General features: G+C 61.8%; 45 protein-coding genes (1 of these 45 cut by a window edge). 17 read left to right on the top strand and 28 right to left on the bottom strand.

The window, feature by feature from the left end; all coding sequences use genetic code 11:
• The 7 genes from AC1D06_RS02300 to AC1D06_RS02270 all read right to left on the bottom strand — a co-directional run.
• Positions 1 to 488, bottom strand: a 488-nt coding sequence (locus AC1D06_RS02300; RefSeq protein ID WP_477984669.1) for a Rossmann-fold NAD(P)-binding domain-containing protein, incomplete at its 3' end; no start/stop codon positions are given.
• A gap of 28 nt (positions 489 to 516) precedes the next feature.
• The gene (locus tag AC1D06_RS02295) at positions 517 to 1,644 is read right to left on the bottom strand and encodes an S-(hydroxymethyl)glutathione dehydrogenase/class III alcohol dehydrogenase (RefSeq protein ID WP_477984667.1); all 1,128 of its coding nucleotides are present in this window, start codon (positions 1,642 to 1,644) and stop codon (positions 517 to 519) included.
• 17 nt (positions 1,645 to 1,661) lie between these two features.
• On the bottom strand, positions 1,662 to 2,672 hold the full coding sequence (locus AC1D06_RS02290) for a GFA family protein (RefSeq protein WP_477984665.1): 1,011 nt from the start codon (positions 2,670 to 2,672) through the stop codon (positions 1,662 to 1,664).
• A 244-nt stretch (positions 2,673 to 2,916) separates the two neighbouring features.
• Positions 2,917 to 3,501, bottom strand: coding sequence for a YceI family protein (locus AC1D06_RS02285; protein ID WP_477984663.1), 585 nt, complete (start codon positions 3,499 to 3,501; stop codon positions 2,917 to 2,919).
• 19 nt (positions 3,502 to 3,520) lie between these two features.
• A complete protein-coding gene (locus AC1D06_RS02280) occupies positions 3,521 to 4,408 on the bottom strand; it encodes a hypothetical protein (protein ID WP_477984661.1) in 888 nt (295 codons plus the stop codon).
• Between the two features lie 445 nt (positions 4,409 to 4,853).
• On the bottom strand, positions 4,854 to 5,471 hold the full coding sequence (locus AC1D06_RS02275; RefSeq protein ID WP_477984659.1) for a TetR/AcrR family transcriptional regulator: 618 nt from the start codon (positions 5,469 to 5,471) through the stop codon (positions 4,854 to 4,856).
• Positions 5,472 to 5,527: 56 nt separating this feature from the next.
• Positions 5,528 to 5,878, bottom strand: coding sequence for a DoxX family protein (locus AC1D06_RS02270; RefSeq protein ID WP_477878837.1), 351 nt, complete (start codon positions 5,876 to 5,878; stop codon positions 5,528 to 5,530).
• 140 nt (positions 5,879 to 6,018) lie between these two features.
• Here AC1D06_RS02270 and AC1D06_RS02265 point away from each other — a divergent pair, with 140 nt between their 5' ends.
• Entirely contained in the window at positions 6,019 to 7,128 is a 1,110-nt protein-coding gene (locus AC1D06_RS02265; RefSeq protein ID WP_477984657.1) for an alcohol dehydrogenase catalytic domain-containing protein, read from the top strand.
• A gap of 41 nt (positions 7,129 to 7,169) precedes the next feature.
• Here the strand turns inward: AC1D06_RS02265 and AC1D06_RS02260 are convergent, their stop codons facing one another.
• The 6 genes from AC1D06_RS02260 to AC1D06_RS02235 all read right to left on the bottom strand — a co-directional run bounded on the left by AC1D06_RS02260 (position 7,170) and on the right by AC1D06_RS02235 (position 15,065).
• The gene (locus tag AC1D06_RS02260; protein ID WP_477984655.1) at positions 7,170 to 7,718 is read right to left on the bottom strand and encodes a c-type cytochrome; all 549 of its coding nucleotides are present in this window, start codon (positions 7,716 to 7,718) and stop codon (positions 7,170 to 7,172) included.
• Entirely contained in the window at positions 7,715 to 9,937 is a 2,223-nt protein-coding gene (locus AC1D06_RS02255; protein WP_477984653.1) for a copper-transporting P-type ATPase, read from the bottom strand. Before AC1D06_RS02255 ends, AC1D06_RS02260 begins: the two co-directional genes overlap by 4 nt.
• A 64-nt stretch (positions 9,938 to 10,001) precedes the next feature.
• On the bottom strand, positions 10,002 to 11,477 hold the full coding sequence (locus tag AC1D06_RS02250; protein WP_477984651.1) for a multicopper oxidase family protein: 1,476 nt from the start codon (positions 11,475 to 11,477) through the stop codon (positions 10,002 to 10,004).
• 80 nt (positions 11,478 to 11,557) lie between these two features.
• Positions 11,558 to 11,926, bottom strand: coding sequence for a hypothetical protein (locus AC1D06_RS02245; protein WP_477984649.1), 369 nt, complete (start codon positions 11,924 to 11,926; stop codon positions 11,558 to 11,560).
• A gap of 362 nt (positions 11,927 to 12,288) precedes the next feature.
• Complete coding sequence (locus tag AC1D06_RS02240) at positions 12,289 to 14,715, bottom strand: putative bifunctional diguanylate cyclase/phosphodiesterase (RefSeq protein WP_477984647.1); 2,427 nt, start codon at positions 14,713 to 14,715, stop codon at positions 12,289 to 12,291.
• The gene (locus AC1D06_RS02235) at positions 14,712 to 15,065 is read right to left on the bottom strand and encodes a hypothetical protein (protein WP_477984645.1); all 354 of its coding nucleotides are present in this window, start codon (positions 15,063 to 15,065) and stop codon (positions 14,712 to 14,714) included. The genes AC1D06_RS02240 and AC1D06_RS02235 overlap by 4 nt, the downstream gene beginning before the upstream one ends.
• A 24-nt stretch (positions 15,066 to 15,089) precedes the next feature.
• Between AC1D06_RS02235 and AC1D06_RS02230 the strand changes: the two genes are divergently transcribed.
• On the top strand, positions 15,090 to 15,785 hold the full coding sequence (locus tag AC1D06_RS02230; protein ID WP_477984643.1) for a DUF1223 domain-containing protein: 696 nt from the start codon (positions 15,090 to 15,092) through the stop codon (positions 15,783 to 15,785).
• 73 nt (positions 15,786 to 15,858) lie between these two features.
• On the opposite strand, the gene AC1D06_RS02225 is transcribed toward AC1D06_RS02230, so the two are convergent.
• From AC1D06_RS02225 to AC1D06_RS02175, 11 genes are all read right to left on the bottom strand, one after another.
• Positions 15,859 to 16,122: a hypothetical protein gene (locus AC1D06_RS02225; protein WP_477878846.1), complete on the bottom strand. Its 264-nt coding sequence runs from the start codon at positions 16,120 to 16,122 to the stop codon at positions 15,859 to 15,861.
• Between the two features lie 139 nt (positions 16,123 to 16,261).
• A complete protein-coding gene (locus tag AC1D06_RS02220) occupies positions 16,262 to 17,041 on the bottom strand; it encodes a molybdopterin-binding protein (RefSeq protein ID WP_477878847.1) in 780 nt (259 codons plus the stop codon).
• Entirely contained in the window at positions 17,038 to 17,898 is an 861-nt protein-coding gene (locus tag AC1D06_RS02215) for a cytochrome b/b6 domain-containing protein (protein ID WP_477878848.1), read from the bottom strand. Before AC1D06_RS02215 ends, AC1D06_RS02220 begins: the two co-directional genes overlap by 4 nt.
• 246 nt (positions 17,899 to 18,144) lie before the next feature.
• On the bottom strand, positions 18,145 to 18,537 hold the full coding sequence (locus AC1D06_RS02210; protein ID WP_477984641.1) for a DUF3307 domain-containing protein: 393 nt from the start codon (positions 18,535 to 18,537) through the stop codon (positions 18,145 to 18,147).
• A 10-nt stretch (positions 18,538 to 18,547) separates the two neighbouring features.
• Positions 18,548 to 20,401: an adenylate/guanylate cyclase domain-containing protein gene (locus AC1D06_RS02205; protein WP_477984639.1), complete on the bottom strand. Its 1,854-nt coding sequence runs from the start codon at positions 20,399 to 20,401 to the stop codon at positions 18,548 to 18,550.
• The gene (locus tag AC1D06_RS02200) at positions 20,391 to 21,743 is read right to left on the bottom strand and encodes an NAD(P)/FAD-dependent oxidoreductase (RefSeq protein ID WP_477984637.1); all 1,353 of its coding nucleotides are present in this window, start codon (positions 21,741 to 21,743) and stop codon (positions 20,391 to 20,393) included. The genes AC1D06_RS02205 and AC1D06_RS02200 overlap by 11 nt, the downstream gene beginning before the upstream one ends.
• 3 nt (positions 21,744 to 21,746) lie before the next feature.
• Entirely contained in the window at positions 21,747 to 22,220 is a 474-nt protein-coding gene (locus AC1D06_RS02195) for a DoxX family protein (protein WP_477984635.1), read from the bottom strand.
• Positions 22,221 to 22,234: 14 nt separating this feature from the next.
• On the bottom strand, positions 22,235 to 23,017 hold the full coding sequence (locus tag AC1D06_RS02190; protein ID WP_477984633.1) for an HvfC/BufC family peptide modification chaperone: 783 nt from the start codon (positions 23,015 to 23,017) through the stop codon (positions 22,235 to 22,237).
• Positions 23,007 to 24,032: an MNIO family bufferin maturase gene (gene bufB, locus AC1D06_RS02185; protein WP_477984631.1), complete on the bottom strand. Its 1,026-nt coding sequence runs from the start codon at positions 24,030 to 24,032 to the stop codon at positions 23,007 to 23,009. Before bufB ends, AC1D06_RS02190 begins: the two co-directional genes overlap by 11 nt.
• 41 nt (positions 24,033 to 24,073) lie before the next feature.
• Entirely contained in the window at positions 24,074 to 24,343 is a 270-nt protein-coding gene (locus AC1D06_RS02180) for a BufA1 family periplasmic bufferin-type metallophore (RefSeq protein ID WP_477984629.1), read from the bottom strand.
• Positions 24,344 to 24,744: 401 nt separating this feature from the next.
• Entirely contained in the window at positions 24,745 to 25,935 is a 1,191-nt protein-coding gene (locus AC1D06_RS02175) for a calcium-binding protein (RefSeq protein WP_477984626.1), read from the bottom strand.
• A gap of 231 nt (positions 25,936 to 26,166) precedes the next feature.
• On the opposite strand from AC1D06_RS02175, the gene AC1D06_RS02170 reads away from it, so the two are divergent.
• Positions 26,167 to 26,463, top strand: coding sequence for an alkylphosphonate utilization protein (locus AC1D06_RS02170; RefSeq protein ID WP_477984624.1), 297 nt, complete (start codon positions 26,167 to 26,169; stop codon positions 26,461 to 26,463).
• A gap of 134 nt (positions 26,464 to 26,597) precedes the next feature.
• On the opposite strand, the gene AC1D06_RS02165 is transcribed toward AC1D06_RS02170, so the two are convergent.
• Both AC1D06_RS02165 and AC1D06_RS02160 read right to left on the bottom strand, forming a co-directional pair.
• On the bottom strand, positions 26,598 to 27,671 hold the full coding sequence (locus AC1D06_RS02165) for a patatin-like phospholipase family protein (protein ID WP_477984622.1): 1,074 nt from the start codon (positions 27,669 to 27,671) through the stop codon (positions 26,598 to 26,600).
• Positions 27,672 to 27,701: 30 nt separating this feature from the next.
• Positions 27,702 to 28,532: a 3-hydroxybutyrate dehydrogenase gene (locus tag AC1D06_RS02160; RefSeq protein WP_477984620.1), complete on the bottom strand. Its 831-nt coding sequence runs from the start codon at positions 28,530 to 28,532 to the stop codon at positions 27,702 to 27,704.
• Positions 28,533 to 28,715: 183 nt separating this feature from the next.
• Here AC1D06_RS02160 and AC1D06_RS02155 point away from each other — a divergent pair, with 183 nt between their 5' ends.
• The 11 genes from AC1D06_RS02155 to AC1D06_RS02105 all read left to right on the top strand — a co-directional run bounded on the left by AC1D06_RS02155 (position 28,716) and on the right by AC1D06_RS02105 (position 39,786).
• Complete coding sequence (locus AC1D06_RS02155) at positions 28,716 to 29,612, top strand: LysR family transcriptional regulator (RefSeq protein ID WP_477878860.1); 897 nt, start codon at positions 28,716 to 28,718, stop codon at positions 29,610 to 29,612.
• 189 nt (positions 29,613 to 29,801) lie between these two features.
• Positions 29,802 to 30,302: a cupin domain-containing protein gene (locus AC1D06_RS02150; RefSeq protein WP_477878861.1), complete on the top strand. Its 501-nt coding sequence runs from the start codon at positions 29,802 to 29,804 to the stop codon at positions 30,300 to 30,302.
• Positions 30,303 to 30,391: 89 nt separating this feature from the next.
• A complete protein-coding gene (locus tag AC1D06_RS02145; protein WP_477878862.1) occupies positions 30,392 to 31,597 on the top strand; it encodes an MFS transporter in 1,206 nt (401 codons plus the stop codon).
• A 72-nt stretch (positions 31,598 to 31,669) separates the two neighbouring features.
• The gene (locus AC1D06_RS02140; RefSeq protein WP_477878863.1) at positions 31,670 to 32,149 is read left to right on the top strand and encodes a DUF302 domain-containing protein; all 480 of its coding nucleotides are present in this window, start codon (positions 31,670 to 31,672) and stop codon (positions 32,147 to 32,149) included.
• Positions 32,150 to 32,527: 378 nt separating this feature from the next.
• Complete coding sequence (locus AC1D06_RS02135; protein WP_477984618.1) at positions 32,528 to 33,337, top strand: class I SAM-dependent methyltransferase; 810 nt, start codon at positions 32,528 to 32,530, stop codon at positions 33,335 to 33,337.
• 313 nt (positions 33,338 to 33,650) lie between these two features.
• Positions 33,651 to 34,592: a 3-oxoacyl-ACP synthase III family protein gene (locus AC1D06_RS02130; RefSeq protein WP_477984616.1), complete on the top strand. Its 942-nt coding sequence runs from the start codon at positions 33,651 to 33,653 to the stop codon at positions 34,590 to 34,592.
• A gap of 2 nt (positions 34,593 to 34,594) precedes the next feature.
• Positions 34,595 to 35,581, top strand: a complete 987-nt coding sequence (locus AC1D06_RS02125; RefSeq protein WP_477984614.1) for an NAD-dependent epimerase/dehydratase family protein — start codon at positions 34,595 to 34,597, stop codon at positions 35,579 to 35,581.
• Positions 35,575 to 36,399, top strand: coding sequence for an MBL fold metallo-hydrolase (locus AC1D06_RS02120; protein ID WP_477984612.1), 825 nt, complete (start codon positions 35,575 to 35,577; stop codon positions 36,397 to 36,399). Before AC1D06_RS02125 ends, AC1D06_RS02120 begins: the two co-directional genes overlap by 7 nt.
• The gene (locus AC1D06_RS02115; RefSeq protein ID WP_477984610.1) at positions 36,396 to 37,667 is read left to right on the top strand and encodes a CoF synthetase; all 1,272 of its coding nucleotides are present in this window, start codon (positions 36,396 to 36,398) and stop codon (positions 37,665 to 37,667) included. The genes AC1D06_RS02120 and AC1D06_RS02115 overlap by 4 nt, the downstream gene beginning before the upstream one ends.
• Positions 37,664 to 38,800, top strand: a complete 1,137-nt coding sequence (locus AC1D06_RS02110; protein WP_477984608.1) for a GNAT family N-acetyltransferase — start codon at positions 37,664 to 37,666, stop codon at positions 38,798 to 38,800. The genes AC1D06_RS02115 and AC1D06_RS02110 overlap by 4 nt, the downstream gene beginning before the upstream one ends.
• The gene (locus AC1D06_RS02105) at positions 38,797 to 39,786 is read left to right on the top strand and encodes a Rieske 2Fe-2S domain-containing protein (RefSeq protein ID WP_477984606.1); all 990 of its coding nucleotides are present in this window, start codon (positions 38,797 to 38,799) and stop codon (positions 39,784 to 39,786) included. The genes AC1D06_RS02110 and AC1D06_RS02105 overlap by 4 nt, the downstream gene beginning before the upstream one ends.
• Here the strand turns inward: AC1D06_RS02105 and AC1D06_RS02100 are convergent.
• Together AC1D06_RS02100 and AC1D06_RS02095 are read right to left on the bottom strand one after the other, a co-directional pair.
• A complete protein-coding gene (locus AC1D06_RS02100) occupies positions 39,771 to 40,940 on the bottom strand; it encodes an ATP-grasp domain-containing protein (protein ID WP_477984604.1) in 1,170 nt (389 codons plus the stop codon). The two genes, AC1D06_RS02105 and AC1D06_RS02100, sit on opposite strands and share 16 nt — an antisense overlap.
• Positions 40,941 to 40,968: 28 nt before the next feature.
• Positions 40,969 to 41,340, bottom strand: a complete 372-nt coding sequence (locus AC1D06_RS02095) for a DUF4260 domain-containing protein (RefSeq protein ID WP_477984603.1) — start codon at positions 41,338 to 41,340, stop codon at positions 40,969 to 40,971.
• 239 nt (positions 41,341 to 41,579) lie between these two features.
• Here AC1D06_RS02095 and AC1D06_RS02090 point away from each other — a divergent pair, with 239 nt between their 5' ends.
• The 3 genes in view from AC1D06_RS02090 to AC1D06_RS02080 are tightly spaced (at most 22 nt apart) and all read left to right on the top strand, a layout consistent with a single transcriptional unit that may run on beyond the window.
• The gene (locus AC1D06_RS02090) at positions 41,580 to 43,280 is read left to right on the top strand and encodes an ABC transporter substrate-binding protein (protein ID WP_477984601.1); all 1,701 of its coding nucleotides are present in this window, start codon (positions 41,580 to 41,582) and stop codon (positions 43,278 to 43,280) included.
• A 22-nt stretch (positions 43,281 to 43,302) separates the two neighbouring features.
• The gene (locus tag AC1D06_RS02085) at positions 43,303 to 44,286 is read left to right on the top strand and encodes an ABC transporter permease (RefSeq protein WP_477984599.1); all 984 of its coding nucleotides are present in this window, start codon (positions 43,303 to 43,305) and stop codon (positions 44,284 to 44,286) included.
• Positions 44,283 to 44,550 carry the 5' portion of an ABC transporter permease gene (locus AC1D06_RS02080; RefSeq protein ID WP_477984597.1) on the top strand. The gene runs 635 nt beyond the window's last position, so the window shows 268 of its 903 coding nt (coding positions 1–268); its start codon is at positions 44,283 to 44,285; the stop codon falls past the right edge of the window. The genes AC1D06_RS02085 and AC1D06_RS02080 overlap by 4 nt, the downstream gene beginning before the upstream one ends.

The raw sequence follows: 44,550 nt of genomic DNA, 5'->3' as shown, positions 1-44,550 counted from the left end.
GTGCCGGCGGCGGTCATCATCATCGGCATCGCCCGGTCATAGATCCCGGCTGCGTCAATCACCGCCTGGTAGCCGGCGAGATTGGCCTGCGAGGAGAGCACGTCCATCGACTGCGCCCGGGTGATGCGCGGCATCAGTTCCATGGCAAACGCGGTCAGCCCGGCCGAGGCCATGTCGGCGATAGCCGCTTCGTTGCCGTAAGGGTCCATGATGGCGATGACCACGGCGCCGGATTTGTAGCCGCGGATCTCGTCGGCGGTGGGGCGGCGGACCTTGAGCACCACATCGGCCAAGGTGGCGTCGGCAATCAGGCCGATCCGTGCGCCGACTTTCTCATATTCGCCATCCGGAATGCGCGACAGTGCACCCGCACCCGCCTCGACCACGACGTCGAGGCCGAGCGACTTCATCTTCTTGACCGTCTCAGGTGAGGCCGCAACGCGCGGCTCGCCTTCGGTCTCCTTGGCTATGTATACGTTTGCTGTCACTACCCCTCCCCCGGCGCGGATCGTCGCCTCAGTAAATCACGACGCCGCGCACGCTCTCGCCGCCATGCATCAGCTCGAAACCCTTGTTGATGTCTTCGAGCGGCATGGTGTGGGTGATCATCGGGTCGATCTGGATCTTGCCATCCATGTACCAATCGACGATCTTGGGCACATCGGTGCGGCCGCGGGCGCCACCGAAGGCGGTGCCCATCCAGGTACGGCCCGTGACCAGCTGAAACGGGCGAGTGGAGATTTCCTGGCCGGCGCCGGCGACGCCGATGATGACGGACTTGCCCCAGCCGCGATGCGATGCTTCCAGCGCCTGGCGCATCACCTTGGTGTTGCCGGTGCAGTCGAAGGTGTAATCCGCGCCGCCGATCTGGTCGGCACCGCGCTTGGTCATGTTGACCAGATAGGGAACGATGTCGCCGTCGACCTCCTTCGGGTTGACGAAATGCGTCATGCCGAAACGTTCGCCCCAGACCTTCTTGTCATTGTTGAGATCGACGCCGATGATCATGTCGGCACCGGCGAGCTTGAGGCCCTGGATGACATTGAGGCCGATGCCGCCGAGGCCGAAGACCACCGCGGTGGCGCCGATCTCCACCTTGGCGGTGTTGATCACCGCACCGATGCCGGTGGTGACGCCGCAGCCGATATAGCAGATCTTGTCGAAGGGGGCATCCTCGCGCACCTTGGCCAGGGCGATTTCCGGCAGGACGGTGTAATTGGCGAAGGTCGAGCAACCCATATAGTGATGGATCTTGTCCTTGCCGATCGAGAAGCGGCTGGTGCCGTCAGGCATGACGCCCTGGCCCTGGGTGGCGCGGATGGCGGTGCAGAGATTGGTCTTGCGGGAGAGGCAAGAGGGGCAGGAGCGGCATTCCGGCGTATAGAGCGGAATGACGTGATCGCCCTTCTTGACGGTGGTCACGCCCGGGCCGACATCGACGACGACGCCGGCGCCCTCATGGCCGAGAATGGCGGGGAACAGGCCTTCCGGATCGGCACCGGAGAGCGTGAAATCGTCGGTATGGCAGATGCCGGTCGCCTTGACCTCGACCAGCACTTCGCCGGCCTTGGGGCCTTCGAGCTGGACAGTCATGATTTCGAGCGGTTTGCCGGCCTGTATGGCCACGGCGGCGCGTACGTCCATAGTGTCTGATCCTCCGTTCAGTTCTTGGCGTGTTCGCGGGTCGACGCGGCGATCTTCACTTTGTGCCAGGCGATGATGTCCATCAGTTCGGGCGAGAAGCTGTCATATGCGGGAACCGACAAGCCGGCTAACTGACTGCGTATGCCCGACATCGATGATGGCGACGTACCGGTCTCGACCAGCGATGAAACGAAGGCGGCAAATTCGATCGGAAGCTGCGCATCAGTGTCAGACAGTTCCGGGTGCACGAATTCAAGGCCGTAGAAATGATGGTCCTTGTCCGTCACCCTGCCGACCATATGGGTTCCGCAATCCCTGCAGGCGTAGCGCTGAATCTTCTGGGATTGATCGACCACAGCGAGCTTGCCGGCATTTTTCGTCTCGACGGCGGACCCTGCCGGCGTCACGGCGACCTGTGCGAAGACTGCGCCTTCCGGCTTCCAGCATTTGGAACATCCGCAGAGGTGGTTGTGATAGATCGGGCCGCTGACGGTGATCTCGACCGGTTCGTCCTGGCAGCGGCAGCGCAGCAGGGCGCAGGCCGCGTTGGAGCTGACCGGCTTACTGGCGGCGGGATGCAGGGTGAGCGTTTCCCGGCTCAGGTCTTCGGCCCGCGCCTTTATGAGGCGGTTGAATTTTTCGTAAGCCGCCCGGGTGTTGGTGTCGATGTTCGGCCATCTTTGTTCCGCAACGGGGCCACCAAATATCTCGCTGTGGGCGAGCCGCGTCTTGCCATCGGCGATCGGCTCAAGAACAAAAATATGCTCGGCGGAAAACACGCCGCCCGGCGCCTCGCTCAGCCAGCGCAGCTCGCGCGCGCCGACAATGCGGGTGATCGTCGGATTGATCGGAATATCGGGCGTGTTGTCCTGCTTGAGCGTGCCGGATACGCGTTCCCCGACGGTCGTCCGACCCTTCAGATCCGGAATGATCTCATTCCATTCCGGATATTTCTCCAGATTGTCGAGAACGCTCCAGACAAGCTGAGGCGCCGCGTCGATGATGATCTCAGTTTCCAGTGTGTACATTATTGCCCCCTGATGTTCCGGCTCGATCAAAGCTGCTCGTCGCCGGTTGGCATCATCCTCTCGCGGATCATCCGCCGTGGTCGCCGGTCGCTCGGCTAGCCTCTATCTCGATTTTTTCGATACCGCAACTTATTTCGAAAATATGTATTTATTTCGATTTTACTGTTGCGGATTTTTGGCGGCGTAAGGCCATTCGTACAAAAGCGTCGAACTTGCCATGCGCCGCCATGCCCGGTCTGCCCACTTAGCTTTTCAGTTCCTTTCCTTCGACCTGGATCGTAAGATCGACCTCGTCACCGATCATGCCGAGTGCCGCTTTCATGCCGAAATCGCTGCGCTTGATCCTGGTCGTGGCACTGAAGCCGACGACATGGCTCTTGTCCCAGGGATTCTGGCCTTCCTTGTTGAAGGTAACGTCGAGCGTCGTGGATTTGGTCACGCCGGCAATCGTCAAGTCACCGACGATCTGGCCCGTCGTATCGGTCGACTTCTTGAATTGCTTGCCGACAAAGGTGATCTCCGGGAATTCCGTCGCGTTGAACCAGTCGGCGCCCTGGATGTCGCCATCGCGTTGCTTGTTGTTGGTCGAGATCGAGGCGACGGTCACCTTGACGTCGAGATTGCTTGCCTCCGGCTTGGACGCGTCGAAATCGAAGGCTCCCGAAAACTCCCGGGCAACGCCGATCACCTTGGAGAAACCAAGATGGTCGATGTAGAACGCGATTCCCGAATGCACGGGATCGATGCTGAACTTCGTCGCCCAGGCGGGCGACACCGCTCCGGCCAGTGCCGACATCGAAAGCAGGATTGCTGCGAGTCTGTATTTCATTGTCATTCTCCTCCTCAGGTTAAACGGGAAAACTCGAGCCGTAGTCCAGGAAAGCGACGGCGACCGCGCTCGCAGCCGGAAGTGCTGCCAAGGCCACGTGAATGAAAAGGCGCGGGAACTGTCCGGATATTCCGACCGTCCGACAAACGCGGTCCGAAAACATCGGCAGGACCACGCATAAGGCGAGAACAGCGACGGAGACCAGATCGGCCTTGCGCGTGATCAGCACGACAGTGTCGACGATGGCGGTCAGACCACCCAAGGCTCCCATGGATGAAGCGCCGCCGAAACGAAAGGCGGGTTTGAAAGCATGCAGGAACAGAATCCCAAAGCACCCCGCCGCAAACATCAGGCAGAGTTGGAACGAGGAGGACGACGCGCCCAGAAGAGCTATCGGCGCAAAGCCAAGCGCCAGGACAGCAACGACACCGCCTCGCTTCACGTCGTCCTCCCGGCCGCATCCGGTGGATGCGGCGCGCGGCCACTGACCCCACGCCGCGCCACGCAACACAAACCACATCACAGCCAGCCCGCCGGCAGCCGCGACAAGGACCTCCCAGGACGCGACGCCTAAACGAGGGAGACCGATATAAATCGCCGCGAAGGCTGGCTGTAGCAGGGCGAGTGGGTGAACCGCTTTGGGCATGAGGCGCTCCGCCGCAAAGCCCAGGACCGTGCCGACAGCGATCACATAGAAGACTTTGTTGACTGCTCCCACCGGAGGGAATGCCGGCACCTTGTTGTAGACAAACCAGTAGGCGGCCACCAAAGCGGCAGGCATCAGCAGATCGGTGGGACGGACAAGACCGCGCCAGCGCATCAGCCCTGAAACCAGGAAGGCGGCCAATGCCATGACGAGCAGGGACGCGGCCAGCGCCTCCTGCGGGGAGTTGCCAAATCCAAACATACGATGTTTCCAAACTGCGAAATGGATGAGAGGCGGTTGTACGCCGATGTGCGCGCTCAGCAGACGCGGACGGCGCTACGATCTCCGGCTCGCGCCATCCGACCGGAGACGGTCGATCGATTTCTGCTCATGTTCCCCCTGTTCCCCGCGTTCTCCTCAACAGCGGGCCGCCGCATGGCAACGATAGATACTATATGGTTTTCAAATACCATTTAGTTTTCGAAGTCAAACTAGACTTTGAGTTTTTGGATGTCAAGCGCGATCAGCGTCAAGCGCCATCATTTACGGCGGATATTCGGAAACTTGCGGGAAAGATCGAGATGCGCACGGACGACGCCAAGTAACCCGAAACCAAGCTGGCTACGCGGTCACTCGTTTTTCATGCGCCGGATGATGTCGGCCGCCGATCGAGAGGCTCTGAGCGACGACGCGCAACGGAAGACGGTCAGGCCGACCTGAGGGCCGCGGATTTCGCATCTCGGGAAGAGCGGTACATCGCCCCCAAGACGACCCGAACCATGTCGCCGGGAGCGCCGTCCTTGAGGAAGCTCGATATGCCGCCATAGGTCAGTTCGAGGACGATACCGCCGATATAGAAGGGACTGGCCGGAGGCTGCAGGACAAGCTCCAGTTTGTCGATGAGGATTTTGCCCACCCCTTCCCATTGGTCGCGGAAAAGGTTGACATGGCGGTCGCCAAGCGTCTTGTCGTGCTGCGCCATCCTGAGAAGCTCGATGGCCAGCATGCCCCATTTCCGGTCGTCGCCGCGATTGCTGGCCCAGTTCGCAAGCACGTCGATCAGTTGCATGGGATCGTCGCATTTGCCGAGAAGATCGGCCAGTTGAACGACGTCCCCGCCGGCATTTCCGGCGAGCAATTGCAGGAAAATGTCTTCCTTGTTGGCGAAGTTCGAATAGAACGCGCCCTTCGAAAATCCCGCCTCTTCGGCGATCCTTTCTATCGAAGCCCCGGCATAGCCGTATCGCGCCATCACCTCGAAGGCGGATTCCAAAAGCTTTTCCTTCGTGCGAGCCTGACTCTGCTCACGTGTCAGCCGTGCCATGCGCGAATCCCGTTGATGCGTATCCAGAAACCGAGGCGTACTCCAAAAAGCGGCAATCAGACAATAGCCGTGAGAAGACAAATGAGTGCCCAGAAGATCGGATATTCCGGACCCATCTTCTGCCAGCGCCAGTTCGCGCCGTTGATCTTGACGACGGCATAGCCCGCTCCGAGCAGCACCAGGGCACCCAGAACCGCGGCAATTCGGGGATAGACGCCCAGCATCATGCCGATCGCCGCCGCAAGTTCGAAAGCCATCGTGATGCCGATGAACAGCTTGCCAGGCCTGAACCCCGCAGCCGCGAAAGTCTCAGACGCTTTGCTGTAATGCAGGCTCTTGCCAACAAAATGCGGAATGAACCAGGCGCCGCAGAGAATGCGGAGCCAGTCTACCAGAACGAAATGCATCACTCCTCCTTGAGCGCGGGTTCGGACCCGGATGGGCGAGGATATTTGGTTTTCCTCGCTTGCCTTTTCAGATACTAAACGGTATTCACAATCCGAATAGAATGTCAATACGATGCGATCTTTGAGATTGGGAGGAGATGATGATGGAAATGATGCGTGCCGCGCGATTGCATGCCGTAGGCCAGCCGATGAGCATCGACGAAGTGGAACGCCCGACGGCGACGGGAAATGATGTCGTCGTTCGCGTGAAGGCCTGTGGCATGGTTCCGAACCTGGCGAACGTGCTGGCCAACTGGGAGACATGGTACCCGCAGATGCCGCTGCCGCCGCGTCCGGCGATCCATGGTCTCGATCCGAGCGGCATCGTCCACGAGGTCGGTCCCCAGGTCGTCAGCCTCAGGCCCGGCGACAGGGTCTATGTGAATCCCGGCCGTTTTTGCGGCGCATGCCATCATTGCTCTTCCGGCAGGCCTCAGGCGTGCGAATATTGGACCTTGGGAGGATATTTCGGGTACAATCCCAAGAGCATGGAGATGTTCGCCCGCTACCCTTATGGCGGCTTCGGCGAATTCATGGTCGCCCCGCAGGCGCAAGTCATCAAAATCCCCGACAACATGAGTTTCGTCCAGGGTTCCCGCATGGGCTATCTCGGCACGTCCTACGCCGCCCTGAAGAAGTGCGGCCCGCTCATGGGCAAGACGCTGATCATCAACGGCGCGACCGGAACGTTGGGGTTGGGAGCGGCGCTGCTCGCCCTGGCGATGGGCGTCGCGAGAATCTATGCCATCGCCAGGGGCGAGAAGCTGCTCGAAAGATTGAAGGCAATCGCTCCCGACCGGATCGTCACCTTCTCGAATACGAAGGGATCGTCGGCTGCCTTCGTCAAGGATGAGACCGGCGGAAGCGGCGCGGACCTGATGCTCGATACGCTCGGCGCCAAGGCGCCCCTCGACTCCATGTTGGACGCCATGGGCGGCGTCAAACGGGGCGGTCGCATCGTCAATATCGGCGGCACGTCCGGCGCTTTGCCCGTCGACGTCAAGTGGTGGATGGACGAGCAGATGGAGTTGATCGGCTCGGTCTGGTTCACCGCCGCCGAGGGCATGGAGATCGCCGCCATGGTCGAAGCCGGCATTATCGACATGTCGGTCATGTCGCCGATGGTATGGCCGATCGAAAAGATCAACGAAGCGATCTCCGGCGTAGGGAAGGACGAGGGCGGCTTCACATACTATGCGGTCGAGCTGTGAGCGGAACTGCAATGTCCCGCACCTGCGTGGCCGACCTCCCATCAACGCCGTTCGCGGAACTCGGCGTGGCATGACGTACAGGTTTGCAGCATCATGTGGAAGGCGTGCTCGGAACTGAAGGACGCGATGTCAGGGCGATTCGCCTTGCGACGCGCGAACGGCCCGCCTTCGATCATTTCCGCGTGCCGCATCCGCATCGACTGCGGCACGCGGTCTCCGTCTGCGGCGGCCGCTCCCACCCGAGCCGCGTATGCCTGGAGTTGAGACGCAAGCGTTTCGAACTTGGCGCGCTCGGTGGCGATCTCGGGTCGCGCGTCCGATCCGGGTGCGGCCGCGATCTCCCGAAAATGCGAGACGAGCAGCGTTCCGGCCCTGTCCACGATGATCGCGGCAGCGGCCCTGAACTCATCCGCGTCATACTTCCGCTTTCCAAGAAAAAAGTCGTTCAGGGCTTTCGCGGCCGCGCTCATCGACTTCATATCGTCCTGGCGGGCTTTCACGACGGGCGGGATTGTTTGTGCAGCGGTCACGACAGAGCAGATGAGCGTAGCTCCAAGGCTCCCCGCGAACAGAAGCTCCCTGCCTGTCATAAGTTGGCTGCCCGAAGCCTGAGCGAGTTGCCGATCACGCTCACCGACGAGAGCGCCATCGCGGCGGCTGCAATGACGGGCGAGAGCAGCAGGCCGAAAGCCGGGTAGAGGATGCCTGCGGCGACGGGCACTCCGGCCGCATTGTAGACGAAGGCGAAGAACAGGTTCTGGCGGATATTGCTCATGGTGGCGCGGGACAGTTCCCTCGCCTTCACCAGCCCCTGGAGATCGCCCTTGAGCAGCGTGACGCCGGCGCTCTCGATCGCGACGTCGGTGCCAGTGCCCATCGCCACCCCGACATCGGCCGCAGCGAGAGCCGGCGCGTCGTTCACGCCGTCTCCGGCCATGGCGACGACGCGGCCCTCCGACCGCAGCTTTCTGACGATCTCGCCCTTGTTCTCCGGCAGAATCTCAGCTTCGACTTCATCGATTCCCAGGCGTTTCGCCACCGCGAGCGCGGTCGTCCTGTTGTCTCCGGTCAGCATGACCACCCTGATGCCGGCGTCACGCAGCGCCTTCAGCGCCTCCGGCGTGCTTTGCTTGACCGGGTCGGCGATTGCGATCAATCCGCCCACCTTGCCGTCGATGGACATGAATATGACCGTGGCGCCCTCTCCGCGCAGCGCTTCCGCGTCTCCGGCCAGGGCGGCGACGTCGATGCCTTGCTCTCCCATGATCCGCAGGCTGCCGATCACGAGACGTTTGCCGTCGACGGTGCCGACGACGCCTTTTCCGACCGGGCTGTCGAATTCCGAAGCGATTGACAGCGGGATGTTGCGGTCGGCCGCCGCCTGCACGACAGCGAGTGCCAATGGGTGCTCGCTCGACTTCTCCAGGCTGGCGGCGAGGCGCAGGAACTCGCGCTCCTCGATATCAGGGGCGGTCCTCACAGCGGTGACCTTCGGCCGCCCCTCGGTGAGCGTACCGGTCTTGTCGACGACGAGCGTATCGACCTTCTCGAAACGCTCAAGCGCCTCCGCGTTCTTGATCAGCACGCCGAGGCCGGCGCCCCGGCCGACGCCGACCATGATCGACATCGGGGTCGCAAGCCCGAGCGCACAAGGGCAGGCAATGATGAGCACGGCGACGGCCGCCAGGAGAGCGTGCGCGAACCGAGGCTCGGGTCCCCAAATCATCCAGGCCGCGAACGCAAGCGCAGCGACCGCGATGACCAGCGGCACGAACCAGCCGGACACCCGGTCGGCCATCCTCTGGATCGGTGCGCGCGAGCGCTGGGCATTGGCGACCATCAGCACGATCTGCGACAGCATGGTGTCCCGGCCGACCTTGCCAGCCTCCATCAGGAAGCCGCCGGTCTTGTTCATGGTCCCGCCGATCAGCGCCGAACCCGATTCCTTGGTAACGGGCATGGACTCGCCGGTGACCATCGACTCGTCGACCGAGCTCCGTCCCTCGACCAGCTTGCCGTCGACCGGAACCTTTTCTCCCGGCCGTACCCTCAACCGGTCGCCGACAGCGACCTCGTCGAGGGCCACGTCGGTTTCCGAGCCGTCAGCGGCAACCCGGCGCGCCGTCTTGGGCGCGAGGTCCAGCAGCGCCCGGATGGCTCCGCCCGTCTGCTCGCGTGCCCTCAGTTCCAGGACCTGTCCCAAGAGCACCAGAACGGTGATGACCGCGGCCGCCTCGAAATAGACGGCGACTGCGCCGCCCATGCCGCGGACAGTATCGGGGAAGAGACCGGGAGCGATGGTCGCGACGGTGCTGTAGAGCCACGCGACGCCTGTTCCCATGGCGATCAGGGTGAACATGTTGAGGTTCATTGTCGTCAGCGAGCGCCATGCGCGTTCGAAGAACGGCCATCCCGCCCACGACACGACGGGCGTGGCAAGCACGAGCTGAATCCAGTTCGAGACCTGCGGATCGACCAGCATGTGCATGTCGAACAAGTGAGCGCTCATTTCGAGGACGAAGACAGGAGCCGCCAGGATCAGCCCGACCCAGAAACGACGGCGCATGTCGAGATATTCTGCGCTCGGCCCTTGCTCCGCCGTCGCGATCTCCGGTTCCAATGCCATGCCGCAGATCGGGCAACTGCCAGGCCTCGGGCGCCTGATCTGAGGATGCATCGGGCAGGTGTAGACAGTCCCGGCTGGGGCAGCCTGCCGCGCTGCGGAGTCGGGCCGCGTCGCGGCTGGCGCACTATGATGCTCGTGATTGTGGTGCGCGTGTTCGTCGCCATGGTGATCGTGGTCGGACATGATCGAAGATTCCCGTTGCAGGGGTACCCTCCGCCGCTCGCCGGACGGAGGGCATGTGCTGGTCTCAACCCAATTTGCCGTAGTTGACATAGGTCATCATGCCCGTCGCCATGTGGTACAGGTGATGGCAATGGAGCGGCCAGCGTCCGGGATTGGCAGCATCGAAGGCGACGGTGACCTGTTGCATCGGAGGAACGAGCACAGTGTCCCGGACAGCTCCAGCGAATGCCTCGCCGTTGATCGCGACGACCTGAAAATGATGGCCGTGCAGGTGCATCGGATGCGACATCATCGACTTGTTGGACATCGTCACTTCCACGCGGTCGTTTTCCGCGACGGACAATTCGCCCGGTCCTCCGATCGACCACATGTAGGACTTCATGTCTCCCGTCAGCGACAGGTCGTAACGGCGGCTCGCCGGGCGTGCAGCCAAGGGTGACATAGCGACGACGCTCCGCTCAAAGCCAAGGTCGAGCACGGGGGCGTCCAGCGTTCCATCGACAGGAACCTTGGCCACCGTCGCGCCCGCGGTGGCGAGCACCACCCCCGCACGCTGCCGGGCGCCTTCGCGCAGCGCCAGAACCGGAAACGACCCTCCTTCCCCGGGAATCCGGACCCGGATGTCCAGCCGTTGGCCCATGGTCATCGGAAACAACCGCCCCGCGATCGGCCGCACGGGCTGCCCGTCGACGGCGACGACCTCTCCCGGAAGCGTGCCAAGGTCGATGGTGAATGCCGTCGCGGTCGCTCCGTTGATGATCCGCAGCAGAACCTTGCCGCTCCTTTCCACCCTGACGACTTCAGGATCACCGAGGGTCCGGTCGTTCGCGAGATAGGCGTCGTATTCGATGTCGTTGATGTCCATGCCGTCCATTCCCGGCATGGACTGCATATCCGACATGTCCGACATCCCGGACATGTCCATCGTGTCGTCGCCCGTCATGTGGCCCATTTTGCTATGATCCATCATCGGCATGCCGGCCATGTCGTCCGGTGTCTTCTTCAACCCGGCGAGCAGTTCCTCGGGCGACTTGAACGAGAAGTCATGCAGCAGGACGACGACCTCTTGCTCGTCGGCCGCGCGGTCAGCGGCCGTCCTCACGATCAGCGGCGCTGCGAGAAGGCGCTGTTCCTGCAGCGTGTGGGCGTGCATCCAGTGCGTTCCGCCCGGACCGGCAGGAAAGGCATAGCGCCTCGCCTCCGCGGGCTTGAGCAGTGCCGCCGGATTGTTGGGGACACCGTCCTGGTTCCAGGGCGGCGTCAATCCGTGCCAGTGCACGAGGGTCGGTTCGCCGATCTCGTTGACGAGCTCGACGTCGAACATGGATTCGGCGTCGATGACGACACCGTGCCCGCCATCCGGCCTCAATAAGCCGAAGACCTCGGCGACTTTGCCGTTGATGTCGATGGTGCGCTTGGCGACCATAAGTTTCGTGGGATTGCCCTTCGATTGGGACTGCGCGGCCAAAGCCGTGGTGGCCGGAAGGGTCAGCGCGATTGCGGCCGTCGACGCGGCCTTCAGAAGATCTCTGCGATACATGTCATACCTCGATTGGTTTCGAAGCGCCCCGCGGCCAGTGTCGTGGCGAACTGGTTTCCCCGCAGCGGGCGGAGGGTTCATCAGCTTTCGAGATGCACTTTCGGTGGGCCGAGGATCGGAGGCAGCGGCGTGCCGACCAGCACGTCCGAAACGGTCGCAGTCAGGGGAGAGATGCCGGAGAAGGCGCGGGACACGACCTGGCCGGGCATGATCGCCAGGCAAACGGCGCAGCCGACATCGCAGCAGGGTGTTTTTCCCGAGTGGTCGTGCTCACCGCCGGCATAATCCCCATGGCCGTGCGCCATCGCCTCGATTGTGTGTGGCGGCGCTTCGTGGCAGGGAAATGGCGACTCGCCGTAAGCGGCACCCGCACTTGTCAGGGCGAGGAAGACCAGCGCCGCGAGCATGCGACGTATCAGCGTCCAGTCTTTTCGCTGCCCATGCAACACGCGCTTTTCCTTCTACCCGCGAAGATACCGCCCAGACGACGCCGCTCCTTGACGCAAATCAAGCGGCGTCCAGGCATGGAAATCCTGTCATTCGGTCGAGTTGTAAGGCTTCCAACCGTGGCAAGGTCAAGGGGGTCTTTCGGCCGGCTTCGTTTTTTGTGCCTTCAGGCGCGAGATTGGCCGTCGCACTCGAGCGCCTTCGGACAATAGGCCGATGCGTGAGGCCAGGACCGTTTAAGGTATTGGCTCGCTTCACCGGCGCGGTGCAAACGGTCAAAGACTTGCGACGGCGGTGGAGCCGGATACGACCTTGTCTTGGGGCCGTCCGACCTGTTCAGACCGTCGAACATAATCCCATGAATCTAAGCCGCACACGCCGGGTGTTTCTCGAGCAAGGCCAACACTTCCGATGATGGGACGGGCCGGCTGAAATAGTATCCCTGCAGTTCTGTACAACCCTGTTCGCGGACCTTTTCCAATTGGCTGGCTGTTTCAACGCCTTCGGCAGTCGTGGACATGCCGAGGCTTGCTCCCATCGCGACAATCGCTTTTATCAAGGCGAGATTGCTGTCCGACGTTTCGATCTCTCCGACAAACGACCGGTCGATCTTTATCTTGTCAAACGGGAATGAGCGCAGATAGGAGAGCGACGAATATCCGGTGCCAAAATCATCCATGGCGATCCTGACGCCCATTTCCCTTATCTCGTGGAGCAGGGTCAGCACCGGCTCGGAAGCTGCCAGCAGAACCGATTCCGTGATTTCGAGTTCCAGGCGATGCGCTGCAAGACCTGAATCGGCAAGCGCCCCGACGATCGTGAGGCCAAGGCCGGGTGATTTGAATTGAACCGGCGAGAGATTGACCGCCAGTTTCAGATTGCCGGGCCAGGCAGCCGCTTCCCTGCAAGCGTGCTTCAACACCCATTCGCCGATCACCCCGATCACGCCGATTTCCTCTGCAATCGGTATGAAGGCGGCGGGAGGCACCATGCCACGTTCGGGATGCTGCCAGCGCAGAAGCGCCTCGAAACCGATGATCTCCTGCGTGTCAGCGTTGACGAGTGGCTGGTAGTGGAGGGCGAACTGATCCGCCGCCAGCGCGACGCGGAGATCCATTTCCATGTGCCGCCGCTCCTGCATCTGCGCTTCCATGCCGGGCTTGAAGAAGCGATACGTGCCTCGTCCATCGAGTTTGGCCCGATAGAGGGCGATATCGGCATTTCCGAGCAGGGCCTCGAGGTCCTCGTCTTTCGATCCAGCGAGCGAAATCCCGACGCTTGTCCCAATGACGACCTGATGATCGTCCAACTGGAACGGACTTCCAAGCATTTCAATGACGCGGGTGGCAAGCGCCGCACTCTGTTCCGGGTCCGTCACCCCACATTGCAGGATCACGAATTCGTCGCCACCCACGCGCGCCACCGTGTCGTTAGCGCCGGCGCACTCCAGCAGGCGCTTTGCGACGCCTTTCAGCAATGCATCGCCGACCGGATGGCCAAGGCTGTCATTGACCGATTTGAAGTGGTCGAGATCGAGCCACAGCACCGCCGGCGCCCGACCATCGCGGACACGCGATAATTCGTCCCGCAATCGCGCGCGCAACAGCGCCCGGTTGGGCAATTGCGTCAGTGCGTCATGCAGCGCCATATGCTGGATTTCGGCGGTGCGTTCTCCGACCCGTTTTTCCAATGTCTGATTGATTCCACGCTGCAATGCCATGTTGCGCAGCACCAGCACCCAGCCCGCTATCGCGGCAAGGCAGATCACGGCGACCGCACCATAGCCGGCCCACTCGAAGAAGTTGACAGCACGTGCTTCCGCGCCATTGCGGAAATCCGCATCGCTGCTGCCGGCCCAGAAGGACCAGCTTGATCGGGGATCGTATGACTCCAACGGCAGAACTTCGGAATAGATGAGCGACGCGTCCGGTTTGGCGGCGGAGACCGCAGGCATCGAGACATTCACCTGACCCTCTGTCGCCGCCAGGATAACGCCATTCTGGCGGTTCACCAACGCATAGCGTTCGGGTGGCAACAGGGCCTGTAGCGCGCCAAGTCTGATGATGCCTGTGATCGAACCTTTCAGCTTGCCGTCCGGATCAAAAAACGGAACCGAAAACATGACGCCAGTCCGGTCATATTCGTTTCTTGTCTTGGAAAAGACCGTGTTGTCGCAGGTCATGACCGGCTCGCCACTGATCATCGGCAGCTTCAGGCCGGTGACCTTGCCGATATCGGCATAGTTCTGCTTGAGCCACGACAATTGCTGCCTCAGCTGCCGGTACTCGTAAATCTCGATTTCCGGGATGCTATCCTCGGCTTTTTGGCTGTCTTCGCCGAACGGATCGGCGGCGCCAGCATTGCGGCCCGCATCGACGATCAACTGATCGAACATCAAAATCGGCTCTTCAAGCTTGCCGGTCGCCCAATCGATGCGCTCCGGATTGAGGCTGACCGGCACGATATAGACTTCCGAAACGGCAACCGAATTCGCCAGGTTGTTATAGATCTGCTGGATTGCGTTCCGGCTGTCCGCATCCAGATTGGTGCCGTGGCGGTCGAGCTTGCGGACGCTTGGCAGCCTGCTTATCGTCCGGAGGTTTTCGTAGATCTGCCGTAGCGACTTGTTGACGCCATCGGAGGCTGAAGCGGTATCGGCATGTTGCGCTTCGACATAGTGCAGACGCGCATTCTGGTATTCGCGCGCCGCTTCCATATGGACCGCCGCCGCCATAGCGACGCCCATGAAAACGATCACCATGGCACCAAGCGCAAAATTACCGGGCTTCATCGCACCTTACCAAGTACATACAGGCCAGGCGCATTAGACAATGATAATATTAACGCTTCATACGAGGTTTTTCCTGCAGAGTTATTTTGACGGGATAAACACGTGACCGGCAGCATTTGCTTGGCACTCAAAACGACCTTCTCATTGGATGCGTGGCCAAAATTGCTGTCCATTGCATAGCGCATATCTGCTGCGTCGACGGCGCGATCGAGATCATCACGCTCAGGCGCGATGAATTGCACCTTCTTCACATTGCCCGGCACTATGAGGCGGATTGAAATCTTCGCCGCACCGGCAATCACCATCGCGTGAGCCTGTAACGAACCCAGCCCCCGGTCCGAAGATGTCATGTCTCAACCGAAGGGAACGCTGCGATGAAACGATCAGCCAATGCCGTTGCGACGGCCGCTTTACTCCTCGCCGGACTCACGATGCCCGCAAAGGCGGCGGATCATGCGCCTGTCGTCGTCGAACTTTTCACCAGCCAAGGATGCTCCTCCTGTCCGCCGGCCAACGCAAATCTGATCAAGCTCAGCAAGCAGAAAGACGTGCTGGCTCTGAGTTTCGCCGTCACCTACTGGGACTATCTCGGCTGGAAGGATACGTTCGGCAAAGAGGAATTCACCGACCGGCAGGCGCGTTATGAACCGGCGCTCGGCCAGGAGGGGCCGTTCACCCCGCAGATGGTGGTCAACGGCACAGTCAGTGCGGTCGGCAACGACCTCGGGGAGATGCAGCAACTGGTCACCAATGCCGATCCGCTTGCCGGTCCCTCGATTTCATTGCGCGGCACGCATGCGGACATCGGCAGTTCGGATATTGCCGGCGGCACGGCCGATGTCTGGCTGGTGCGCTATGACCCGAATGTCGTGAAAGTGCCGGTCGACCGCGGCGAAAACACCGGCGTGACGCTGGCGCACACCCATGTCGTCCACGCCCTGACACGTCTCGGCAAATGGCACGGCAAAACTGAGACCTTCGATTTTTCCGCCGCGGCGGGCAAGCTGCACACAGCCATCCTGGTCCAGGGCGAAAATGGCGGATCGATCATCGCCGCAGCGAGCAACTGAGCGGCGCGCTCCGGTAACACTCAAAACATCAGGGCCCGTTTCCGGGCCCTGATCACCTTTCCGGACTACCGATTTACATCATGCTCTTCATGGCATTGTCCATGTGCATCTTGCAGTCGGACATCTTCTTCATCTTCATCGAGTCCTTGGCCATCGTCATTTCCTTCATGGCCTTGTCCTTCATCGCCATGTCCTTCATGCCGTCGATCTTCTTGTCCATCTTCATCATCGACGCATTGGTGCATTTCGCCTTCGACATCATCATCGTGTTGGCGGCCATGGCCGGCGAGATGAAGGCGCCCGCAACGATGACGGCAGCGATGGTCAGTTTCAGCATGGTAGTCTCCTTTTGGTTTCGGGCGTCATTGCCCTTTGGGTAAAGTCTATCCATCGGCCGGGAGAGCCTCTCCCGGACCCGTGTGAATTCCAATATTGATGCGGTTTAGCGCCCGCGCCTCAGCGCATTGGGCAGGGCCTCAGATACCGGCATACCATTCGTAGCCGCGGTCCTCCCAGAAGCCACCCTTGCCGCTGCCCAGGTCATTGAACCGGTCGCGCAATTCGATACGCATAAGGTATTTGGCCTGCTTGTAGCCCAGGTGACGCTCGACCCGCAGGCGCAGCGGCGCCCCATGCGCCACTTCCAGATCCTTGCCGTTCATGCCGTAGGCGAGGATGGTCTGGGGGTGGAAAGCATCGATCAGGTCGACGCTCTCGTAATAGCGGCCCGAGCCATCCAGCGACTGTTCGAGGTCGTCGGCGCAGTAGAACACGGCATAACGGGCATTCGGCTTGACGCCCGCCGTCTTGAGCAGCAGGCCGAGCGGAACCCCGGTCCACTTGCCGATCGCGCTCCAGCCCTCGACACAGTCGTGACGGGTAATCTGCGTCCGCGACGGCAGCTTCTTCAGATCGGCCAGCGAAAACGCCATCGGCCGCTCGACCAGGCCGTCGATCTTCAGGCGCCAGTCGACAAAGCCGGTTTCCATCATCTGCGTATAGGCGTCGCTGTCGGGCTGGCTGGTGCCGTTCGAGCGGAAGGTCGGCGAAATATCAGCCTCCGAAAATTCCCGCGCCAGCTTGTCGCGCGGCACGAGCAGCCGCTGCGACCCCATGGTCAGTTTCTCGGCCATGGCGAGAACGTCGTTGACGCTCTGGTTTTCCACCACCGCATCGCAGCCGGAAAGGCCGATGGCACCAAGCCCGAGCGCGGAGCCGACCAGGATACGGCGACGGCTGAACAGGAGAGAACTCATTCGGACGGCTCCTTCGTCTCGATCGCGTAGCGCCCGGTCACCATCGAGCGCATGTTGTTCCAGAAACCCGACAGGATCACCATCGCCACATGGACGATGACGAACAGCACGATGCTCCAGGCACAGAAGAAATGGATCGCCCGCGCCGACGGACGGCCGCCGAAGATATCTAGCAGCCAGGGGAAGCCGGCATCGATCCCCGGCGACATGGTGAGGCCGGTTGCCAGCATCAGCGGCAACAGCACGACGATGACGGCGACATAGGCGAGCTTTTGCAGGGCATTGTAATGCCGGGCCTCGTCGCCTTTGGGAAAACGCAGTCGCGCATGCTGGATGATCTCCTGCCAGATGTGCCGAGGGGCGATTTCGCTCAACTTCGGCGCTAGGTCTCGGCGGAGATGACCGGAGACAAGGCTTGTCGCCAGATAAATCAGGCCATTGATGACAAACAGCCAGGCGAAGAAGAAATGCCAGCGCCTGCCGGTCGCCAAGTCCTGGTAACCGGGGATCGTGATCCAGGCCGGAAAGGCCCGCGCCGTCATCTCCCCGTCCTGCCGGGACGCACCGAGCAGGCCGGTCGTCGTGATCGTCAGACTGCCGATGCGCAGATAGCCACGCATCGCATCGCCATCGCCGTCCGAACCGATCTCGACAAAGGAAGGATCGTTGTCGGCGCCATACTGTCCCCAATGCAGCGCCGGATAGGCGTTGAAAATCTGCAGCCCGCTCATCAACAGCATGGTCAGGCAAAGCACGTTCAGCCAATGGCACAGGCGCGTGACGACGGAATGCCGACGGACAAGGATTTTTCTCGGTGGTTCGGGTATATGAACTTCGCTTGGATCAATTGCGACCATGTCTTCCTGCTTCCACCCAGCGCGCTGCTCTTGGCGGCGGCGGCTCTCATAGGCATTTACGAAGGTCGGGCTGCGAAAGTTACAGCAGCCTTCAAATATTTTCTCACGAAACACCGGCTTGTGCTCGAGGCCTCGTATCAGGGCCTGGATCATACTGCCCGAAAGTGTCCCAGGTTTCGGGACAACGACATGTGCCAAACAAAGAGACAAAGCAAGTCGCTTGAATCCGCAAGCATGCGGCACGCTTCAGTTGACACCATGACTGTAGATGATCGTGGCCAGAATTGCAGAGTAGGTCAGATGGTGGGCCAGTTGGTCGAGCCCATGCAACATCCAGAACAGACGGCTGTTCATCGATTGCGGATGCAGTCGGCCATGAACGGCCTTGGAATGGTCGATGACGAAATGGATGACAAACTCGCCGCCACCGACAACCACGACCCAGATCAAATTCGGCGTCGAGATCCATAGGATCGGCATGGTGGCGATGGCGTGAATGCCGGCATGAACATATCCGCCCGGTCTTGCTAGATCGCCCTTGCCGCCGATCATCCACCCCGGCTGCAGCATATAGTCAGCGACGAAATGCTTGCTCTGCAGCCAGATCAGTGTTGCAAGCAGGAGCCAGCCGACAGCCATATCCCGTCCCTCACCTCACCCGATCGATCGTGTGCACGTCGACCGGTGCCGTCTTGCCTCGGACGGAGACACCGCCCAGCGCCCGTGTGGCCAGATGGCCGCGGGTTTTCACAAGCGTCTCATCACTCAGCACGATCTCTACGCCCTGCTCCTTGGCGATGCCGACAAGGCGGCTTGCGAGATTGACGGGGTCGCCGATCGCCGTGTAGCTTAGCCGTTCCGCCGAGCCGATATTGCCGACGAGCGCCACGCCGGTATTGATGCCGATGCGCACCCGAACCGCGTCATGCTTTGGCGCAATCGGCGACATGGCATGCATGGCGTCACGGATGGCCGCCGCGGCGCGGCAGGCGCGCAGTGCATGGTCGGGCTCGTCATTGGGCGCATTCCAGATCGCCATCACGGCGTCGCCGATGAACTTGTCTACCGTTCCGCCCTCCGCATGGACGGCGGCGATGGAGAGGGTCAGGAAGCGCGTCAGGCTTGGCTCGACACCTGCCCCGAGCTCTTCGGTGAGTTCGGTAAAGCCCGGCAGATCGGCAAACAGCACCGTCACTTCCCTCAATTCGCCGCCCGGCTTGGCCGCGATGCCGCCATCGATGAGAGGGCGAACAACCTCCACCGGCATGAAGCGGGCAAAGGCGGATAGGCCTGTCGACATCCGCTTCAGCGCGGACGAGAAATCGTCAAGTTCGGTGAGCAGCACGGGGTGGTGCTCGACGGCGTCGAGCTCGAACCTCTCGATTAAGTGCAATTGCTGGGCCAGACGAGACAGCGGCCGGGCAAACATGATCCGGGCGAACACGATCGCGGTGATCGCGGCAAGTCCGGCCAGACCGGCAATGATGAAGATCACGCGCTTGGTATTCGCATCGATGTCGCCTGCGAAGGTCGCCCGCGGTACGGCCGTGACCAGCCGCCAGTCCTCGAACGGCAGCTTGCTCGACGAGACGAAGACCGGCCCGAGAACCTTGCTGTCGACCAGGGTGCGGACGCTGTCTGCCTTGTCGCCGGTCTCGGTCGAAGCGACGGCGGCAGCAAGCGCATCCGATGGCGGGAAATCCGCGAGATGTGCGGCCACGACGCCATCGGACGGGTCTGATGTCGCCAGTACCATATTGCCTTTGGCGAGCACAAAGACCTTGCTGCCTTTCGGAATATTGAGGGCCGCAAGCGCGGCCGACAGGCGATTGAGGCTGACGGCAACCATCACCACGCCTTCGAAATGGCCGAACGCTTCGACTTTCTTGGAGACGATGATCGCCGGTTCGAAGCCGTTGGGCAGAATGTTGACGACACTCCAGGCGGGCTCGACGCTTGCCTTGCCGAGACGGTACCAGGGCGACCCCTCAGCCACATAGGCGCTTTCCGACTTGACCCGGCTTTCGAAGAAGATGTCGCCGGGGATCGGCTTATAGAGATCGCGGCGCAGGGCGCGCGGCTTGCCCGGCAGGCCGGCATTGATCTCGACCATTTCGATCTGCCCGTCCGCCGTCGCATGCGAGCCGAAGAAATGGCCATCCGGAAAGCCGAAGCCGATCCAGGCGATAGCCGGCTGCTCACGCAACAGCGACAGGAACAGGAATTCCCGCTTCACTTCATCGTCCGGCTTGATCGCACCTTGGAAGAAGATCGACCTGACGATTTCGGCGGTGCTGGACACAAGCGCGAGGTTCGAAGACAAGTCGTTGCGCACGGCAGCGGTGCTTTGCGCATCAAGGCTCGCAACGACCGTTTCGACGTTTTCGGTCGCGGTGCGCAGCCAGATCAGATGCACCAGAGCCGCCGTGGACAGGACGGCAACGAGCAGCAATGCGGTGACCGCACGCCCCATTTTGATCCGTGGGAAAAACCTAGCGTTCATGGCGATCGGTGATCAGGCGGGCGCTACGGTCATAGCGGAGATAGGCCAAGGCCCAGTCCATGAACACCACGGCGCGGTTGCGGAAACCGACGAGAAACCAGAGATGGGCGATATTCCAGACCAGCCAGGCGGTGAGGCCCGACAACCGGATGCGGCCGAAATCGGCAACGGCGGCCTTGCGTCCGATCGTCGCCAGATTGCCGAGATGCCGGTAGGCAAAAGGCTCGATGGTCCGGCCTGCCAAACGGGCGAGGATGGAGCGCGCCGCATGCTGGCCCATTTGCTTGGCGGCCGGCGCGATGCCCGGGACAGGCCTCCCATCGGCATGCAGCACTGCAGCGGTGTCGCCGATGACGAAGATATCATCGTGGTCCGGCGGATTGAGGTTCCGGTCGACGTGGACACGACCGGCACGATCACCCGGCACGCCAAGCCATTTTGCCGCTTTCGACGCCATCACACCGGCCGCCCACAGCACGCAGGACGATCGGATTTTCTGTTCCTCGCCGAGCTTGACACCATCGGCATCGCATCCGGTCACCCGTTCCTGCAAGCGCACCTCAACGCCCAGAGCCTCCAACTGCCGCTTGGCTCTGTCGGAGAGCGCCTCGGGCATGGTCGGCAGGACGCGGTTGCCGGCTTCGACCAGTACGACGCGCGCCGATGATGAATCGATGCGGCGAAAATCGCGGATTATGACTTTGCGCGCCAGTTCGGCAATCGCGCCTGCGAGCTCGACTCCGGTCGGACCGCCTCCGACGACGACGAAGGTCAGGAACCGTTCCCGGTCAGCCTCGTCCTCGGCCGCCTCGGCGCGTTCGAAAACCGACAATATCCTGGCGCGGATTTCGGTAGCGTCGCCGATGGTCTTCAGGCCGGGCGCGATCTCGGCCCATTCGTCATTGCCGAAATAGGCGTGCCGCGCACCGGTGGCGACGACGAGATAGTCGTAGGGAATGTCGCGGCTGGTCGTCCGGACGATCCGCGCCTCTTTGTCGATGCCTTCGACGCGCTGCATCAGCACCGTGGCGTTTCCCTGGCGCGACAGGATGCGGCGGATCGGCATGGCGATCTGCGCGGGGGAAAGGCCGGCCGTCGCCACCTGATAGAGCAGCGGCTGGAAAAGGTGATAGTTGCGGCGGTCGATCACCGTGATTTCGACGTCGGCATGGCGCAGGCCCATGGCAGCCGCAAGACCGCCGAAACCGGCCCCGAGGATCACCACCCTCGGGCGGGCTCCCCCGGCTTGAGGCGCCTTCAAATCCGGCGCAGTCAGGCCGCCATTGTTTTTCACCAGGGGAATGTTTTCGACCTGAGGTCTGTCTTCGACCAGGGCACGCATCGTTCAGCGCCCCTTCAACAGCAGGCGGCCTGCGAGATAGTCGAGCGAGACCACGCCGGCCCCGCGTGCGAGGATCAGCAGCAGGGGTGCTGTCCACAGCAGGTGATCCGGCCAGTTCTGCGGATAGACGAGAAGCTGGATCGTCGAGATGACGCCGAGCAGCATCAGCGCCGCCAGCCGCGAGAACAGGCCGAAGAAGATCAGCACGCAGCCGCTGAGTTCCGCCGTCGTTGCCAGCAAGGCGGCGACGCCGGGGTCGATCAGCGGCAGCTTGTATTCGAGCGTGAACAGCTGGATCGTCACCGGCCAGGAGGCGAGCTTGCTCTGCGACGATTGCCAGAAGACATGCGCAACCGCGAGGCGGGAAACGAGCTGCACAAGCGACAGCGGCAGGGAATTCACGCGCGCAAGCGCAGCGGAATAAAGTCCGACGAGACCAGCTCTCTGGGGCATGGAAACGGGGTTCATCATGGTCATGGTTTCCGTCCTGTTCAATTGGTTGTTGGCTTGGTGTGGCGAACCCGCACGACGAGGCCGTCGGCAAACAGCCCGGCGAAGCCGCTGGCGAGGTCGAAATCGGGGGCACGGGCGAGCACGCTGCGAACGGCGCTCTCCAGATTGGACCGCGTTCTGAGCGCATGCAGGAAGGCGAGATGCGGCGCATCGAGAAGGAGGAAACGCACGGTATCGCGGCTGCGCCAGAGGGCGATCCGCTCCGGCCGGCGGCGAAGCCTGGCGAGCGCCTCGATATTTCCGCCCGCCTGATGCGCCGACCAGATCTCCAGAGCCGGCCAGCGGCAGACGATGAGGCGCAGCGACGGCTGCAGGAAGAGTTCCGGCACGGTTTCGTCTTCGCCGTCGTCGAGTTGCGAAAGGCTGCAGGCCGGCAGGACCGGCGCGTCGAGTGCCTCGGCGATCATCCATTCCAGCCGCGCTGTCTCGGCAATGAAGGGCATGGAACGCAGGTCTTCGAAGCCGGCGAGGAAGTCGGCGAAATTGCCGCCGTAGCGGACGAGCCGGGCTTCCTGGGGTGGATTGCAGCGGATGAAAATGCTGGCGGCATAGCGGAAATAGCTCTCGCCCATCAGCTGGGCCGCGACCGGAAAGACGGCGAGCAGGGTCGCCGTCAGCGACGCGAACGTGTTGTTCCGATAGATGTTGAAGCGGCGTAGCGGGTCGAACGCGCCCTTTGCCAGCATCGGTGCGAGATCATCGACATCGTGGTAGAGGATCGCCCGCGAGATGCGCGATTGCAGGTCGGGATTAGCGAGCATGGCTTATCCTCCTTGTGCTGGCGTGATTGGCGAAGACCGATGGCGTGATCGTCGCCAGCGCCGCGAGCGCCGGCATCGGCCCCCTGACGTTTTCCGGCGTCATCGGCAGCACCATGCCGTCGAACCGGCCGGCGCGCGCCGCAGGGGTCGCCGACAATGCGCGGCTCTCGAAGGCGATGGACTGCGCCAGCATATCGGCCCACATGGCCTCGCCGAGCAGGACGTCGAGTTCCGGCACATCGGTATCCCATTCGATGAGCGTCGGACGCGGCCCGATCCGGCGCAGCGCATAGGAATAGAGCGACCATACCGCCGGCGGAACACGGGAGCCGTGGTCGTCGATCAGCACGACGTCGCCATCGACCTCATTGACCGCATGGCCGGCGAGATGGATTTCGCCGATGGCATGCGCCGGCAGAAGATCGATGAAGGCTTTGGCGTCGAAGCCCAGATTGCAGGCCGAGACATAGACATTGTTGACGTCGAGCAACAGGCCGCAGTCGGTGAGGCGCACGAGCTCAGCCAGGAATTCCGCCTCGCTCATCGTCGAATTCTCGAAGGCGACATAGGCCGACAGGTTTTCGATGAAGACACGCCGCTGCAGCACATCCTGCAGCCGGCTGACATTGGCCGCGACCACGACCAGCGCCTGCTGGTCATAGCGCAACGGCAGCAGATCGTTGAGATAGGCGCCGTCGGCAACGCTCCAGGCGAGGTGCTCGGAGACCAGGCTCGGCTGGAAGCGCAGGCAGAGCTTGCGCATACGCTCCAGGTGCTGCCGGTCGAGACCGGTAGCACTACCGAGCGACAGGCCGACGCCGTGAATGGAGAGCGGATAGGTCTCCCGCAGCCGTTCCAGCGCATCGACGGCGGCCGAGCCGCCCATGTAGTTTTCCGCATGGACTTCGAGCCATCCCGCCGTTGGGCGCCGGGACAGCATCTCGCCAATATGCTGGGAGCGGAGACCGATGCCCGCGGCGTTCGGCACCGGATTGCTCGGAAATATCTTGGACATCGGTTGCTCCTTCAGGTGTGCGGTTGGGGGCTTGGGAGAGATCAGGCCTTGGGTTCGAGGCTGCCGCCATTGATCTTGGAGCAGGTGCCGGCCGGCACGTAGATCCAGGAATCCTTGGCATTGTCGGCCGTCGCGGTGCCGGCGCAGGAATGGCTGGCCGTCTGGCAGTCGTTCAGGCCTGCCTTGACGATGCCGAAGCATTTTTCGAACGAGAAATCCGGCTTCGGAGCGGGGCCGGCGAAGGCGCTAGCGGCAGCCATGGTGGTGGCGGCGGCAATGGCAGAGCCGATGAGGAGGCGGGTGGCATTCATGGGAAATCTCCTGGTGTTTGTAATGTCAAACCGCCATCGGCTTGACTGGCACCACTTTCCCAAAACCCGGCCTTCAACTGAAATGCTGTCTCTGCATGGTTTCGATACGCAGTTTCTATGTAACGTCGCCGGGCTGCTCTGCGTAAAAAGCCCCCGCTAGAGGGCGGGGGCTGCAGTTGGGCAGCTACGATTGGCGGGTACGGGGATCGTGCGGATGCCCGGAGGTAAAAGTTCCTGTTGCGAGTGGTTTCAGAGCCAAGGGGCGGCTCTCCCGCATGCGTCGGCCTGCCGCGTCCGCCTCCGATGCTCCACGCTCCGGCAGGACCGAACTTGGGTAAGCCACAGTGGAACGACCGGAGGAAGCAGCAAATCGGTCAACGGCAAGGCATGAGCAAACCGTGTCAGGCCCCGAAGACAAAGTCGCCGGCGTCAAGGTCTGCTTTAGCCACATCCATCAGCGTCAGCGAATCCTGGCCTGCGGTGATGATGGCATCGCCGTTCTTGAATGCGATGTGATGCTGCATCAAATCGTCGAAGTCTGATATAGCCTTCCAGCCGGAAATATTCGCACTGTCCAGCCCATTCTCGAAATCGGTGATGGTGTCATGGCCATCGCCGGTGGAGAAATGGAAGATATCGGCGTCGCCGCCGCCAATCAGGATATCGTTTCCTTTGTAACCATAAAGCTGGTCCAGTCCGGCGAGCCCCTTGATCAGGTTATCCCCCGAATTGCCGTGCAGCACGTCTTCCAGATTGGTGCCGGTGGCATTGATGCTTTTGCTGCCGAGCAGGAAAAGATCCTCGACATTGGCCGAAAGCCGATAACTCACCGTCGACCGGACGGTATCATGAATCCCCTGATCCGCCACTTCGATGAGTTTGACCTTGGCGCTGTCGGTGATCAGCGTATCGTTGCCCATGCCCCCGCGTACACCGCTGTCATCGTTGATGATGACTCCGCCGCGGTTGTCGAAACGGCCTGATCCTGTTCCCGATCCAAGGACGATGGTGCCGGTAATGGTGCCATCATTGATCACTGTCAGATCACCTTGATTGCCGAGGACGGCATCCTGTGTCCCGGCGATCGTACCGTGATTGACAAGGCGTGCATGCGTGTCGATGCCGCCGGTAAATGCGACACCGATCGCATTGCCGATCAGGGTCGCCCCTTCAGCATTGATGACGCTGGAATTGCCGGTAACGAAAACGGCGTCATCGGCCTTGACCGAGTTCCGGTTTGTGAATGTCACATGGTCGCAGTCTCCACTGCCGACGCCCAGCTGGGTCCCAACGATCCTGCCGTCATTGACGATGGAGATATTGTCGCCGACGAAACCAATCCCATAATTGCCGGTCACCTTGGCGGTCGATCCGAGCGTGATCACGGTGTCGTCGGCTGCGCAGGCGACGCCGGCCTTATCGCCGTGCGCCTGACCATCGATCAGGACGCTGTTGCCAACATGCTGGTTGCTGATGAAAATGCCGAGGCCATCGGTATCGACCGAAAAGTCTTTTGTGAAAGTGCACTCGTCGCCAGACGTCTTGATCTCATAGGTGCTGGTAAAATCCGATTTGATCGTGTGCGTTGTCATTCCTGTTTCCTTGATCGGGCCGGCGCAGGGATTCGCGCCGGGCGTCGATAGGAGAATGACCGGTGACAGCGTTGACCAAAAATGCCGTGTGCTTTTGGATTTGATAATCCGCAGTATGGGTGATCAGAGGCGAACCCATCCGATACCCGTTGCCCAACGCTCCCGGCTACGATAACCAGCACAATCGCCGGCGTCCGCCGGTTCACGCATCACGCAGTGACTGGAGAGACCATGCCGGGCGACGATGATGATTATATCTATGACGAAGCCACCGGCAAATGGCGCCCAGCATCGGAGATGGCGGCGGCCGGCAAGCCGGTCGCGCGCGACGCATCCGGCAATGTGTTGGCGGATGGAGATTCCGTCACGCTGATCAAGGACCTGAAGGTCAAGGGCGCAAACCAGACGATCAAGCAGGGCACGGTGATCCGCTCTATCCGCCTGACCGACGATCCCGAGGAAATCGACTGCAGGCACGAGTCGATCAAGGGCCTGGTGCTTCGGACGGAATTTGTACGCAAACGCTGATGCATGTTGCGCATGAACCCCATCGCCACATGAATCGCTGCAGTCTTCTTCAGGTGTTGCCGTCGAAGGCGCTGTAAGCGGCAGGCCTCCAGGGCAAAGGTAGCTAGCCTGGTATTGCCTCCCCAAAAACCACGTCAGAGATACCGCTCGCGAATATCCACCGTCGATCGCTTGCCGATGTCCTGGTAGTTGGCGATGAGCCAGAGATCGGCGCATTCGCGGCCGCGGTCTCTCAGATCGACGAGCGCGCCCCAATCAGCATTGAGCTTGCTCGAGACGGAGAGCGCCCGCATCGTGTCGTCATCGGAAATGCCGTGGACGAAGATCCGCTTGAGATGCGCGGGCGGCGCCTCGGCACTGTCGATGAGATCGGTGACGAAGGCCACCGCACGCATTTCCCGCAAGAGCGACGAATTGAAGCTGATCTCATTGATGCGGTTGAGGATTTCTCCCGCCGTCCGCGGCACTTCGGCACGTTCGATCGGATTGATGTGGACGACCAGCACATCCGGCGTGTCGCAGCCATAGATCAGCGGGAAAATCGCCGGATTGCCCATATAGCCACCGTCCCAATAGGCCTCGCCGTCGATCTCGACCGCCTGGAACAGCAATGGCAGGCAGGCTGACGCCATGATGGCGTCTATCGACAATTCGTCATTGTCGAAGACCTTGACCTTGCCGGTCCGGACATTGGTGGCGCAGATGTTGAGCTTGATCGGACAGCGCGCCATGCGCACCGCGTCAAGATCGACGCATTGCTCCAGCACTTGCCTGAGCGGGTTGAAGTTGAGCGGGTTGAACTGATAGGGCGACATCAGCCGTGTGACCATGTCGAACATGATGAAAGCCGGCGACAGTTCCAGCGCTCGGGAGCCGGTAAAGCGATCGAAGATCGTCGGCTGCAGCGGTCCGGAGGCGGCGGCATGGCTGACGCGCCGCCAGAAATTGGCAAGTGCCGTCTGCGCGCCGCTGCGCCCGCCCTCGGCCAGGCCATAGGCCATGACGGCTGCGTTCATCGCACCGGCGCTGGTCGCTACCACGCCTTCGAAGGACAGGTTGGGCTCGTCGAGCAGCCGGTCCAGCACGCCCCAGGTGAAGGCGCCATGGGCGCCGCCTCCCTGAAGCGCGAGGTTGATTGCTCTTGGCTCGCGTTTGCTGATCGAAATTTCGGGCTTCATCCTGGGCTCGGCTTTCACATGGGTGTTCATGATGACCTCCCTGTCATCTGCCTTGGTTGATCAATGGGCGGTCCAGCCGCCGTCGACGGGAATTGCCGTGCCGGTGATCGACGCGGCGAGACCACCGCAAAGAAACACGGTCAGTGCTCCCATCTCTTCGACGGTGGCGAAGCGTTTGGTCGGCTGGTCCTTGAGGAAGACGTCGCGGATCACCGCGTCGCGCGCGATATTGTGCGACTTCGCCTGGTCGTCGATCTGCTGTTCGACCAGCGGCGTCCAGACATAGCCCGGGCAGATGGCATTGGCGGTGACGCCGAACTCCGCACCTTCGAGCGCAATCGTCTTGGTGAAGCCGACAAGGCCGTGTTTCGCCGCCACATAAGCCGACTTGAACGACGAGGCGATCAGCCCGTGGGCCGAGGCAACGTTGACGATCCGGCCATAGCGCCGGGCGCACATGCCATCGAATGTCGCCTGTACGAGGTGGAAGGCCGCGGACAGATTGATCGCCAGGATCGCATCCCATTTCTCCGGCGGAAATTTGCCGACCGGCGAGACATGCTGGATGCCGGCATTGTTGACGACGATATCGACCTGGCCGAACCGCGCCGTCGCCCGCTCGACCATCATGTGGATGGCATCGGGCTTCGACATGTCGGCGGCGTCATAGGCGACGTCAACATCGTTGTCGTCTGCCAGGCTGGCACGCAATGTCTCGATCCCGGCGGGGTCGCCAAAGCCGTTCAGCATCACGGCGGCACCGGCTCTGGCAAGCGAATGCGCAATGCCGAGGCCAATGCCGCTGGTCGAGCCGGTGACGATGGCGCTGCGGCCTTCCAAAGGCTTGCGGCCGGCAAGAGTATCAAGTTCGGGATCAAGGCTGTTCAGCATGGGCGCTCTCCACTGCAATCGACAACGCCATCCGGCGTCCTGCAATCACTGTGGATCACCCTGTTTCACTTTAGAAATGCCAGTCTGGTATGGAATTGATAAATCCATGGCATTGGATGAGAATGCCGTCGGCGGGGAAACTGGCGGCATCGAAAATAGAATTCATTCCCGGGAGGGGTGGCAGTGGATATACATCATATCCGGTATTTTCTGGCCGTGTGTGAAACGCGCAATTTCACGCGCGCGGCCGAAAAGTGCAATGTGACGCAGCCGGCCTTGAGCCGCGCCATACAGCAACTCGAAGATGAGGTTGGCGGCCTGCTCTTCCGCCGCGAGCGGAACCTCACGCACGTCACCGATCTCGGCAACCTGCTCAGGCCACGTTTCCAGCAGGTGCAGGATGAATTGCTGGGCGTGCGCACCGAGGCATCGCGCTTTCTCTGTCTCAACGAGGCGCATCTCAAGGTCGGCATCATGTGTACGATCGGGCCGCGGCGGTTCACCGGATTGCTGACCGATTTCAACATGCGCCACAAGGGCATCCAGTTGCAACTGGTCGAAGGCGTGCCTCCAAAACTGTCAGAACTCCTCGAGACCGGCGAAATCGACGTGGCTCTGATGTCGACGGCAACGACCTTTCCGGAACGTTTCGACGTGACGGGCCTTTTCCGCGAACGGTTCATGCTGGCTTTTCCCGCCGGCCACCGGCTCGGCGAATATGATGCCATCCCGATCGCCGCCATCGATGGCGAAGTTTATCTCCGCCGCGTCAATTGCGAATATTGGGACTACCTCTCCGACCTCTGCGATGCGCAGGGCGTCAAGACGCTCGATTCCTACTCCAGCGAACGAGAGGATTGGATCCAGAATCTGGTTGCCGGCGGCCTTGGCATCTGCTTCATCCCCGAATACAGCGCCGTCATTCCGGGCCTTCAGGTCCGGCCGGTTGCAGAACCCGAGGTCACCCGCGAGGTCTGCCTGGTAACGGTCGCCGGCCGCCGCTTCTCGCCGGCGGTCTCAGCCTTCGTCAGCGCCGTGAAATCCTACGGCTGGGCCGGACCTTCAAGCCGTCCATACTGAGCATATGACATCGTCTTGACATAACAACCCGGCTCTCTGCCGGGCTTTTGGCATTTGCCCCGCATTCGGCGATAGCGCTCGGCTATCGAAACCAAAGTTATCCGGCATTTCTCTTTCGGCCGAGCATCGACCACTCTCCTCGCATGCCCGGCATCGATCTTGCCGGGCTCCAACCAGGAGAACCCGTCCATGAACTTCACACTGACAACCAATCGCATCTCGTTGGCGGCACTGGCCGTCACCGCGCTGACATTCGGCGCCAGCCTACCCGCCACGTCCGCCTTCGCCGGCGATTGCCCGGCCGATCAGGTCGCCGAAAACGGCATGAAGCCCGGTCCGATGATGCCGAAGGGCGTCACCGACACCATCATCCAGAGCATCGACCTCTCGCCCAAGGGCGACGCCTGGAAGGGCAGCATGCTCAGGATGCGCAAGCTGGTCGTGCAGCCGGGCGGCATCGTTCCCTGGCATTCGCATGAGATGCGCCCGGCCAATATCCTGGTCATTTCAGGCTCGATCACCGAATACCGCAGCACCTGCAAAGTGCCGATCCTGCACAAGAAGGGCGATGTCACCGCTGAATTCGGCCATCTCTCGCATTGGTGGAAGAACAACGGCAAGGTGCCGGCCGTGCTCTACTCCTCTGACATCCTGACCCCGGAAATGCATGCCGACGACGCGGCCATGTGACGGGCTCCGCGAAGCTCGAGCAGTCTTTGATCCCCGCCTGGCGTTTCCGGCACCCTGCCGGAAACGCGGCGTGCAACGGAGAACCGGATATGACCGATATCGAACAGAATCTCGATGCGCCCATGCGAACGGGAAAGACGGCCGTGGCTGACAGCTGGCGCTTTGGCCTGATCGCGCTGATTGCCTTCCTGACCCTTGTCGATCTGTTCGCCGCGCAGGCGGTACTGCCGTCGCTGGTGCAAAAGTTCGGGGTCAGCCGCGCCACAATGGGCTTTGCCGTCAATGCCAGCACATTCGGCATGGCTGTCGCCGGCCTGCTCGTCGCCTTCTTCGGCAGCAATCTCGATCGGCGCAACGGCATCTGGATCAGCCTGGCTATCCTCTCCGTTCCGACCACGCTCCTCGCATTCACCGACAACATCGCCGTCTTCGCGATGCTGAGGGTGTTGCAGGGACTTTGCATGTCGACCGCCTTTACCCTGACGGCCGCCTACCTGTCCGAGACCTTTTCGGCCAAGCAAGCCACGGGCGCACTGGCCGCCTATGTCACCGGCAACGTCGCCAGCAATCTCTTCGGCCGCATCCTGTCGGCCGCCGTCGCCGGTTTCGGCGGCCTGTCGGTGAACTTCCTGATGTTTGCCGCACTCAATCTTCTCGGCGCCGCACTCGTCTGGTTCACGCTCAGGAGCGCTACGAAAATGATGCGGGTGAATGACCGCGGTAGCCTGACCATGAGCATCTGGCGCGTGCATCTCGCCGACCCCGACCTGCGCCGCGTCTTTGCCATCGGCTTCCTGATCCTGTTCGTGTTCATCGGAACCTACACCTATGTGAATTTTCGCCTGGTCACGCTCGGCGTAGCGCCGATGGCACTCGGCCTCGTCTATCTCGTCTTCCTGCCGTCCATCCTAACCACGCCCTTCGCCGGCAGGCTTGCAGCCCGCATCGGCTCGACAGCGGGGATCGTGCTGACGCTGGCGATGGCGGTGATCGGGCTGCTCGCACTCATCAGCACCAGCCTGCCGGTCATCCTCGGCGGATTGGCGCTGGTGGCAGTCGGCACCTTCCTGGCGCAGGCCATGGCGACCGGCATTGTCGGCCGGCGCGCGATGAGCGACAGGGCCGGCGCCAGTGGCATCTACCTCGCTTCTTATTATAGCGGAGGCCTCATCGGCAGCCTGGTCCTGGGACAGGTCTATGACCGCCTCGGCTGGAATGCCTGTGTCTTCGTCCTGGTCGCCGCACTCGGCACCGCGATGCTGCTCGGCCGCTCGCTGGGCGCTGCCAGCCGCTAACCGCCGATACGTCACGATGCAAGCTGCGACACATCTTCCATGCAGCCCCACCCCAACCAAGGAGACAATGACATGCAAGGACTGATCAAAATGTGCGTCACAGCCATGCTGCTGACGGGAACCATCGCCATGACGCCGATCGCACCGGCCCAGGCCGGCACCAGCGACGGCGTCGTCATCCTCGACAGCCACTATTCCGTCGATGAGACGGTGCGCAAGATCAAGGCCAACGTCACGGCAAAGGGCATCAGGCTGTTCGACGATATCGACCAGGCCGCACTCGGCAATGCCGCCGGCAACAAAGTGCTGCCGTCGCGGCTGATTCTGTTCGGCAATCCTGCCCTCGGCACGACATTCATCACCGCCAACCCGACCGCCGGCCTCGACTGGCCTGTCCGGGTTCTCGTCTATCAGGCCAAGGATGGCGCGGTTCACGTCGCCTATACCGATTTCAGCTGGATCGCCCGCCGCCACGGCATCACCAACCGCGTGAAGGAGTTCAACATGGCGACCGACGTGATCCAAGCGGTCACCGCTCCCGTGACCCGGTGACCGCCAAACGGCGCTTCGGCTCTACATCGATGGGCGCGCTAAACGTGCCCACGCCTACGGCATCGAGTAGACGCTGATCTCGCTGCTGATGCCGCGCAATGCGGCACTGCGCTGCATCGGCGGCGATCCTGCTCAAAGGCCTTGGTATTGAGGCTATTTGATAGGCGGCGACACCAGTCTTGTTGAACCCAATCAATTCAATGCCCGATGATCTATTTCGAAACCGGCTGCTCGATCCGAAGATTTGCAAAACTGCATAGTGTAAAAATGCTGGGGATAATCTTGCTGGCACTTGAGGACAAGAGTATGTTCGCATTGGGATAGTGCAGCAGTGCGAAGGCAGCAGGATGTGCCTGCGGAAATCCATTGGGGGCAAACATGGCCCTGCCCAGCTATGCAATGAATCAAGCAAGCTTCCCGGAGATGTACGAGCAGTGGCTCGTAGGTCCTCTTTTCCAGCCGTGGGCGAACCTGACCCTCGATGAACTTCATCTGTCTCCAGGCGATCGTATTCTCGACATCGCCTGCGGAACAGGAATCGTGGCACGCCTTGCCAGGAAGCGGCTCGGGAGAGCCAACCATATCGTCGGCATCGATGTAAGTTCGGATATGCTCGCAGTCGCCCGTGCCGCGGCACCGGACATTGACTGGCGCGAGGGAAATGTCAGTGCCCTGCCCCTCCACGACGGCGAGCAGTTCGATGTCGTCACCTGCCAGCAGGGCTTGCAGTTCTTTCCCGACAAAACTGCGGCGGCAGCGCAGATGCGGCGGGCGCTGACGGATGGCGGGAGGTTGGGGGTAAGCACCTGGTGCTCTGACGATGATATCCCCTTCTTTCGCAAACTGCGCGAGGTCGCGGAGCGTCGCCTGGGTCCGGTCGCCGATCTGCGGCACAGCTTTGGCAACGCGGCGTCACTTGAGGAGCTGCTCCGGTTCGCCGGCTTCCACGACGTCCGATCGCGGGTGATGTCACGCACCATGAATTTCGAGGACGGCGCGCCCCTGCTACGATTGAACACGATGGCGCTGGTCGGGATGAGCGCCCGTGGCAAGGCAATGGGCGATCAGGAGCGCAAGCGCATCGTCGAAGACATCGTGAGCGAAAGTGGACCCGTGCTGCAATCCTTTGCTGAGGGATCGGGAATAGCGTTCGAGCTCAGCACCAATTTTGCGACTGCCAGAGCCTGACATGCCTCAGCAAGTCAACGATCACAGTGGATAGCGCCGACGGTGTGGCTATCGGCCACGAATGAGGCGATGGACAGATGCATTGCCTTCGAAGCCCTGAACGGCGCCTCGCACTCAACAAGGCCGGCTTGCTCGTCGGCAGAGAGAATGGCGTCGTCTGCAATGAACGAAATCCTGGTTCTCCGGCGGGGCTTGCTCAATCACGATCACAAGTTAATCATAGGCGGAGTATATCCATCGCCGCGGAACCGGAGACACGACGATTATTCCTGTACGGATAGCTGGCACAGGCCATGCGCTGCCTGAGACCCTGGTGCTGTCGACGGAACTCGACCGCCGGCTTGGCCTCGAGCCGGGCTATCTGGAAAAAGCGACGGGCGTGCGGAGCCGCCATATCTGCGGGCAAGAAGGCCAGATCGGACTCGCAGTCGCCGCATCACGGCGCGCGATGGAAGAGGCTGAGCTCGGCGCCGGCGACATTGATCTGGTGCTCGGGGCTTGCGGCATTCCCTATCAGACTCTGCCGACGACCGCCCCGCTGGTCATGCGTGAGCTCGGCATTGCCGATGGTTCCGCGGCGGCCCATGATGTCAATTCCACCTGTCTCAGTTTCCTGACGGCGTTCGAGCTCGCCGCGACCAAGATCGCCGCCGGCCTTTGTCGGGCGGCACTGGTGTTTTCCTCCGAGATCGCCTCACGGGCGCTGCCATGGCAGGAGCAGCCGGATATTGCTGCACTGTTCGGCGATGGCGCAGCAGCAGCCGTGCTGGTCGCCTCGCCGGACGGCCGGTCCGGCATCCGCGCCAGCCGCCTTGAGAGCTATCCCACGGCTTATGACGCCTGCGAGATCGGCGCCGGCGGCACACGTTTCGATTTTCATCGCCAGCCGGAGGATTTTGCCCGCCACGCCGTGTTTCGCATGGATGGCAAGGAGCTGTTTCGCATCACGCACCGGCATTTCCCACCCTTCGTCGAGAAAGTCCTCGCCGCTGCCGGATGGTCGCGCAGCGATGTCGATCTCGTCGTGCCGCACCAAGCGAGCCCGCTGGCTCTCGGACACATGGTGCAGCATACCGGCATGGAGGAGAGCCGCGTGGTCAGCATTGCGGCGCGGCTCGGAAACCAGATCGCCGCCTCCATTCCCACGGCGCTCGATATCGCCCGGCGCGACGGCCGGATCAGGCCCGGCATGCGCCTGCTGTTGCTGGGGACCTCGGCCGGCGTTTCGTTCGGCGGCATGGCGATCGAGGTCTGATCGTGGCGCGTGTGCTTGTCACCGGGGCGACGGGATATCTGGGTGGTGCGCTCATGCATCATCTCATGCAGCGTGGCTTCGACACGGTGGCAACGGGCCGTGACGGCGAACGCTGCCGCCAACTGTCGAATGCCGGCTTCGCAACCGTCTGCCTCGACCTTTCCCGCCGCCCGGATCCTGCGCAGGTGCGGCAGATCGGCGGCGTGGATGCGGTGGTGCATTGCGCCGCACTCTCAGCGCCCTTCGGGCGGCTCACTGCCTTCCGCGCCGCCAATGTCGACGGCACGAAGAATGCGCTCGATCTGGCGGAAACGCTTCGCGCGCGCCGCTTCGTCAACATTTCCTCTCCAACGGTCTATTTCGAGCTGCGCGACAAGACCGGGGTCACCGAGACCGAGCCGCTGCCGCCGCCCATCAACGCCTATGCCAGGACAAAAGCGGAAGCCGAGCGGCTGGTTCTTGCCCGGCGCGAACTCGGGCCGGTCAATCTGCGCCCGCGCGGCATCTATGGCGCCGGCGAGAAGACGCTGTTGCCGCGTCTCGTCGCTGCGGCCAGTCGGAGATCTCTTCCCCTGCTGCGTGGCGGCGTGGCCGCCATCGATCTCACCCATGTCAGCGATGTGGTGGCGGCAATAGAAGCCGCGCTCGTTCCCGAGCCGGCGCTGGAGGGCGAGACCTTCAATATTTCCGGCGGCGAGGTGATCGCGGTGAAGGAGATCGTCGAGCGTATCTGCGCCGCCCTCTCCATGCCGGTGCGCTGGCGGAAAGTGCCGTTCTGGCCAGCGCTCATGGCTACCCGGCTGATGGAAGTTGCTAGCCTTGCCCTCCCCTTCTCCCGGGAGCCGCTGGTGACGCCCTATACGCTCGGGCTTTTCGCCTTCCGCCAAAGCCTCGATATCGCCAAAGCCCGGAAAATGCTGCACTGGCAACCGGCGATTTCATTCGCCAAAGGCCTGGAAAAGACACTCGGCGGGGGCGACGCGTGGTGAACCCGGTCTTTGCCAACAGCGCCATCGTCGACACACCGGAATGGCTGGTCCTGAAGGGCGGCCGCCGGCAGAAGATCCGGCTCAAAGTCCGCTACGGCATTTTCCGCCATCCCGATGCCGGGCTGATGCTGATCGACACGGGCTATGGCCCGCGCGTCAGGCACGAACCGCGCAGCATGGCTCTCAGGATCTATAGCAGCCTGCTAGGCGCCGAATTGCTGGACCGGGGGCAGCCGAAAGCCGCGCTCGGCCGCCTTGGCGCTCGACCGGAAGACGTCCGCGCCATTGTCATTACCCATTTCCATGCCGACCATGTCGCATGTCTCGATCTCTTTCCGCAGGCGAAAATTTTCGTCAGGCGGGGCGTCTTCGACCGCATCCAGGCCGGCGGAGGATGGCGGAACCTCGGCCACGGCATATTTCCCGAACTGCTGCCAGCCGATCTTTCCGCGCGAATCATCGATGTCGATACATTTCCCCGGCAAGAGGCGCCACTGGGTCTCGGCGTGGGTTATGATCTCCTGGGCGATGGCAGCATGCTCGCCGTGGATCTCCCCGGTCATGCGGAGGGGCATTTCGGCATCTGCTTCGCCAATTTGCCGGTTCCGCTTCTTTACGCGGTGGATGTGCAATGGCTGCTGGACGCCCTTCCGGTATCTCGAACGCCTGGGTTTCCGTCGAGCCTGATCGCCGACAACCGACATGATCTGGCCGAGAGCACCCGCCGCGTTCAAGCGTTCCGGGACAGGGGTGGCGACGTGCTGTTGTGCCACGATCCGGCCGACAGTCCCCATGATCTCCTGGAGACGCCTGCATGACGGGTCGCATCGAGATCGCCGCAGCCTTTGTCGACACGCTTTGGAACGGACGCCCCGGGCGGAGCCGTGCCGATTTCGAGCGCTGGCAGAAACGCCACCTGCAACAGTGGCTGGAGCACGACCTGCCCGCCGTCGATTTCTACCGCGATGCGCCGCGGAGGATCGAGGACTTGCCGGTGATCGACAAGGCCGTGGTGATGACGAATTTCCACGCTTTCAATCAGGGCCGGATCACGGCCGAACAAGGCTGGCGCGCTTTTGAGACCACCGGAAGGCTCGACACTGTCGATATCGGTGCAAGCACCGGAACCAGCGGCAACCGGGCGCTCTATGCGATCACCGCCGCCGAACGGCATCGCTGGCTGGGCACGATCCTTGCCAAGACCGTGCCGCGTTGCCTCATCCAGCCGGAACGCGTGGCCGTCATCCTGCCGCAGAATTCCGCCCTCTATGACACCGCCGGCCGGACGCGCCGGCTGCAGGTGCGCTTCTTCGACCTCCGCCAGGGGATCGAGGCCTGGAGCGACGCGCTGGCGGCGTTCACGCCCACCACGGTTGTAGCCCCGCCCAGAGTGTTGCGTCGTCTGGCAGAGAGTGCCGTGCCTATCGCGCCGCGGCGGCTGTATGCCGGGGCGGAGACGCTGGACCCAGTCGATCGCCAAGTGATCGAAGCACATTTCCGCCTGATGCTCGGCCAGATCTATATGGCGACCGAGGGCCTGTTCGCCGTCTCCTGCGCGCATAGCCGCCTGCATCTGGCCGAGGACGCCAATGTCTTCGAATTCGAACCAGTGGGTGATGGGCTGGTGGCCCCGCTGGTGACCGGCTTCCGCCGGAAATTCCAGATCATGGCGCGTTATCGCATGAACGATCTCTTGCGGCTGGCGGAGGCACCTTGCTCCTGCGGCTCGCCGCTCAGGGTCGTGGACGAGGTTGTCGGGCGGATGGACGATGTCTTTGTCTTTGACCAGCCGAATGGCGCCCCGGTGCTCGTCACCCCCGATGTGATGCGCAATGCGGTGCTGGATGCGGCGCGCGACATCATGGATTTCCGCATCCTGCGGGAAAGCCCGACAAAAATTGCTCTGGTTCTCGAGCCGAACCTGCCGGTTGCAAGCGCCGAGGCCGCGCGGGCGGCGCTCGCCGCACTCTTCAAGCGACGCGGCCTCTCTCCCGCCATGGAGGTCCGCCGCGAGACGATGGGCTTCGAGCCGGGCCGCAAGCTGAGGCGGGTCGAATGCCGGCTGCGGGACGAGGCCCGGCCATGACGCAGCCCCTTCCGCCATTGGGCCAGATCGGTCAGGTGCTGAACGCACCGGAAACGGTTGCGCGCTTCGTCACGCTGTTCAACGACTTTCCCGTTCCTGACCTGGTCGCCAATCTCGTGACCGAGATCAGCTCGATCGAGGTCGGAGGACGACATTTTCCGCTTTCGGTAAACAGCCGCACGGATGCGCCGAACTGCTATATCTGCCGCCCCAGCAGCGCCTATATCGACTATGCGATCGACGAAACTCGCAATTTCACCGCCGCGCCGCTGTTGCGGCGGGCCGTTCGGGCACTGATCCGCGCCTGTGCGCCGCTGCTGTCGCTAAGCGGGCTCGACCATCAGGTCCAGGTCAACAACTGGCTGCTTTCCACCAATCCCGTGCCCGACTTGGACGCGTCGACGGCGCGCGCAATCATCGACAGGCTCCGCCATCACTATCCCGATCGGGCAATCGTGTTGCGTTCGCTCAACAGCAGGGCCGACGGCCGGTCGATTGAGAGCCTCAAAGCAGCAGGGTTTCGCATGCTGGCGGCGCGCCGGATCTATATCTTCTCGGGCCTCGACGCCTGCATACGTAGGACCGGCGACATGAAGAGCGACCAGGCGCTGATCCGCCGGACGCACTATCGTTTCGCCCCGGGCGATAGTTTCACCGAAACAGATTATGAGCGTTCGGCCGCACTCTACAAAATGCTCTATCTCGACAAATATACCCCGCTCAACCCGCAATACTCCGCCGCCTATATCCGCGAAATGCATAAACGGAACCTGATCGAGCTGATCGGCTACCGCGATGCGGATGGCCGCCTCGCCGCCGTCTCCGGCTTCTTCGAAAACGGGTTGACATTGACCCAGCCGCTGGTCGGCTATGACACCAGCCTGCCCATCCGCGATGGTCTCTATCGGCTGGTCATGGCCGAGGGGCAGCGGATCGCCATGGAACGCAGGCTGTTCTTCAACATGAGCGCCGGCGCAGGCCAGTTCAAGCGCCTGCGCGGCGCCGAACCGGTGATCGAATATAGCGCCGTCTATATCGATCACCTGCTCCGGCGGCAACGGCTGGCGGTGCGGCTGATGGAGAGCCTGTTGACCCGTATCGGCATTCCCCTTCTGGAGGCATTTGATCTATGACCGACCTGGCCGAAAGCTGGCATGCCGTCGCCTTTGCATCGGATATAGCGCGCAAGCCGAAGCGGATTCTGTTCTTCGGCCAGCCGATCGTGCTGTTTCGCGCCGGCGCACAGGTCGCCGCGCTGCATGACCGCTGCCCGCACCGGTTGGTCGAATTGTCGAAGGGCAAGGTGGTCGACGGCGAGATCGAGTGTCCCTATCACGGCTGGCGCTTCAATGCCGCCGGAACCTGCACAGCCATTCCAGGCCTGACCGATGCAGTGCCGAGCTATCACGTGCCGAGGCTGAAAACGTTCGAGAAAGATGGCGTGTTGTTCGTCTCGAAGGGCGAGCCGGACCACGCACCCTATCTGCATTGCGCCGAAGGGCAAAACATCTTGATCCGGCTGGTGCGCAGCAGCACCGAGACGAAACTGGTCGATGCCGCTGAAAACATTCTCGACGCCACCCACACGCATTTCACCCACAAGGGCCTGCTACGCGGGCTCTCAAGCAAGCGCCAGCGCGTCCGCGTTGACATGACAGGCGGTCCCGGCTGGGTTGAGGCGTCCTATACTGGCGAAGAGCGACAGCATGGTTTGATCAGCCGTCTTCTGGAGGGCGAACGCGTCAAGACCATTGGCCGCTTCCGCTATCCCGGCATTGCCGAGCTCGAATATTGGGGTTCGGGCGGCTTGGTTCTGGCCACGACCTTCCACCTGCGGCAGGCGACCGACAGTCATGTCGAGGGCATCGGCTGCCTGATCGGTCCACGCAATAGCGTTTTCGACCATCTCAAATCCTATGCCTTCCGGCCGCTGTTCTGGGTCGCGCTGCAACAGGACCGGCGCGTGCTGAAATCGGCGAGCGACAATGCGGCGCTGTCGCCATCGGCAAGGCCTGTCGTCGGCCCGCTCGATTTCCTGCGCCGGGATATCGAGGCAATCATGGCCGGCGCCCTCCCCTCCGCCGCCGAGGCGCCGCGCACCGCCTATATCGAGCTCTGATCCGGACCATCCCATTCGATGTCGCGGGTGGATGCCTGTTGCAAGGTGATCCGGTGGCGAAGAGCGAGTGCCGTGATTTCCGCCAGTGCTCGCCATTGCGCATGCCTGGGCGCCGTATCGCCTGGCCAATCCAGCAATTCGTCCGCGGCCTTCAGATCTCCTCGGAAACGGCCGAGAGCGCCGGTACGAATGGCGGCCGGAAGGCCATAGGCCCACATGGCGAGCCGCACGGTCTGCGGCCGTGTTACATCCCGCTCGACTGCGTCCCCATCCGTCAACGCCGCCACAAAACGTGCGGGGTCGTGGAAGAAATGCAATCCGCTCGTCGCACGCGGATTGCATTCAAGCGGCAGGACCGATCCATCCGGCAGGCGCATCAGATCGAAGGAGATCTGCCCTGACCATCCCGTTCCGGAAACGAAGCCGCTGATAAAATCGATTGCTCGTGCATCAACGACCGGCTCGAAGCAGATGCCGGCACCCGCGCCCGCCCGCCAGAGCGAGCGATAAAGCGACGCCGCGACCAGCTTGCCGCCGCGGGCCACGGCATAGGCGCTGATCTCCTCGCCGGCGAGAAAATCCTGCGCCACCCACGGCATCCGCCGGCTGGGCGAAATGTCCTTTAATTTCTCCGGCGCCGGCCGGATCAGCACATGGCTGGCAAAACGCGACCAGACCGGCTTGAACACCAGCCGCGACGCATTCGCCCCGACCGCGCGAAGATCGTCCCGGCTTTCGAGCAAGATCGTGTGCGGCGCGTCGAGACCCAGCTTCAGGCACAGCCGGTTGAACGCATATTTGTTGTGGACCTCGGTCAGCAAATCCATATTCGGCGCAAAAAGCTGCGGCTGGAGCCCCCGATCCCGCCACACCGCCGCAAGATAGAAAATTTCCTCGCATGTGGGCACAATCAGTGCCGGATTTTCCCGCGCGACCAGCGTCTCGATCGCGTCGCCGTAACGCTCCGGCTCAACGCGCGGCGGCGGCAGGCGAACATAGGAGGTGCAGGCCCGGCTCGCCGCCGACAGCGGGAAAGCCGGCGTATCGGCGAGAATGACACGCCAGCCGGCGCCGTCGAAGAGGCGTGCGAGGTGCAGGGCGACCGGGGCTCTGGCGCCGGTGATGAGGACGGTTCGGGTGCGTGCTCTTTGCATCAATCGACCGGTTTGCGTTTCAGCCTGTTCAACGCTGCTGCCCGATCCGACCGAGATGCGTGACGTTGAAGCTTTCCGGCGACTTCAGGCCATAGCCGAGCAGGCGATCGAATCCGGAATGCGCCAGCCAGAGAGCGCCAAGCGCTGCAACAAGCGGGCTCGGCAGGACGAGGCCAATCGCCAGCAAGGCCGCGCCGAAAGCATAGATATGGACCGCATTGTAGCAAAAGGCGCCCGCTCTCGGTCCAAGTAGATAGCCGAAGAAGCTGAGATCCGGCGCCAGGAAAATGGGAAGCACAGCCCACCATGGCATGACCTCCCGCCAGTGCCAGAACAGCACGGCGCCGATCACAAAGATAATCAGCCCTTCGACACGCTGCCACAGGACGGCTTTAATCATGACCTGCTCCCGATCTGGTGCCTGGGCGAAGGGACTGCAGGGTCCCCGTCCCGTTTCACCGCATGGCGGGAGATTTGCTGAAGATTTCCGCGGTTGCAACAGGCAAGCGCGGCCGGAAATCAAGGAACCTGTGTATCGCAAACTTTTTTCTCTCCCCCGGATTGACCTCCGACGAAAATCATTGTTTGATTAAATCAAATTGATTGACTAAATCAAATCAAACGCAAAGGGGAATGAAAATGACTTTCAAAACAGCAGCTTATGGCAGAATATCGCGTCGTGCCCTGCTTTTGCTCACCACCAGCCTGGCAATCGCGCCTCTGTCTCAGGGCGTGTTCGCCGGCACGGCAAAGGCGGAATCCGTGCTGGCGATGCATATCGAGGAGCAGACGAGCTGGGTGCGGAATTTCAACCCATTCGACCTCGCCGGCCGCCGCCAGAGCACGATGGATTTCATCTACGAGCCGCTGGTGATCTTCAACGCCGACGATGGCGGCAAGCCGATCTGGCGGCTGGCGACCGGTTTCAAGTTCGCCGACGACCTGAAGTCTATCACCTATACCCTGCGCGACGGCATCAAATGGTCCGACGGCAAGCCCTTCTCCTCGGCGGACGTGAAATACACGATCGACCTGATGCTGAAGAACCCGGCGGTCGACATTATCGGCGCCTCCGACACGATCGCATCGGTCGAGGCGCCCTCGCCGACCGAGGTCAAGATCAACCTGAAAGACGTCGATACCCAGTTCCCCGAGTCGATTGCCGATCTCCCGGTGGTGCCGGAACATATCTGGAAGGACATCAAGGACCCGGTGGCGTTCAAGAACGAAAACCCCGTCGGCTCCGGACCGATGACCGAAATCCGCCGCTTCACCCCGCAAGTCTACGAACAGTGCCGAAATCCCAATTACTGGGATGCCAACGACCTGCATATCGATTGCCTGAAGCTGCCGCAGATCTCCGGCAACGACCAGATGCTGGCACTCCTGCCGGAAGGCACGATGGACTGGATCGGTTCCTTCCTGCCGCAGATCGACAAGACCTATGTCGGGCTCGACCCGGCGCATAACGGCTATTGGCAGCCGCCGGCCGAAACCGTTGCTTTCCAGATGAACCTGAAGAGCAAGAATGGTGCCGACGCCAAGGCCTTCAACGACATCAACTTCCGCCACGCCTTCAGCCTGGCCATGGACCGCACTGCGATGGTCGATGTTGCCGGTTTCGGCTATCCGGTCGTCAACCTTCATGCGAGCGGCCTGCCGCCGCGCTTCGAAGCCTGGCGCAACAAGGCAGCCGAAGGCGACAAGGACCAATGGATGGGCTATGACGTCGACAAGGCCAACAAGATCCTCGACGATGCCGGCTATAAGAAGGGCGCGGACGGTTTCCGCACCACGCCGGACGGCCAGGCGATCGCTTTCACCATCATCATTCCGAACGGCTGGACGGACTGGATCGATATGGCCCAGATCGCCACCGAGGGTCTTCGTGCGTCTGGCTTGAATGTTTCCGTCGGCACGCCGGAATATGAACAGTGGCAGAAGCAGCTGGTCGACGGCAGTTTCGATGTCGCCCTGCAATCGCGCCCCGATGGGTCGACGCCGTTCCGCGGTTATTACCAGACCATGTCGTCGACATTTGCCGGACGCGTGCCGACCGCGCCGTCGCGCTATTCCAATCCGAAACTCGACGCCGTGTTCAAGGCGTTCCGCCAGGCGAAGACGGACGAGGAGCGCAAGAAACTTTTCAATGAGATCCAGGTGATCGTCGCCGACGATTTTCCGATGGTGCCGGTCTTCAACGGCCCGACCTGGTATCAGTATTCGAGCAAACGCTTTACCGGCTGGGTCACCAAGGACGATCCGGTAATGAACCCGGAAAACCATGACAACAACCGCATGCGCCTGATACATCTGCTGCGTCTGAAGCCTGTCCAATAAGAACGGCTGAAGGAAGCAGAGGATGCATATTTCCTCCCGGCGCCTCGGCGTCTACGCAGTTGCATTGATCTTTGCCATCGTGGTGAATTTCACGCTTCCCCGGCTGATGCCGGGGACGCCCGTGGACGCGATGATCGCCCAGCTCGGACCGCGGGCGACGCCTGCCGCGATCGAAGCGATCAAGGCCAGGTTCGGTGCCGTTAACGAGCCGATCTACCTGCAGTTCATCGACTATCTCAAGGGTCTGGCGACGCTCGATCTCGGCGTCTCGGTGAAATATTATCCCGAGACGGTCGTCGAGGTTCTGGGACGTTCGACCGTGTGGACGATGTTCCTGGTGATCACGGCGATCCTGTTCTCGCTGCTGGTCGGCGTGACCCTGGGCGCAGTCTCCGCCTGGCGGCGCGGCGGACGGTTCGACAGTTTCGTCTCGCCGTTCTCGGTGGTGATGATCGCCATTCCGCCTGTCATCGTCGCGCTCAGCACACTCTTCCTGTTCGGCGTGTCGCTGCGCTGGTTTCCGGTCGGCTATGCCTATGATCCCAACCTCGATCCGGGTTTCAATTTCACCTTCTTCGGCAGTGTCTTCTACCACGGGATCATGCCGGTGCTGACGCTGTCGCCCTATCTCATCGGCGAGTTCCAGACGACGATGCGTTCGTCGATGATCTCGGTGCTCGGCGAGGATTATGTCACCATGGGCCGGGCCAAGGGCCTCAAGCCTGCGACCGTGATGTTCGGCTATGGCGCGCGCAATGCCATGCTGCCGGTGCTCACCAATCTGGCGCTGATGCTCGGCGCCGTGTTCGGCGGCTCGATCGTCACCGAAATCGTCTTCAACTATCCGGGTCTCGGCCTGACGCTGTTCACCGCAAGCGTCGCGCGCGACTACCCGGTCATCCAGGGACAATTGCTGCTGATGACTTTGGCAACACTCGGCGCCAACCTGCTGGTCGACATCATCTATGGTATTGTCGATCCGCGATTGCGGGAGAGCGGCGCATGAAGGCCCTGTTCAAGCTTCTTGTCCAGCAGAAGAAGGCGCTCGCTGGGCTGATCATCATCTCCATGCTCTGCCTGACGGCCATTGCGGCACCGGTCATCGCGCCCGGCAACCCGAGCGCGCGTGTCGGCCGCTCGCACCAGCCGCCGACCATCGAGCATGTGTTCGGAACCACCAAGATGGGCCGCGACGTCTTTACCCAATTCGTCTGGGGTGCCCGCAGCTCGATTTCAGTCGGGTTTGCCACCGGCGTGGCGATCACGGTGC

The organism is Rhizobium sp. P2_G2 (assembly GCF_056403555.1).
This window is presented reverse-complemented; position numbering and strand designations above follow the sequence as displayed.

What these genes read in the sequence shown, in the direction of transcription:
- AC1D06_RS02295 (WP_477984667.1), bottom strand. Translation starts at nt 1,644, where the DNA reads ATGGACGTACGCGCCGCCGTGGCCATACAGGCCGGCAAACCGCTCGAA.
- AC1D06_RS02290 (WP_477984665.1), bottom strand. Translation starts at nt 2,672, where the DNA reads ATGTACACACTGGAAACTGAGATCATCATCGACGCGGCGCCTCAGCTT.
- AC1D06_RS02285 (WP_477984663.1), bottom strand. Translation starts at nt 3,501, where the DNA reads ATGAAATACAGACTCGCAGCAATCCTGCTTTCGATGTCGGCACTGGCC.
- AC1D06_RS02280 (WP_477984661.1), bottom strand. Translation starts at nt 4,408, where the DNA reads ATGTTTGGATTTGGCAACTCCCCGCAGGAGGCGCTGGCCGCGTCCCTG.
- AC1D06_RS02275 (WP_477984659.1), bottom strand. Translation starts at nt 5,471, where the DNA reads ATGGCACGGCTGACACGTGAGCAGAGTCAGGCTCGCACGAAGGAAAAG.
- AC1D06_RS02270 (WP_477878837.1), bottom strand. Translation starts at nt 5,878, where the DNA reads ATGCATTTCGTTCTGGTAGACTGGCTCCGCATTCTCTGCGGCGCCTGG.
- AC1D06_RS02265 (WP_477984657.1), top strand. Translation starts at nt 6,019, where the DNA reads ATGATGGAAATGATGCGTGCCGCGCGATTGCATGCCGTAGGCCAGCCG.
- AC1D06_RS02260 (WP_477984655.1), bottom strand. Translation starts at nt 7,718, where the DNA reads ATGACAGGCAGGGAGCTTCTGTTCGCGGGGAGCCTTGGAGCTACGCTC.
- AC1D06_RS02255 (WP_477984653.1), bottom strand. Translation starts at nt 9,937, where the DNA reads ATGTCCGACCACGATCACCATGGCGACGAACACGCGCACCACAATCAC.
- AC1D06_RS02250 (WP_477984651.1), bottom strand. Translation starts at nt 11,477, where the DNA reads ATGTATCGCAGAGATCTTCTGAAGGCCGCGTCGACGGCCGCAATCGCG.
- AC1D06_RS02240 (WP_477984647.1), bottom strand. Translation starts at nt 14,715, where the DNA reads ATGAAGCCCGGTAATTTTGCGCTTGGTGCCATGGTGATCGTTTTCATG.
- AC1D06_RS02235 (WP_477984645.1), bottom strand. Translation starts at nt 15,065, where the DNA reads ATGACATCTTCGGACCGGGGGCTGGGTTCGTTACAGGCTCACGCGATG.
- AC1D06_RS02230 (WP_477984643.1), top strand. Translation starts at nt 15,090, where the DNA reads ATGAAACGATCAGCCAATGCCGTTGCGACGGCCGCTTTACTCCTCGCC.
- AC1D06_RS02225 (WP_477878846.1), bottom strand. Translation starts at nt 16,122, where the DNA reads ATGCTGAAACTGACCATCGCTGCCGTCATCGTTGCGGGCGCCTTCATC.
- AC1D06_RS02220 (WP_477878847.1), bottom strand. Translation starts at nt 17,041, where the DNA reads ATGAGTTCTCTCCTGTTCAGCCGTCGCCGTATCCTGGTCGGCTCCGCG.
- AC1D06_RS02215 (WP_477878848.1), bottom strand. Translation starts at nt 17,898, where the DNA reads ATGGTCGCAATTGATCCAAGCGAAGTTCATATACCCGAACCACCGAGA.
- AC1D06_RS02210 (WP_477984641.1), bottom strand. Translation starts at nt 18,537, where the DNA reads ATGGCTGTCGGCTGGCTCCTGCTTGCAACACTGATCTGGCTGCAGAGC.
- AC1D06_RS02205 (WP_477984639.1), bottom strand. Translation starts at nt 20,401, where the DNA reads ATGAACGCTAGGTTTTTCCCACGGATCAAAATGGGGCGTGCGGTCACC.
- AC1D06_RS02200 (WP_477984637.1), bottom strand. Translation starts at nt 21,743, where the DNA reads ATGCGTGCCCTGGTCGAAGACAGACCTCAGGTCGAAAACATTCCCCTG.
- AC1D06_RS02195 (WP_477984635.1), bottom strand. Translation starts at nt 22,220, where the DNA reads ATGACCATGATGAACCCCGTTTCCATGCCCCAGAGAGCTGGTCTCGTC.
- AC1D06_RS02190 (WP_477984633.1), bottom strand. Translation starts at nt 23,017, where the DNA reads ATGCTCGCTAATCCCGACCTGCAATCGCGCATCTCGCGGGCGATCCTC.
- bufB (WP_477984631.1), bottom strand. Translation starts at nt 24,032, where the DNA reads ATGTCCAAGATATTTCCGAGCAATCCGGTGCCGAACGCCGCGGGCATC.
- AC1D06_RS02180 (WP_477984629.1), bottom strand. Translation starts at nt 24,343, where the DNA reads ATGAATGCCACCCGCCTCCTCATCGGCTCTGCCATTGCCGCCGCCACC.
- AC1D06_RS02175 (WP_477984626.1), bottom strand. Translation starts at nt 25,935, where the DNA reads ATGACAACGCACACGATCAAATCGGATTTTACCAGCACCTATGAGATC.
- AC1D06_RS02170 (WP_477984624.1), top strand. Translation starts at nt 26,167, where the DNA reads ATGCCGGGCGACGATGATGATTATATCTATGACGAAGCCACCGGCAAA.
- AC1D06_RS02165 (WP_477984622.1), bottom strand. Translation starts at nt 27,671, where the DNA reads ATGAACACCCATGTGAAAGCCGAGCCCAGGATGAAGCCCGAAATTTCG.
- AC1D06_RS02160 (WP_477984620.1), bottom strand. Translation starts at nt 28,532, where the DNA reads ATGCTGAACAGCCTTGATCCCGAACTTGATACTCTTGCCGGCCGCAAG.
- AC1D06_RS02150 (WP_477878861.1), top strand. Translation starts at nt 29,802, where the DNA reads ATGAACTTCACACTGACAACCAATCGCATCTCGTTGGCGGCACTGGCC.
- AC1D06_RS02145 (WP_477878862.1), top strand. Translation starts at nt 30,392, where the DNA reads ATGACCGATATCGAACAGAATCTCGATGCGCCCATGCGAACGGGAAAG.
- AC1D06_RS02140 (WP_477878863.1), top strand. Translation starts at nt 31,670, where the DNA reads ATGCAAGGACTGATCAAAATGTGCGTCACAGCCATGCTGCTGACGGGA.
- AC1D06_RS02135 (WP_477984618.1), top strand. Translation starts at nt 32,528, where the DNA reads ATGGCCCTGCCCAGCTATGCAATGAATCAAGCAAGCTTCCCGGAGATG.
- AC1D06_RS02115 (WP_477984610.1), top strand. Translation starts at nt 36,396, where the DNA reads ATGACGGGTCGCATCGAGATCGCCGCAGCCTTTGTCGACACGCTTTGG.
- AC1D06_RS02110 (WP_477984608.1), top strand. Translation starts at nt 37,664, where the DNA reads ATGACGCAGCCCCTTCCGCCATTGGGCCAGATCGGTCAGGTGCTGAAC.
- AC1D06_RS02105 (WP_477984606.1), top strand. Translation starts at nt 38,797, where the DNA reads ATGACCGACCTGGCCGAAAGCTGGCATGCCGTCGCCTTTGCATCGGAT.
- AC1D06_RS02100 (WP_477984604.1), bottom strand. Translation starts at nt 40,940, where the DNA reads ATGCAAAGAGCACGCACCCGAACCGTCCTCATCACCGGCGCCAGAGCC.
- AC1D06_RS02095 (WP_477984603.1), bottom strand. Translation starts at nt 41,340, where the DNA reads ATGATTAAAGCCGTCCTGTGGCAGCGTGTCGAAGGGCTGATTATCTTT.
- AC1D06_RS02090 (WP_477984601.1), top strand. Translation starts at nt 41,580, where the DNA reads ATGACTTTCAAAACAGCAGCTTATGGCAGAATATCGCGTCGTGCCCTG.
- AC1D06_RS02085 (WP_477984599.1), top strand. Translation starts at nt 43,303, where the DNA reads ATGCATATTTCCTCCCGGCGCCTCGGCGTCTACGCAGTTGCATTGATC.